The organism is Frigoribacterium sp. R86507, assembly GCF_044597695.1.
Lineage (GTDB): Bacteria > Actinomycetota > Actinomycetes > Actinomycetales > Microbacteriaceae > Frigoribacterium.
On sequence record NZ_CP139002.1, the window covers coordinates 730,794 to 786,198 of the forward strand.

Sequence of the window (55,405 nt, forward strand, 5' to 3'; positions counted from 1 at the left end):
GATTTTCGGCCTTTCGGGGGATACCCGAACTGGGGCCGTGTCGCGGCCCAAAACCCCCCTTCCAAGGGATTCTGGGGCACTTTCCCAGGTGGCACCATCGATCCCGGCGGGAGCTCGGTGACCGCCTACCCGAACACCGAGACAACCACCCCGCACCCGACCGAACAGGACCAGCGACATGTACTTCACCCTCATGGGCAAGCTCAGCGCCCGCCGCCAGAACCTCGCCGAAGACAAGGACAAGGGCTTCACCCTGATCGAGCTCCTCGTCGTCGTGATCATCATCGGCATCCTCGCCGCGATCGCCATCCCGGTGTACCTGGGCGTGCAGAACAACGCCAAGGACTCGGCCGTGAAGAGCGACGTCACGAACCTCAAGACGGCCATCATCAGCCTGCAGACGAACGCAACAAGCACGCTGCCCGCCACTGCCACCTTCACCCAGACGGCAAAACCTGCTGCGGGAACCGCGACGACTCCCGACTGGGCCGGTGCTGGTGCGACGATCAGCGACAACACGACCGAGCTGAAGTTCGGCAAGTCGTCCACGGACTCCTTCTGCATCATCGGAACGAGCTCGACAAACAAGAAGTTCTACGCCACCGGCAACTCCGGTGTCAGCGAGACGGCCTGCACCATTTCCTAGCCCTTCAGCTCGCCCCTGAGGCGGGACGGCGGCTTGTCCTCGTCCCGCCTCTTCCAACGTCCTTGCTACAGGACATGAACGCCCTCGACCCGACCGGGAGGTGAACCACCATGTTGCAGCGCCTCAGCGCCCGTCTCTGTCCCCTCGACCCCGAGGCGCGCGACGCCGGCCTGTCGATCGTCGAGGTGGTCGTCGCCCTCCTGGTCTTCGCGATCATCACGGTCGGCTCGATCGTCGCCGTCGGCACCACGTTGACCATCTCGAGCGACAACCGCAGCCGTGAGGTCGCCACCAACCTCGCCGCACAGGCCGTCGACGTCGCCCGCGCCGTGACGGACGTCGTCGCGGTGGCCTCGGGCACGACGACGACCGTCGTCAACGGCACCACGTTCACCGTGGCCCAGACCGCCGCCTGGATCACCACCACGGGCGTCGACGCGACCTGCACCCCGGCCTCCGCGTCGGGCAACGGTTCGCTGTTCTACAAGCGTCTGCAGGTCGCGGTGACCTGGTCGGGCATGCGCAAGACCACCTCGCCCGTGCGCAGCGACACGATCCTCGCCCCCAACAGCCGGCTCAACGACCAGGACACCGGCACGATCGTCATCGGGGTCAAGGACACCAAGGGTGGCCCGGTCTCGGGCGTCGTGGTCACGGTCGAGCCCGACACCGCCTCGACCACCCCCGGCAAAGCGCTGACCTCCGGCTCCAAGCCCGGCGCGACCAACGCCGACGGTTGCGCGGTCGCCATCAAGGTGCTTCCGGGCTCCTACAAGGTGACCGTCTCGCGGGCCGACGCCGCGCCCTACCGCGACTCCCGGCAGCAGCCGGCGCCGTTCAAGACGGGAACCGTCGTCGTCAAGGGAGACACGGCCGGTGTCTCGTTCACCTACGACCTGGGTGACGACTTCGAACTCGGCTACGCCTCGAACTACACCGGCGGCACCGTGCTGCTGCCGAACGACCTCAAGACCACCGTCCTCGGCGGGCCCGAAGCGTACGTGCTCAACGGCCCGGTGAGCGACGCCTACCTCTTCCCCCTGACGACCGGCTACCAGCTGATCGCCGGCACGTACCTGCCCGTCGGCACGACCGGCGGCAGCTGCCTCTCACCCGACCCGGCCTCGTGGCCTGCCAACGCCGCCGGCAAGACGGCCACGCGCCAGCCGTTCGTCGCCGCGTCGGACAAGACCGCTGCCTACCCGTTGCCGATGGGCGTGACGACGGTGAAGCTCGCCGCGGGCAGCGACACCCTGATCCAGGCCCGGTCGACCACCGCCCTCAACGGCGACCCCGGCTGCGCCGCCACACAGACCTACTCCTTCACGGTCAAGAACAAGACGCCGGCCAACGAGGTGACGATCGCCCTTCCCTACGGCACCTGGGCGATCAGCTCGGGCACGTCGACCTCGAACCTCCGGTCGTTGACCATCAGCGGGTTGATCGGCAGCATCATCGGGGCCATCTTCGGTGGCAGCGGCGGCACCGCCAACGTCGTCACGCTCGACCCGAGGCCCGCCAAGTGACCGCGCTGCGGCGACTCATCGCCCGGGCCCGCCGTGACGAGGGCGTCAGCCTGGCCGAGCTGCTCGTGGCGATCATGGTCTTCGGCATCGTCCTCACAGTCGTCTCGACCACCTTCGTCTCGTTGACGAAAGCCACGGCCCAGGCCCGCTTCATCGACGCCAACACCAGGGTCGCCTCGAACGGGTTGAACGACCTCAGTCGGACCATCCGCGCCGCCCGCACGATCGCCCAACCCGGCGGCACCGAGGCGTCGTCGTTCACGCTCGCCACGACCGAGAGCCTCACTCTGACGACAGCCGTCAACACCGCGGACTCCCTGACCACCGTGCCGCGGCGCGTGACCTTCCGCGTCGAGGCCGACCGCACCCTCAGCTCGTCCACCGTCGTGGCCACGCCCCTCCAGACCGACTTCTGGCAGTTCACCTCGCCGGCGACCAAGCGCGCCCTCGGCGGCACCGTCGTCACGGCCGCGAGCAGCGGTGCGCCGCTCTTCACCTATCTCGACTTCACGGGCAAGGCGCTGACCCCCGACGCCTCGGGTGCGCTCACGGCGTCGCAGCTGCCCTCCATCGCCGCGGTGACCATCTCGTTGACCATCGACCGGACGAGCTCGATGTCGAGCCAGGCGGTCACCCTGCAGAACACCGTCTCACTGTCCAACCTCGCCGGAGGGGCGACGACATGACCTCCTTGCGCACCCGTCTCGGCCTGGGCGGCCCGTCCGCCGAGAGCGGCATGGCCATGGCCATCACCCTCATCTTCGGCATGGTGCTCGTCATCATGGCCGCCACCGCCCTCACCGTGGCCACCAGCGGGCTCAAGAAGGCCGACGGGGACCAGGACGTCAACGGTGCCCTCGCCGCGGCCTACGCCGGCGTCGAGGAGTACCAGTCGCGTCTCGCCAACGACAACAGCTACCAGCAGTACGGCGACTCCGACGCCCCGTTCAGCAAGGCGACCGCCAGCAAGCTGACCCTGCCGTCGGGCAGTCAGGCCAACAAGGCGTTCGGGTCGGGCCCCTCGGGCTCGTGGGCCTCGGTGCCGGGCAGCACCGACCTCGCGCAGTTCCGCTACGAGGTCGACAATTCGAAGTACGTCGGGTCGGGCGCCCTGCGCATCCGCTCGACGGGCAAGGTCGGTTCGGCCACGCGGTCGGTCATCGCCGACCTTCGCCAGAAGGGCTTCATCGACTACCTGTACTTCACCGACATCGAGTCCCAGGACCCCACGCTCACCCGCAGCACGAACGCGGACTGCACCAAGCACGCCTGGGAAGGACGCACCCAGGGGGACGACTGCGGCGAGATCGCGTTCAGCGGTGGAGACACGATCTACGGGCCGGCACACTCCAACGACACGATGCGCGTCTGCTCGGCGACCTTCAAGGAGGTCGTGACCACGGCCGACCCGACCCTCGGACGCACGTACGCCAAGGTCGACTCGAACAACAGTGCCTGCTCGGGCCAGACGTTCGACAAGGGCGTTCCCGGTCAGGTCGCGACCGTGCAGATGCCCGACACCAACAACGACAAGGTGCGCGAGACCCGCACCGACATCCCCGCCGAGGTGCCGCGCCCCGGCTGCCTCTACACGGGGCCGACCGACATCGTCTTCACCGCCGACGGCAAGATGACCGTCAAGTCGCCGTACTCGAAGATGACGCGGCTCGCGAACGCCGAGGCCACCGAGGGCAGCGCCCCGGCCGAGTGCGGCACACCGGGCACGGGGAAGGGGCAGCTCGGCTCGACCGACGGCGCGACCATCACCGTGCCCGCGAACAACCTGGTCTACGTCCAGGACATCCCCGTGCCCGCGTCGGGCAAGGGCAAGTCCAACGTCAACGCGTGGGCCTCCACCGGCGACCTCACCGAGACCTCGTGCTCCAACAACCACGTCGGCTACCCCCTGGCCGGCGAGTCCGTCCCGATCGCGAACACGGCCGGCGGTCCGGGCTCCGGGGCCTGCGCCTACGGTGCCCGCAGCGGGGACGCCTTCGTCAAGGGCGCTTTCCAGGGGCAGCTGACCATCGCGGCGAAGAACTACCTCTACGTCACGGGCGACCTGACCTACGCGTCCACGAACGCGAGCACGAACATCCTCGGCCTGGCCTCCGACGGCGTCACCTGGGTGCACAACCCGGTCAACGTCTTCGGCGGTTCGATGCTGGGCGACCGTGACCGTGAGATCGACGCCGCGATCATCTCCGTCCAGCACTCGTTCCTCGTGCAGAACTACGGCCGCGGTGGCGACCGGGGCACGCTGACCATCAAGGGGTCGATCTCGCAGGCCTACCGTGGCGTCGTCCGCAGCGGGTCGAACGGCTACATCAAGGCCTACACCTACGACACGCGCCTGCGGTACCTCGCGCCGCCCAAGTTCCTCAGCCCGGTCACCACCTCGTACGGTGTCACCACGCAGACCGAGGTCAAGGCCGCCTTCACGTCGACCGGGGCCGCGACGTGATCGCGGCCCCGTGGGTCACCGCCGTCCTCGTGGCGGGTGGTTTCGGTCTGCTCATCGGCTCGTTCCTCAACGTCGTCGTGTACCGCGTCCCCGCGGGGATCTCGATCGCGCGACCCGCGAGCGCCTGCCCGAGTTGCTCGACGCCGATCCGCCGCCGTGACAACGTCCCCGTGGTCAGCTGGCTCGCCCTCGGCGGGAAGTGCCGCGACTGCCGCACGTCCATCTCGGCCCGGTACCCGATCGTCGAACTGGCCACCGGCCTGTTCTTCGTGCTCGTCGCCGCCCGGCTGTGGCCGCTCGTCGACGTCCCGACCGAGGCGCTGCCGCTCGTGTCGCGCCTCCTGGCGCTCGTCGCGTTCCTCTGGCTGGCCGGCGTCAGCGTCGCGCTCGCCGTGATCGACCTCGAGCACCACCGACTGCCGAACGCGATCGTCCTGCCGTCCTACGCGGTCGGGGGCGCGCTCCTGGCGGCCTCGAGCATCCTCGTGGGGGACTGGTCGGCGCTCGTCCGCGCCGCCATCGGCCTGGCCTCCCTCTTCGCCTTCTACCTGATCGCCGCCCTGTCGTACCCGGGAGGCATGGGCTTCGGCGACGTCAAGCTCGCCGGCGTGCTCGGCCTGTACCTCGCCTGGCTCGGCTGGGGCGAGTTCGCCGTGGGCGCCTTCGCGGCGTTCCTGCTGGGCGGCCTCTTCGCGATCGTCCTCCTCGTCACCCGGCGCGTGCATCGCACGGGCGGCATCCCCTTCGGCCCCTGGATGCTCGCGGGCACCTGGGTCGGCGTCTTCGCCGGCGGCACCGTCGCCACGGCGTACCTCACCCTCCTCGGCCTGGCATGAGCCGGCGAGCTGACAGAGAGCAGAACTGATGGGCAAGAACATCGTGGGCATTGACATCGGCAGCCGCTTCGTGCGCGCGGTCGAGGTCGCCGACGTCGACAAGGCGAAGCCGACCATCGTCCGGTTCAGCGAGGTCGCCCTGCCCGACGGTGCCGCGAGCCGCGGCGAGGTCATCGAGTCGCAGACCATGGCCGGCACGCTCAAGCAGCTGTGGTCGGCCGGGGGCTTCAAGAGCAAGCGCGTCGTGCTGGGCATGGGCAACCAGCGGGTGCTCGCGCGCGACATGACGGTGCCGAAGGCCTCGCACAAACGCATCCGCGAGATGCTGCCGTTCCAGGTGCAGGACATGCTCCCCGTCCCGGTCGCCGACGCCCTGCTCGACTTCTACCCCTACGCCGAAGGGCTCGGCGAGAACGGTCCCGTCGTCCACGGGCTGCTCATCGCGGCGGTCAAGGACGCGGTCCTCGGCAACGTGCAGGCCAGCAAGCTCGCCGGCCTGACCACGCTGGGGGTCGACCTGATCCCGTTCTCGAACACGCGCCTCCTCGTCACCCGCCCGCGCATCGCGGGCACGGTCGCGCTCGTCGAGATCGGTCACAGCACGACCTCGGTCATCATGATCGCCGACGGCGTCCCGCAGTTCGTCCGCATCATCCCCTCGGGCGGTGACGACGTCACGCAGGCCGTCGCGACGAAGCTCGAGGTCTCGTCCCAGGTCGCCGAGGGCATCAAGTTCGGCCGCGGCCTCGCCACGACCGTCACGACTCCCGACGAGCAGGCCGCGTCGGCCGCGATTTTCGAGTCCGTCAACGAGTTGCTCGGCAGCCTGCGCAACACGATCCAGTACTACGTCAACACCCGCCCGACCGAGACCGTCGCGGGCATCATGATCGCCGGTGGGGGAGCGGCCCTGCCGGGCCTGCCCGAGGCGCTCAGTGAGGTCACCCGCCTGCCGGTCGCCCTCGCCGACCCGTTCGCGACGGTGGGCTTCGCGAAGAACCTCGACGAGACCGCCCTGCGGTCGCGGTCGACCGACCTGACCGTGGCCCTCGGCCTGGCCCTGGGGAGCGCAGCATGAGAACCCGTGGGAAAGACATCGGCATCACCGTAGGAGGCGCGCCTCGCGTCGACCTGCTGCCTCCTGAGGTCCGCGCCGAGCGTCGCGCCGCCGCCCTGACCCATCGGGTCTGGGCCGGCGTCGTCGTGGTCGCCATCGTGGTCGGCATCGGTTCGGGCGCGGCGTTCTTGCAGCGCATGCAGGCCGAGGACGGGCTGATGACCGCCCAGGGCGAGACCCAGTCCCTCCTCATGTCCCAGACGAAGTACGCGGACCTCAAGACCACGCAGGGGCAGCTCGACCTGGTCGAGGCCGCCCAGAAGGTCGGCGGCTCGACCGACATCGACTGGCCGACCTACCTCGAGAAGGTGCAGGGCACCCTGCCCGTGGGCGTGACGATCATCAGCGTCTCGCTCGACCAGGCCTCGCCCCTCGTGCAGTACACCCAGCCGACCGCGCCGCTCCAGGGGGCCCGGGTCGCGACCCTGACCTTCCAGGCGACCAGCCCGACCCTGCCGTCCGTGCCCGACTGGCTGAACGGCCTCGCGACCCTCCCCGGCTTCGCCGACGCCCAGCCGGGCTCGGTGACCCTCGAGGAAGGCGTCTACAAAGCGGACATCACGATGCACATCACGGCGGACGCCTTCTCGGGCCGCTTCGACCAGAAAGCCGGCGAGTGACCATGGACCGCAACCGGATGATGCTCATCGCCGCCGCCCTGACCGGCGTCGTGGTGTTGGCCCTCGGATTCCTCGTGGGGGTGCAGCCGCAACTCGTCGCCGCCTCGTCCGCCGAGTCGCAACAGCAGAGCGTCGAGGCGCAGAACGAGACCCTGCGCGCGAGCCTCGCGACCCTCGAGACCGACAACGCCAAGCTCCCCGACCTGAAGTCCGAGTTGGCGACGCTCGACACGTCCGTGCCGTCCCAGGCCGCCCTGTCGTCCTTCCTGACCGAACTCGACCAGCTGGCCGGGGCCTCGGGCACGACCGTGACGGGATTCACCTCGTCCGACGCGACGGTCTACGAGCCCACGACCACGGACGTCGCCGCACCCGCCGCCACCGACGAGGCGGCATCCGACTCGGGCGGGACCGCCGCCACCGCCCCGGCCGCGCCCACCGCCCCCGACCTCGTGACCGACCCGCTCGTCACCGCGACGAACTTCTCGTCGATCCCGATCACGGTCAGCATCCAGGGCAGCTACGCCCAGGCCCGTGACTTCCTGTCGAAGCTGCAGGGCGGGTCGCGGCTCTTCCTCGTGACGACGTTCGCCAGCACCGGCAGCTCCGAGGCCGGCGACGCGACCGGCGTCCCCGACCAGTGGACCGTCGGCGGCCTCGTCTACGTCCTCCAGGACGCCGCAGCGACCCAGGCCGACCAGGCCGCCGAGACCCCCGCCGCCACGGCGGAGGGCACCGACGGCACGAGCTCGGACACCGCCGCCGGCCAGTAGCGCGAAGCGCCTCAGGCCGGGTCCCGACCACCGCCCGCCCCAGAACGCCACGATCTGGACACGCCGCCACGAGAAAACGTGGCGGCGTGTCCACATCGTGGCGGGGTGGCGCATCGGCGGGCCACCGCGCCTCCTGCGGGCGCGTAGCCTCGAAGGATGTCCCGAGCCGTCTACGCCGTCATGGGCACCGTCCTCTTCGGTGCGCTCGTCATCATGGTCGCGGGCTTCGAGGCGCTGCTGCTCGACCGCGACCCGATCGACGAACCCGACGCCGGCACGTTGCTCGGCCCACTGATGGTCGCCGCCGCCGTGCTCGTGGTGCTGCTGTCGCTGCTACGGTCGGCGGCACTCTCCGACGCCCGCGACGACAGGGCTCCGGAGGTGCGGGGCACGTTCCCCGCGCAGCCCGCCGTGTTCGCCCGCCCGGGCACCGCGGGCGGAACGCGCTCCGGCACCGGTGACGAGGTGACCGGCCCTGGAGGACCCGCACCGCGCCTCCTCGTCGTCGCGATCGTCACCGCAGCGCTCGTGTACGTCCTGATGCTCGCCGTCGGGGGAGTCGTCTACGGCCTCGTGCGGGAGGAACTCGTCTGGGTGCTGCTCTTCGCCGCGCGGTACGCCGTGTCGCCCTTCGTGATCGGCTCGGCGATCTGCGCCGGACTCGTCGTCGGGGGCACGCTCGCCGTGTCCCGCATCGACCCGGGGCACGCCGACCCTCGACCATTTGATTAAGGCACTACCGCAAGATAAGCTCTTTCGGGTGTGCGCCTGACCGCGCGCCCGAATAAAAGCCCCCTCGACCTCGCGGCCGAGACGGGCAGACCGTCTCGGCCACCGAGACGAGGATGCCGGCTGATCAGCCGGACAGAGCAGAGCGATGCGAGAGCAGCGCGACTCGGCGTGTTCGAGAGAACAGCGTCGAGATCCGATGAGGAGAACCAGTGCCAACTATTCAGCAGCTGGTCCGCAAGGGACGTACGCCGAAGGTCGTCAAGACCAAGGCCCCCGCCCTGCGGTCCAACCCCCAGCAGCGTGGCGTGTGCACGCGTGTGTACACCACCACCCCCAAGAAGCCGAACTCCGCGCTCCGCAAGGTCGCCCGTGTGAAGCTCTCGAACGGCACCGAGGTCACCGCCTACATCCCCGGCGAGGGCCACAACCTGCAAGAGCACTCGATGGTGCTCGTGCGCGGCGGTCGTGTGAAAGACCTCCCCGGTGTGCGCTACAAGATCGTCCGTGGCGCCCTCGACACCCAGGCCGTGAAGAACCGCAAGCAGGCTCGCAGCCTCTACGGTGCGAAGAAGGACAAGAAGTAATGCCTCGTAAAGGACCCGCGCCCAAGCGCCCTGTCGTCGCCGACCCGGTCTACGGTGCGCCGATCGTCAGCCAGCTCGTCAACAAGATCCTCCTCGACGGCAAGAAGGGCCTCGCCGAGCGCATCGTCTACGGTGCTCTCGCCGGCGTCACCGCCAAGAACGACCAAGATGCGGTGGCCACGCTGAAGAAGGCGCTCGACAACGTGCGCCCGACCCTCGAGGTCCGCTCGCGTCGCGTCGGCGGTTCGACCTACCAGGTCCCCGTCGAGGTCAAGCCCCACCGCGCCAACACCCTGGCCCTCCGCTGGCTCACCAGCTACGCCAAGGCTCGTCGCGAGAAGACGATGACCGAGCGTCTCATGAACGAGATCCTCGACGCGTCGAACGGTCTCGGCGCCGCTGTCAAGCGTCGCGAAGACACGCACAAGATGGCCGAGTCGAACAAGGCCTTCGCGCACTACCGCTGGTAACCGGCACGAGGAGGCGCGGTGTGCGCACGACGCGCACCGCACCTCCTCGTCCCCCCAACTACCCCACCTATCCCTTCGGAGGAACCCGTGGCACAAGATGTGCTCACCGACCTGAACAAGGTCCGCAACATCGGCATCATGGCTCACATCGATGCTGGCAAGACGACGACCACCGAGCGCATCCTGTACTACACGGGCATCACCCACAAGATCGGTGAGGTCCACGACGGTGCGGCCACGATGGACTGGATGGCGCAAGAGCAAGAGCGCGGCATCACCATCACGTCGGCTGCGACGACCTGCTTCTGGAACAAGAACCAGATCAACATCATCGACACCCCCGGTCACGTCGACTTCACGGTCGAGGTCGAGCGGTCGCTCCGCGTGCTCGACGGTGCCGTCGCCGTCTTCGACGGCAAAGAGGGCGTCGAGCCCCAGTCCGAGACCGTCTGGCGTCAGGCCGACAAGTACGACGTGCCCCGCATCTGCTTCGTCAACAAGATGGACAAGCTCGGTGCCGACTTCTACTTCACGGTCGACACGATCATCAACCGCCTCGGCGCCAAGCCGCTGGTGATGCAGCTCCCGATCGGTGCCGAGAGCTCCTTCGAGGGCGTCGTCGACCTGGTCGAGATGCGTGCCCTCACGTGGCGCGGCGACGCCAAGGGTGACGTCGAGCTGGGTGCGAAGTACGAGATCGAAGAGATCCCCGAAGACCTCAAGGAGAAGGCGGCCGAGTACCGCGCCAAGCTCCTCGAGACGGTCGCCGAGTCCGACGACGTGCTGCTCGAGAAGTACTTCGGTGGCGAAGAGCTCACGATCGCCGAGATCAAGGGTGCCGTCCGCAAGATGACGGTCAACTCCGAGCTGTACCCGATCTTCTGTGGTTCGGCCTTCAAGAACCGCGGCGTGCAGCCGATGCTCGACGCGGTCATCGACTACCTGCCCTCGCCGCTCGACGTGCCTCCCATGGAGGGTCACGACGTCCGCGACGCCGAGAAGATCATCATCCGCAAGCCCGAGTCGACCGAGCCCTTCTCGGCTCTCGCCTTCAAGGTCGCGGTGCACCCCTTCTTCGGTCGCCTCACCTACGTCCGCGTCTACTCGGGTTCGATCGAGTCCGGCGCCCAGGTCATCAACTCGACCAAGGACAAGAAAGAGCGCATCGGCAAGATCTTCCAGATGCACTCCAACAAGGAGAACCCGGTCGACAGCGTGACCGCCGGTCACATCTACGCCGTCATCGGGCTCAAGTTCACCACCACCGGTGACACCCTGTGCGACCCGTCCGAGCAGATCGTCCTCGAGTCGATGACGTTCCCCGAGCCCGTCATCGAGGTCGCGATCGAGCCGAAGACCAAGGCCGACCAAGAGAAGCTGTCGCTGGCCATCCAGAAGCTCGCCGAAGAAGACCCGACGTTCCGCGTCGAGCTCAACGCCGAGACGGGCCAGACGGTCATCAAGGGCATGGGCGAGCTCCACCTCGACATCCTGGTCGACCGCATGAAGCGCGAGTTCAACGTCGAGGCCAACGTGGGCAAGCCCCAGGTCGCGTACCGCGAGACCCTCAAGAAGGGCATCGAGCGCTACGACTACACCCACAAGAAGCAGACCGGTGGTTCGGGTCAGTTCGCCAAGGTGCAGATCGCTCTCGAGCCCTTCGAGGTCACGGCCGAGTCGACCTACGAGTTCGTCAACAAGGTCACCGGTGGCCGCATCCCCCGCGAGTACATCCCCTCGGTCGATGCCGGCATCCAGGACGCCATGCAGGTCGGCGTGCTCGCCGGCTACCCGACGGTGGGCGTCCGCGCGCTGCTGCTCGACGGTGCGGCGCACGACGTCGACTCGTCCGAGATGGCGTTCAAGATCGCTGGGTCGATCGCCTACAAAGAGGCGGCTCGCAAGGCCCAGCCCGTTCTCCTCGAGCCGCTCATGGCGGTCGAGGTCCGTACGCCCGAGGAATACATGGGCGACGTCATCGGCGACCTCAGCTCGCGACGCGGGCAGATCTCGTCGATGGAAGACGCCAGTGGTGTGAAGGTCGTTCGGGCCAGCGTGCCGCTGTCGGAGATGTTCGGTTACGTCGGAGACCTGCGGTCGAAGACCTCGGGCCGGGCCGTCTACTCGATGACGTTCGAGTCGTACCAAGAGGTGCCCTCGGCCGTCGCCGAAGAGATCATCCAGAAGAACAAGGGCGAATAGTCCTGAACCGCGTGGTCGTCCGACGACCACGTAACATGTACACACACCAATCCGCGAGGCGTCCGGTAGGCCGGGTCATCGACCCGGCCCCCGGCCGCACCGCAACCGAGTCCTGAGGAGGACCCACAGTGGCTAAGGCCAAGTTCGAGCGGACCAAGCCGCACGTCAACATCGGAACCATCGGTCACGTCGACCACGGCAAGACCACGCTCACCGCGGCGATCACCAAGGTCCTGCACGACAAGTACCCCGACCTCAACACGGCGTCGGCGTTCGACCAGATCGACAACTCGCCTGAAGAGAAGCAGCGCGGCATCACGATCAACATCTCGCACGTCGAGTACCAGACCGAGAAGCGCCACTACGCTCACGTCGACGCTCCCGGCCACGCCGACTACGTCAAGAACATGATCACCGGTGCGGCTCAGATGGACGGCGCGATCCTCGTCGTCGCCGCCACCGACGGTCCCATGCCCCAGACGCGTGAGCACGTGCTGCTCGCTCGCCAGGTCGGCGTGCCCTACATCGTCGTCGCCCTGAACAAGGCCGACATGGTCGATGACGAAGAGATCATGGAGCTCGTCGAGCTCGAGGTCCGCGAGCTCCTCTCGAGCCAGGAGTTCGACGGCGACAACGCCCCGATCGTCCAGGTCTCCGCTCTCAAGGCCCTCGAGGGCGACGAGAAGTGGGCCGAGACGGTCGCCGAGCTGATGAACGCCGTCGACGAGAACGTGCCCGAGCCCGTTCGCGCCACCGACCAGCCCTTCCTCATGCCCATCGAGGACGTCTTCACGATCACCGGTCGTGGCACCGTCGTCACCGGTCGTGTCGAGCGCGGTCAGCTCAACGTCAACGAAGAGGTCGAGATCGTCGGCATCCGCCCGACCGTCAAGACCACCGTCACCGGCATCGAGATGTTCCGCAAGCTGCTCGACTCGGCCCAGGCCGGCGACAACACCGGTCTGCTCCTTCGTGGCACCAAGCGCGAAGACGTCGAGCGCGGCCAGGTCGTCGTCAAGCCCGGTTCGGTCACGCCGCACACCGAGTTCGAGGCGAACGTCTACATCCTCTCGAAGGACGAGGGCGGCCGTCACAACCCGTTCTACGCGAACTACCGCCCGCAGTTCTACTTCCGCACCACCGACGTCACGGGTGTCATCACGCTGCCCGAGGGCACCGAGATGGTCATGCCCGGCGACACGACCGAGATCAGCGTCCAGCTGATCCAGCCGATCGCCATGGAAGCCGGCCTGCGCTTCGCCATCCGCGAGGGTGGTCGCACGGTCGGTGCCGGTACGGTCACCAAGATCAACAAGTAAGTCCTGTTCACGCAGAACTGCTGATCTGACGAAAGAGGTCAGGCCCTTCGGGGTCTGACCTCTTTCGCGTTCCCGGAGCACGATGGAACGGACGCCGGACGGTCCGGCGCCGACGGGAGGACGTCATGGCAGGCTTCGACGACATCACCAAGAAGGCCCAGGCCTTCCTCAAGGACGGCAAGGTGCAGGACGCACTCAAGAGCGAGAAGGCCGAGGGAGTCAGCGACAACATCCTCGACGCCGTCGCGTCCGCGGCCGACAAGGCCACCGGTGGCAAGCACACCGACAAGATCCGCCAGGCGAAAGAGCAGGCCGACAAGAAGCTCGGCAACCAGTAGGTCGTCCCCGGCGAAGCCCCCGTCTCCCCGACGGGGGCTTCGCTGTACCCCGCCCAGCCCCCTCGGCGACGGGCGGTGTTCACTCGACCGATGCCGCGCCTCCGGAGGACCGATTCGAGTCGACCCGGGTTGACCCGGGTCCGAGCGGGACGAGGATTCTCGTACCGCACCGCCGACGGGACTGCCGTCGCGGACGTCGAACTACGGGGCCGCATCGAGCACCTCGCGATCCCACCGGCCTGGACCGACGTCTGGATCTCGCCGTACGACAACGGCCACATCCAGGCCACGGGCGTGGACGCCGCAGGTCGGCGTCAGTACATCTACCACCCGACCTGGCGTGAGCAGAAGGATCGCATCAAGTTCGACCGTGCCCTCGCCCTCGCCGAGTCGCTGCCGACCGCCCGCCGGTTCGTGACGCGCGACCTCCGCCTCGACGGTGCCGGGCGAGAGCGCGTCCTGGCCGCCGCCTTCCGCATGCTCGACACCGGCTCCCTACGTGTGGGGTCCGAGCGCTACGCGCAGGAGCACGGCAGCCACGGGCTCTCGACCCTGCTCTGTGCTCACGCGACCGTCTCCGGCGACACGGTGTCGCTTGCCTTCCCCGGCAAGAGCGGTCAGGACTGGGACTCCGAGATCCGCGACGCCGACCTGGCCTCCGTCGTCCGCAGCCTGAAACGGCGTGGCGGGCGGGCCCGGTTGCTCGCCTGGAAGGCCGACGTCGGGGGAGCGGAGGAGGCGCGCGCGGCCTGGCACCCGCTGCGAGCGACCGAGATCAACGAGTACGTCAAGGACAAGGCGGGTGACGAGTTCACCGCGAAGGACTTCCGCACCCTGCACGGGACCGTCGCCGCCGCCGTCAGCCTGGCCCGCTCCGGGCCGCAGGCGGCGGCCTCCCGCCAGGCGAGGTCCCTCGCGCAGGCGATGCGCGACGCCGCCGCCGTGCTCGGCAACACCCCGGCCATCGCGAAGTCCTCGTACGTCGATCCCCGACTGGTCGACGCGTACCGTCACGGGGAGACCATCGACCCGGCCCGCCTGCACGCGGCAGAATCCGAGGTCCGGGCCCTGCTGTTCCGCTGAGCCCGCGGGCTGCCGTCGTCGCCCTCGGTCTGCGGGCGGCCCCCGTCGTGACGTAACCTAGAGGGTCGCGTCCCGTTCGGGGCGCCCGAGAGGAACAACTGCAGTGACTGACGAGTGCATCCACGGATTCGAGCGAGAGTTGTGCGACATCTGTGCTCCCCGCAAGCGCGAGGGCGTCGCCGACGGCATGCCCTCGACCGCCGCACGGTCGGTCACCACCCGCCGCCGCCCCTCCAACCGCAAGCCCGAGTCGTTGCGCAGCACGCCCGCGCTCGCCCGTGACTCGGCCGCCGTGGCCGTGGCCGCCCAGTCGGCTGCCACTCCCGTCCCCGAGTTCTCGACCCAGCGTGCCTACCACTGGACCCACGTGTCGAATCTGCCCGCCATCCTCGAGGCCGGTGCCCTGCAGGCGGGTGCGACTCCCGTGCTCGACGTCAGCTCCGAGGCCACGCGGGCCCTCCGCGCCTCCGTCACGACCGCTTCGGGTCAGCCCGTCGCCGCCCACGTGCCGTTCTCGCTGTCGCCCCACGCGACCGCCTGGGACGCCGTCCGTACCGGCGCCGAGGGCTACGAATGGTCCGATGCCGCACGCGAGGCCCGCGCCATCGACTTCGTCATGCTCGTCGTGCCCGTAGCCTCCCTCGGCGACGACTTCGTCGTGACCGAGGGCGACGCAGCCGTCGAGGGCGTCCGCGCGGCCGCGGGACTGGACGACGCCTCGTCGATGGTCCGCCGTTTCAGCCTGAAGGACCCCGATCTGCTCGGACCCGAAGTGCTCGTCCCCGGCTCGGTGCCCTTCTCCTCGGTGACCCTCGTGGGCGTCCCGAACGACAAGGTCCGCGACGCCGTGAAGGACACGCTCGCCGAGCTGGGTGCCGACGCACCGCGCGTCGCCGTCTACCCGCCGTGGTTCCGGCCGGCCCCGGTCGTCGAAGCGGTCTGAGATCCGCGACACGCCCGGGTTGCAGCAAATGCAGGCGTGTGGCAAAATCGTCTAGTTCAACATTTCGAGCCTGGCCTCTGCGCCGGGTGTCGGATCACTGCCAGGCAGTGCACAGACGCAAGGCGTCTGGGCCGCGGGTAGCAGGACACATCTCACAACGAAACCATCGCCGTGGCCATCGGTCGCGGTGCGCCGGGGCGAAGCCCTGGGTGCAGGTGGCGGTGGCGAAGATGGCCCTCCCCGGGTCCTTCCTCGCGGGCACCGACCGGTTTCGGCAGATGGATTGACACAAGAACAGCGGTACGCGAGAGACACGTAGTGCCAACAGATGTTCGCCCAGCGAACAGCGTCAGGCGGCCCCCGAGGTGCGCGACGTCCGAACGAGAGAGAGTCACACATGGCGGGACAGAAGATCCGCATCCGACTTAAGTCGTACGACCACGAGGTCATCGACACTTCCGCGCGCAAGATCGTCGACACGGTCACCCGCGCGGGCGCTACGGTCGTCGGCCCCGTGCCGCTCCCGACCGAGAAGAACGTGGTCGTCGTGATCCGTTCGCCCCACAAGTACAAGGACTCGCGCGAGCACTTCGAGAAGCGCACGCACAAGCGCCTCATCGACATCGTCGACCCGACGCCGAAGGCCGTCGACTCGCTCATGCGTCTCGACCTGCCTGCCGACGTCAACATCGAGATCAAGCTGTAGGGGGGCGACCATGACCATCAGCACCACCAAGAACGTCAAGGGCCTGCTCGGCAAGAAGCTCGGCATGACCCAGGTCTGGGACGAGAACAACAAGCTCGTCCCCGTCACCGTCGTCGAGATCGCCCCGAACGTCGTGACCCAGGTCCGCTCGCTCGAGAAGGACGGCTACACCGCCGTCCAGATCGCGGCCGGCCAGATCGACCCCCGCAAGTCGAACAAGCCCGCCACGGGTCACTTCGACGCAGCGGGCGTCACGCCCCGCCGCCACCTCACCGAGGTCCGCACCGCCGACGCCGCCGAGTACGCACTCGGTCAAGAGCTCACGGTCGACACCTTCGAAGCCGGCCAGAAGGTCGACGTCGTCGGAACCTCCAAGGGCAAGGGCTTCGCCGGTGTCATGAAGCGTCACAACTTCAAGGGCGTCAGCGCATCGCACGGTGCGCACCGCAACCACCGCAAGCCCGGTTCGATCGGCGCCTCCTCGACCCCCAGCCGTGTCTTCAAGGGCATGCGCATGGCCGGTCGCATGGGTGGCGAGCGCGTCACCATCCTCAACCTCACGGTGCACGCCGTCGACGCCGAGAAGGGTCTGCTGCTCGTCAAGGGCGCCGTCCCCGGTGCTCGTGGCCGCATCGTTTTCGTCCGCACCGCCGTGAAGGGGAAGTAGCTCATGGCCACCACTACCGCATCGGCCACCTCGGTCGACGTCGTCGACGCCAAGGGCCAGAAGACCAGCACGGTCGAGCTCCCCGTCGAGCTGTTCGACGTCGTCACGAACGTCCCGCTCATCCACCAGGTCGTCGTCGCCCAGCAGGCCGCCGCCCGTCAGGGCACGCACAAGACCAAGCGTCGCGGCGAGGTCTCCGGCGCCGGCCGCAAGCCGTTCAAGCAGAAGGGCACCGGCCGCGCCCGTCAGGGTTCGATCCGCGCTCCTCAGATGACCGGCGGTGGCATCGTCCACGGTCCGCAGCCCCGCGACTACGCCCAGCGCACCCCCAAGAAGATGATCGCCGCAGCCCTGCTCGGTGCGTTGTCCGACCGCGCTCGTGGCGCCCGCGTCCACGTCGTCGAGAGCTTCGTCGCCGACTCGATCTCGACCAAGGTCGCCCTCGACCTGCTCGCGTCGATCGCCTCGAGCAAGCACGTCCTGGTCGTCACCGACCGCGACGACACGCTGACCCTCAAGAGCGTCCGCAACGTGCCCACGGTCCACGTGATCACGTTCGACCAGCTGAACGCCTACGACGTCCTCGTCAGCGACGACATCGTCTTCACGAAGAGCGCCTTCGACGGCTTCGTCGCCTCGAAGACCAAGAAGGAGGCCACCGCATGAGCGGCTACGGAAAAGACCCCCGCGACGTCATCATCGCGCCCGTCGTCTCCGAGAAGAGCTACTCCCTGATCGACCAGGGCAAGTACACCTTCCTCGTGGACCCGCGTTCGAACAAGACCGAGATCAAGCTCGCCATCGAGAAGATCTTCGACGTCAAGGTCGACAGCATCAACACGCTCAACCGAACGGGCAAGACCCGTCGCACCCGCTTCGGCACCGGCAAGCGCAAGGACACCAAGCGCGCCATCGTCACGCTGAAGTCCGGTTCCATCGACATCTTCACGGCTGTCGGCTAGGGAGCAGAGGCATAAATCATGGCAATTCGTAACTACAAGCCCACGACCCCGGGTCGCCGCGGTTCGTCGGTCGCCGACTTCGCGGAGATCACGCGTTCGACGCCCGAGAAGTCGCTGCTGCGCCCGCTCTCGAAGTCCGGTGGCCGCAACAACGCCGGTCGCATCACGACCCGTCACATCGGTGGTGGCCACAAGCGCCAGTACCGCGTGATCGACTTCCGTCGCAACGACAAGGACGGCGTCAACGCCAAGGTCGCTCACATCGAGTACGACCCCAACCGCACGGCTCGCATCGCGCTCCTGCACTTCGTGGACGGCACCAAGCGATACATCATCGCGCCGAACAAGCTGAAGCAGGGCGACGTCGTCGAGTCGGGTGCCGCCGCCGACATCAAGCCCGGCAACAACCTGCCGCTCAAGAACATCCCGGTCGGTACCGTCATCCACGCCATCGAGCTCAAGCCCGGTGGAGGCGCGAAGATGGCCCGCTCGGCCGGTGCGTCGGTGCGTCTCGTCGCCAAGGACGGCCCCTACGCGCAGCTCCGTCTGCCGTCGGGCGAGGTCCGCAACGTCGACGCCCGCTGCCGCGCCACGATCGGCGAGGTCGGCAACGCCGAGCAGTCGAACATCAACTGGGGTAAGGCCGGCCGCATGCGCTGGAAGGGCGTCCGCCCGACCGTGCGTGGTGTCGCCATGAACCCCGTCGACCACCCGCACGGTGGTGGTGAGGGCAAGACCTCCGGTGGACGTCACCCGGTCAGCCCGTGGGGCCAGAAAGAGGGCCGCACGCGTCACCCCAACAAAGAGAGCGACAAGCTCATCGTCCGTCGTCGTAACGCTGGCAAGAAGCGTAAGTAGGAGTTGTAGAAGATGCCACGCAGTCTTAAGAAGGGCCCCTTCGTTGACGACCACCTGCTTCGCAAGGTCGTCTCGCAGAACGAGGCCAGCACCAAGAACGTCATCAAGACCTGGTCGCGCCGTTCGATGATCGTCCCCAACATGCTTGGGCACACCATCGCCGTGCACGACGGACGCAAGCACATCCCCGTGTTCGTGACCGAGAGCATGATCGGCCACAAGCTCGGTGAGTTCGCGCCCACCCGCACCTTCCGTGGTCACGTGAAGGACGACAAGAAGGGTCGTCGCCGCTAACGCGGCGACGTGAAGGAGGAGAGAAATGGTGGAGTCGATCGCACGCGTGCGTCACATCCGCGTCACCCCCATGAAGGCCCGTCGTGTCGTCAACCTGATCCGCGGCAAGCAGGCCGCCGAGGCTCTGGCGATCCTGAAGTTCGCGCCTCAGGGCGCCAGCGAGCCCGTCTACAAGCTCGTCGCGTCGGCCATGGCCAACGCTCGGGTCAAGGCGGACGCCTCGAACAGCTACCTCGACGAGCAGGACCTGTACATCAGTCGTGCATTCGTCGACCAGGGCGCCACCCTCAAGCGGTTCCAGCCGCGTGCACAGGGCCGCGCCTTCAAGATCCTGAAGCGCACCAGCCACATCACGATCGTCCTCTCGACGCCTGATGAGGTCGAGGCTGCCGACGCTACGAAGAAGGCGAGCAAGTAATGGGCCAGAAAGTCAACCCGTACGGCTTCCGTCTGGGCATCACCACCGACCACGTGTCGCGGTGGTTCACCGACAGCACCAAGCCGGGACAGCGTTACAGCGACTACGTCGCCGAGGACGTCAAGATCCGCACCCTGCTCAAGACCTCGCTCGACCGCGCCGGCGTGGCCAAGATCGAGATCGAGCGCACCCGTGACCGTGTCCGCGTCGACATCCACACCGCCCGTCCGGGCATCGTGATCGGTCGTCGTGGCGCCGAGGCCGAGCGCATCCGCGGCGACCTCGAGAAGCTCACGAGCAAGCAGATCCAGCTGAACATCCTCGAGGTCAAGAACCCCGAGGCCGAGGCCCAGCTCGTCGCCCAGGGCATCGCCGAGCAGCTCGCTGCTCGCGTGGCGTTCCGTCGCGCGATGCGCAAGGGGCTCCAGGGTGCTCAGCGTGCCGGTGCCAAGGGTGTCCGCATCCAGGTGTCGGGCCGTCTCGGCGGCGCCGAGATGAGCCGCTCGGAGTTCTACCGCGAGGGTCGCGTCCCCCTGCACACCCTCCGCGCCAACATCGACTACGGCTTCTACGAGGCCAAGACCACCTTCGGTCGCATCGGTGTCAAGGTCTGGATCTACAAGGGCGACATCACCAACAAGGAGCTCGCGCGCGAGCAGGCGAACCAGAAGTCGTCTCGCCCCGAGCGCCGCAACGACCGTGACGGCGCCCGCCGCGGCGGGGGCGACCGCGCTCCCCGCGAGCAGAAGGCACCCGCCACCACAGGAGCTGAGGCGTAACCATGCTTATCCCCCGTCGTGTCAAGCACCGCAAGCAGCACCACCCCGGCCGCAGTGGCCAGGCCACTGGTGGCACCAAGGTCAGCTTCGGTGAGTACGGCATCCAGGCCCTCACGCCCGCTTACGTGACTAACCGTCAGATCGAGTCCGCTCGTATCGCGATGACGCGTCACATCAAGCGTGGCGGAAAGGTGTGGATCAACATCTACCCCGACCGTCCCCTCACGAAGAAGCCCGCCGAGACCCGCATGGGTTCCGGTAAGGGCTCGCCCGAGTGGTGGGTCGCGAACGTCAAGCCGGGTCGCGTGCTCTTCGAGCTCAGCGGCGTGAGCGAGGAGATCGCCAAAGAGGCGCTCACTCGCGCAATCCACAAGCTGCCCCTCAAGGCACGCATCATCAAGCGCGAGGAGGGCGACGCATAATGGCGATCGGTTCCAAGGAGCTCCGTCCTGTCGAGCTCGACACATTCGAAGACGAGCGTCTCGTCGATGAGCTGAAGAAGGCGAAGGAAGAACTCTTCAACCTCCGCTTCCAGTCGGCCACCGGCCAGCTCGAGAGCCACGGCCGCCTGCGTGCCGTGAAGCGCGACATCGCTCGCATCTACACGGTCCTGCGTGAGCGCGAGCTCGGCATCCGTGCCACCCCCGCCCCGGTCGAGGCGGCCCCCAAGGCTGCCAAGAAGTCGACCAAGAAGGCTGACAAGCCGGCCGAGACGGCTGACGAGACCGCCGAGGAGAGCAAGTAATGGCCACCGAGAACAAGACCGAGGTCGACTCGGCTGCCGTCGAGGTCCGCGGCTACCGCAAGACGCGTCGCGGCTACGTCACCAGCGACAAGATGGAGAAGACCATCGTCGTCGAGGTCGAGGACCGCGTGAAGCACCCCCTGTACGGCAAGGTCATCCGCCGCACGTCCAAGGTCAAGGTCCACGACGAGGCCAACGCGGCCGGTGTCGGCGACCTCGTCGTGATCAGCGAGACCCGTCCGCTCAGCGCCTCCAAGCGCTGGCGCCTGGTCGAGATCCTCGAGAAGGCGAAGTAGGCCTCGCGGCCTGCTTGCGTAGAAGGAGACACAAGTGATTCAGCAAGAATCCCGCCTCAAGATCGCCGACAACACTGGGGCAAAAGAGATCCTCACCATCCGCGTCCTCGGTGGCTCCGGCCGTCGTTACGCCGGCTTGGGTGACGTGATCGTCGCCACGGTGAAGGACGCCATCCCCGGTGGCAACGTGAAGAAGGGTGACGTCGTCAAGGCCGTCATCGTTCGCACCAAGAAAGAGGTCCGTCGTCCGGACGGCTCTTACATCAAGTTCGACGAGAACGCCGCAGTGATCCTGAAGGCCGACGGAGACCCCCGCGGAACCCGCATCTTCGGACCGGTCGGTCGCGAACTCCGCGACAAGAAGTTCATGAAGATCATCTCGCTGGCGCCGGAGGTTATCTAAGTCATGGCAAACATCAAGAAGGGTGACCTCGTGCAGGTCATCACCGGTGCCTCGCAGGCCCGCGGCGGAGACCGCGGCAAGCAGGGCAAGGTCCTCGAGGTGCTCGTCGAGCGCAACCGCGTGGTCGTCGAAGGCGTCAACTTCGTCACCAAGCACGTGCGTGTCGGCCAGACCCAGCGCGGTTCCAAGACCGGTGGCATCGAGACGCACGAGGCACCGATCCACGTGTCGAACGTCGCCGTCGTCGACCCCAAGACCAAGAAGCCGACCCGCGTCGGCTTCCGCGAAGAGACGGTCACCAAGGACGGCGTGTCCAAGACCGTTCGCGTCCGTTACGCCAAGAAGTCTGGTGAGAACCTCTGATGACCGACACCACCACGCAGGCCGCCACGGCCCTCCCGCGGCTGAAGGCCAAGTACCGCGCCGAGATCATCGAGCAGCTGAAGTCGGACTTCGGCTTCACGAACGTGCACCAGGTGCCCGGACTCGTGAAGATCGTCGTCAACACCGGTGTCGGTGAGGCCGCTCGCGACAGCAAGATCATCGACGGTGCCATCAAGGACCTGACGGCCATCACCGGCCAGAAGCCCCAGGTCACCAAGGCTCGCAAGTCCATCGCGCAGTTCAAGCTCCGCGAGGGCCAGCCCATCGGTGCTCACGTCACGCTCCGCGGCGACCGCGCCTGGGAGTTCCTCGACCGACTGCTGTCGCTCGCGCTTCCGCGCATCCGTGACTTCCGTGGTCTGAGCGACCGCCAGTTCGACGGCAACGGCAACTACACCTTCGGTCTCAACGAGCAGAGCATGTTCCACGAGATCGATCAGGACCGCATCGACCGCGTCCGTGGCTTCGACATCACCGTCGTCACGACCGCCAAGAACGACGACGAAGGTCGCGCGCTGCTCAAGGCGCTCGGGTTCCCGTTCCGTTCGGCCGACTCGGCCAACTAAGATCGTCCGGTCGGCAACTCTCTCGAAGAGTTGCCGGCCGTTCCCCTGAGGTCGACGAGAACCGCTCGTCGACCAATCGATCGCCCAGGTCGGCACCCGGTGTACCGGATGTCGAAACCGGACGAGAAAGTGACAAACCGCATGACGATGACAGATCCGGTCGCAGACCTGCTGACCAGACTGCGCAACGCGAACTCGGCTTTCCACGAGACCGTGTCGCTCCCGAGCAGCAAGCTCAAGTCCCACATCGCCGAGATCCTCAAGCGCGAGGGTTTCATCGAGTCGTGGAAGGTCGAAGACGCCCGCGTGGGCCAGACCCTCACGATCGACCTCAAGTACGGCCCCGCCCGTGAGCGCTCCATCAAGGGCATCAAGCGCGTGTCGAAGCCCGGCCTCCGCGTCTACGCCAAGTCGACCGAGATCCCCCAGGTGCTCGGTGGCCTCGGTGTCGCCATCCTGTCGACTTCCTCCGGTCTGCTGACCGACCGTGAGGCCCAGAAGAAGGGCGTAGGCGGAGAAGTCCTCGCCTACGTGTGGTAACTCGTCATGTCTCGAATCGGAAGACTCCCCATCTCGATCCCTGCCGGGGTCGACGTGAAGATCGACGGCCAGGCCGTCAGCGTCAAGGGCCCCAAGGGTGAGCTGTCGCTCGTCGTCAAGAGCCCCATCGAAGCCAAGATCGAAGAAGGCACGGTCGTCGTGACCCGTCCGGACGACGAGCGCGAGTCGCGTTCGCTCCACGGCCTCACGCGCACCCTGATCGCCAACCAGATCATCGGCGTCACCGAGGGCTACACCAAGGGCCTCGAGGTCGTCGGAACCGGCTACCGCGTCCAGGCCAAGGGCTCGAACGTCGAGTTCGCCCTGGGCTACTCGCACCCCATCACCGTCGAGCCGCCCGCGGGCATCAGCTTCACGGTCGAGGGCAACAACAAGCTCACCGTCGTCGGGATCGACAAGCAGGCCGTCGGCGAGATGGCTGCCAACATCCGCAAGCTGCGCAAGCCCGAGCCCTACAAGGGCAAGGGTGTCCGCTACGCCGGCGAGGTCGTCCGCCGCAAGGCCGGAAAGTCAGGTAAGTAATCATGGGTCTCGGTACACGAGGAAAAAGCAAGTCGGCTGCCACCAAGCGCCGTCACACCCGCCTGCGCAAGAAGGTCGTGGGCACCGAAGAGCGCCCCCGTCTCGTCGTCACCCGTTCGGCCCGGCACGTCTTCGTGCAGGTCGTCGACGACAGCAAGGGCTTCACCGTCGCCAGCGCATCGACCCTCGAGGCCGACCTGCGCACGTTCGACGGTGACAAGACCGCGAAGTCCCGCAAGGTCGGCGAGCTCGTCGCCGAGCGTGCGAAGGCTGCGGGCATCGAGGCCGTCGTGTTCGATCGCGGCGGCAACAAGTACGCCGGACGCGTCGCGGCCATCGCCGAAGGCGCCCGAGAGGCTGGTTTGAACCTGTGAGCGACGCTACGAACACCACTCCCCCCGCAGAGACCGAAGCGACCAAGGCGCCGGCTGAGGCCGTCGTCGAGCGTCCCGTCGAGACCGCTGCCGGCTCGGAGTCGAACAACCGCGAGGGTGGTCGCACCGACCGCCGTGGCGGCCAGGGTCGCGGTGACCGCAACCAGGGTGGCCGCGGACGCGGCGACCGTGACGACAAGAGCCAGTTCCTGGAGCGCGTCGTCACGATCAACCGCGTGTCGAAGGTCGTCAAGGGCGGTCGTCGCTTCAGCTTCACCGCGCTCGTCGTCGTCGGTGACGGCAACGGCCTGGTCGGTGTCGGCTACGGCAAGGCCCGAGAGGTCCCCACGGCCATCAGCAAGGGCGTCGAAGAGGCCAAGAAGAACTTCTTCCGCGTCCCGCGCATCGGCAACACGATCCCGCACCCCGTGCAGGGCGAGGCCGCTGCCGGCGTCGTCATGCTGCGTCCGGCTTCGGCCGGTACCGGTGTCATCGCCGGTGGTCCCGTCCGCGCCGTGCTCGAGTGCGCCGGCGTGCACGACGTCCTGAGCAAGTCGCTCGGTTCGTCGAACACGATCAACATCGTCCACGCCACGGTCGAGGCGCTGCAGCAGCTCGAAGAGCCGCGCGCCGTCGCCGCCCGTCGTGGACTCGACATCGACGCTGTCATGCCGGCCTTCATGGTCCGTGCCGAGCAGGCAGCTCGTACCGCCGCAACCGAGAAGGCAGGTGCCTGATGGCCGCCAACCTCAAGGTGACCCAGATCAAGTCCGTAATCAGCGAGAAGCAGAACCAGCGTGACACGCTGCGGAGCCTGGGCCTCAAGCGCATCGGCCAGTCGGTCGTTCGCGAGGACACCAAGCAGAACCGCGGCTACGTCAACACGGTCGCCCACCTCGTGAAGGTCGAGGAGATTGACTAATGGCTGACGAGAAGAACGAGGCCGCCGCGAAGGCCGCCCCGAAGAAGGCCGCCGCCCCCAAGGCGACGACCACCAAGGCAGCAGCTCCCAAGGCCGCAGCCAAGAAGCCGGCAGCCGACAAGGCCGCTGCTTCGACGGGGTCGACCACCAAGGTCGCTCCCGCCTCGACGACGTCCTCCGACGACGTCGCGCGTCCCCAGGTGCTCAAGGTGCACCACCTTCGTCCGGCTCCCGGTGCCAAGAAGGCGAAGACGCGCGTCGGTCGTGGTGAGGGCTCGAAGGGTAAGACGGCCGGTCGTGGCACCAAGGGTCAGAAGGCCCGGTACCAGGTCAAGGTCGGCTTCGAGGGTGGCCAGATGCCGCTCCACATGCGTACTCCGAAGCTGCGCGGGTTCAAGAACCCGTTCCGCGTCGAGTACCAGGTGGTCAACCTCGACAAGCTGAACGAGCTCTACCCCCAGGGTGGTGACGTCACCGTCGGTGACCTCGTCGCCAAGGGTGCCGTTCGGAAGAACGAGAAGGTCAAGGTCCTCGGACAGGGCGATCTGAGCGTCAAGCTCACCGTCGCGGTCGACAAGGTCTCCGGCTCCGCCGAAGACAAGATCGTCGCCGCCGGCGGGTCCGTCAGCAAGTAAAAATCACCTGAGGGGGTGGTCCATCAGGGCCACCCCCATCAGTCGTCTATCCTTCATACCGGGAGGCCCCACGTGTTCAGAGCTGTCGCGCGCATCATGCGCACCCCCGACCTGCGTCGCAAGATCGGGTTCACGCTCGGCATCATCGCGCTCTTCCGGCTGGGTAGCTTCATCCCCGCGCCGTTCGTCGACTACCAGAACGTCCAGGCCTGCCTCGCCGGCAACCAGGGCACCTCGGGTCTCTACGAGCTCGTCAATCTGTTCAGCGGTGGCGCACTGCTGCAGCTGTCGGTCTTCGCGCTGGGCATCATGCCCTACATCACCTCGTCGATCATCGTGCAGTTGCTGCGAGTGGTCATCCCGCACTTCGACACCCTCTACAAAGAGGGCCAGTCCGGGCAGGCGAAACTCACGCAGTACACGCGGTACCTCACCATCGCCCTGGGCGTCCTCCAGTCGACGACCCTCATCACGGTGGCCCGCTCCGGCGCCCTGTTCGGCTCGTCGGGCATCGCCGAGTGCAGCCAGCTGATCACGAACGACGCCTGGTACGCCGTCATGCTCATGGTCGTCACGATGACCGCCGGCACCGGCCTCATCATGTGGATGGGCGAACTCATCACCGAGCGCGGCATCGGCAACGGCATGTCGCTGTTGATCTTCACTTCGATCGCCGCCCGCTTCCCGACCGCCCTCTGGAGCATCGCCCAGTCGCGCAGCTTCGAGATCTTCTTGCTCGTCATCGCCGTCGGTCTGATCATCATGGCGCTCGTCGTCTTCGTGGAGCAGTCCCAGCGGCGGATTCCCGTCCAGTACGCCAAACGCATGGTCGGCCGGCGAACCTACGGCGGAAACAACACGTACATCCCGATCAAGGTCAACATGGCGGGCGTCGTGCCGGTCATCTTCGCCTCGTCGCTGCTCTACCTCCCGGCCCTGGTCGCACAGTTCAACCAGCCCTCCGACGGCACGGCTCCGCCCGCGTGGGTCAGCTGGGTGCAGGCGAACCTCACCTCGGGTGACAACCCGCTCTACATGGTGCTGTACTTCGCGCTCATCGTCGGGTTCACGTACTTCTACGTCGCGATCACCTTCAACCCCGAAGAGGTCGCCGACAACATGAAGAAGTACGGCGGCTTCATCCCCGGCATCCGCGCCGGTCGCCCCACGGCCGAGTACCTCGACTACGTGCTGACGCGTGTGACGCTTCCCGGCGCCCTGTACCTCGGCATCATCGCGCTCATCCCGTTGATCGCCTTGGCCACGGTCGGTGCGAACCAGAACTTCCCCTTCGGAGGCGCCAGCATCCTGATCATCGTGGGTGTCGGTCTCGAGACGGTCAAGCAGATCGACTCGCAGCTCCAGCAGCGTCACTACGAGGGCCTGCTCCGATGAGCGCCGCTGAGACCCGACTCAGCCCGCGCCTCCTCATCGTCGGTCCCCCCGGGGCCGGCAAAGGCACCCAAGCGGTCGCCATCGCCGACTCGCTGGGCATCCCGGCGATCTCGACCGGTGACATCTTCCGCGCCAACGTCAAGAACGAGACCGAACTCGGCCTCAAGGTGAAGGCGATCCTCGACGCGGGCGACTACGTCCCGGACAGCCTCACCAACGAGCTCATCTCCGACCGGCTGTCGCAGGCCGACGCGGCCGAGGGCTTCCTCCTCGACGGTTACCCGCGCACCCTGCAGCAGGTCGAGTTCCTCGACGAGCACCTCGCCGAGCAGGGGCAGTCCCTGACGACCGTGGTCCAGCTCGTCGCCGACCGTGACGAGATCGTCGAGCGTCTCCGCAAGCGTGCCCTCGACCAGGGCCGTTCTGACGACACCGAAGACGCCATCCGCCACCGCCAGGACGTCTACCTCCGCGAGACCGCTCCCCTCATCGACACCTACCGAGAGCGTGGCCTGCTGGTCGAGGTCGACGGTCTGGGCAGCATCGACGAGGTCGCCGGGCGCATCGAGTCGGCCCTCGCCTCCCGCGGGTTCACGTCCGTCGCCTCGGCCTCCTGATCTCGTGGCGTTCCGCCGCTCCGGCATCTACAAGACCGCCGACGAACTCCGACGTCTGGTCGCGCCGGGACTCCTGACGGCCGCGTCTCTCGATGCCGTCCAGTCCGTCGTGCGACCGGGCGTGTCGACGCTCGAGCTCGACGCCGTCGCCGAGTCCGCCATCCGCGACGGTGGGGGAGAACCCAACTTCATGTTGGTGCCCGGGTACCGCCACACGGTGTGCGCATCGGTCGATGACGAGGTCGTCCACGGCATCCCGGGCTCCCGCGTCCTGGCGGCCGGCGACCTCGTCTCGATCGACAGCGGCGCGCAACTCGACGGGTGGAACGGTGACAGCGCACGCACCTTCGTCCTGGAAGACGCCGACCGCCCCGACGTCGTGGCCGAGCGCCGTCGCCTGAACGAGGTCACCGAGCAGTCCCTCTGGCACGGCATCGCCGCCTTGGCGTCCGCTTCGCACCTCAACGAGGTCGGTGGCGCCATCGAGGACTACATCGACGTGCAGGGCGACTACGGCATCATCGAGGACTACACCGGTCACGGCATCGGTCGGTCGATGCACGAGGACCCGCCCGTCTTCAACTACCGCGTCCGCGGACGTGGCCCCGCCGTCCGGCCGGGCCTGGTGATCGCCATCGAGCCCATGGTGACGTCCGGCGGAATCGACACGGTCACCCATGACGACGGGTGGACCGTCAGCACGCGCGACGGCTCGCTGGCCGCGCACTGGGAGCACTCGATCGCGGTGCACGCCGACGGCATCTGGGTGCTCACGGCACGCGACGGTGGTGCAGCCGGCCTGGCGCCGCTGGGTGTGACGCCCGTCCCGATCGCCTGACCCGCGCCTCCTCGGTCCGTCTCGGCGACGCCGAGGAGGCGCGCTGCGGCTCAGCGGGACGAGCCGACGCTGCAGGTGGCCTCGGCCGCGGACTGCCCCGTGATCGTCGAGGGCAGCGTGGTGGTCGGCGCGGCCGTCGCGGCCGGGTCGGCAGGTGCCGCCGACCCCGAGGTCGCGTCGGACGGCGTGGAGGTCGCTTCGGGTGCAGCGGGGGCCGTGGTCGCGACCGGTGCCGTCCCGTCCGCGACGGAGCCACGTCCCGCGCTGTCGTCGCCGAGGGTGAACTTCTCGTCGGCGTTCAGAGCGGCGTTGAGGGCTGCGGCGTCGGTCGTGGACTCGACCACCCGGTTCGAGTCGCGCGGGTCGTCGACGACCGGGTACTGGATGAAGACGATCCCGGCGGGCTGGATGTCCTTCAGTGCGAGGGCCAGGCGCACGAGCGTGTCGGGGGAGTTGAGGGTGGACGACAGGGTCATGTTGCTGAGAGCGGCCGAGGCGAGTTTGTAGAGCGTCGTCACGTCGCCGAGCGTGCCGCCCGAGATGATCTTGCGCATCATCGACGACAGGAAGACCTGCTGCGAACTGATGCGGGCGATGTCGCTGCCGTCGCCCACGCCGTGTCGGGTACGCAGGAAGGCCAGTGCCTCGGCACCCTGCAAGGGGTGGGTGCCCGCGGCCAGATCGATGCCCGAGTCGGTGTCGCGAATCGTCCGCGTGACGCAGACGTCGACCCCGCCGATCGCGTTCGACATCTCGATGACGCCGTCGAAGGTGATCTTGCCGGCGTAGGGGATCGCCAGCCCGGTCATGCCCTCGACCGTCTTGACGGTGCACGAGAGGCCACCGCGGCCGAGGGTCGTGTTGAACTGCACGTAGTCCTCGGCAGGGTAGACCTGGCCGTCCTCACCGACGCATTCGGGCACGTCGATCATGAGGTCACGGGGGAAGCTCACGGCCGTCAGCTGGGTGTGGTCCGCCGAGAGGTGGGCCAGGATCGTCACGTCGTTGCGGATGCCGTCCACCTCGCCGGCGTCGACCTGGCTGCCGTCGTCGCGTTCGTCGCTGCCCACCAGCAGGATGTTGGCACCGCCCTGGATGGCCGAGATATCGACCCCGGCGACCTCGTCCTCGTTGCCCAGCGAGACGGTCTGAACCCCGGAGGTCGCGGTGCGGACCGCGATCGCCGCGACGGACACGCCGCTCACGAGCACGACGGCCATCGCCCCGGCGACGAGGGCCAGCAGCATGCGGACGGGTCCTCGGCGGCGGAGTCGACCGTGGCGAGCGACCCCCCGAGGGGCAGAGGGGGTGGTCGAGCGGTCAGGCATGGTGCTCCCGGCAGTCGTGACGCGTACCCGACGAGACGACGACTGACGTGGTCGGCGGAGGTCGACGGGTGCTCCGGCGTGTCGGGTTGACCAGCCGGGTTGCTGAACTATACCGGCATCACCTAGGATCGATCTTTGGTGTTCCGTGTGCGTTTCTGCGCGCCTGGGCATCGCATCCCCGCACGACCAACACCCCTATTCTTAGCGACAGTGAGGCTATGGCCAAAAAAGACGGTGTCATCGAAATCGAAGGCGCAGTGATCGAAGCTCTGCCCAACGCGATGTTCCGCGTTGAGTTGACTAACGGACACAGGGTCCTCGCGCACATCTCCGGCAAGATGCGGCAGCACTACATCCGCATCCTGCCCGAAGACCGTGTGATCGTGGAGCTCAGCCCCTACGACCTGACCCGCGGCCGGATCGTCTACCGCTACAAGTAGGGCGTGCTGGAAAGGAACGGCCCCACGCACCCGTGGGGCACGAAGCCAGCGAGATCAAGGAAACAACGATGAAGGTCAACCCCAGCGTCAAGCCCATCTGCGAGCACTGCAAGGTCATCCGCCGCAAGGGCAACGTCATGGTCATCTGCAAGAGCAACCCGCGCCACAAACAGCGCCAGGGCTGACTCGTCCGCCGCTCCGGCGGCGTGCCGATGCCGACCCGGCCGTGCCGGGTCACACAGCAACACCCTCCCAGCAGCACCAGAACTCGTCACGGTCACCCGACAGGGTGGGCGGAGGCGGGGGACACCCCGGGTCGGAGGCCCGGGCACCGGTGCTGTGACAGACCTCCACCATCTCTGAAAAGAGGCCATCATGGCACGTCTAGCAGGCGTTGACATCCCGCGCGACAAGCGCGTCGAAGTCGCACTGACCTACATCTACGGAGTCGGCCGCACCAGCGCGCTCAAGACTCTCGCCGAGACCGAAATCGACGGCAACATCCGCGTCAAGGACCTCACGGACGACCAGCTCGTCCTGCTCCGCGACTACATCGAGGGCAACTACAAGGTCGAGGGCGACCTCCGCCGCGAGGTGGCCGCCGACATCCGCCGCAAGGTCGAGATCGGCAGCTACGAGGGCATCCGCCACCGCCGTGGCCTCCCCGTCCGCGGCCAGCGCACCAAGACGAACGCTCGTACCCGCAAGGGCCCGAAGCGCACCGTCGCTGGCAAGAAGAAGGCTCGATAGGCCTCGGCTCCCGCCGTACGCCCCTCAAGGTTGTAGGAGAAAAAATTGGCAGCACCGAAGACGGCCGCGCGTAAGCCCCGCCGCAAAGAGAAGAAGAACGTCGCCGTGGGTCAGGCCCACATCAAGAGCACGTTTAACAACACGATCGTCTCGATCACCGACCCCTCGGGCGCCGTCCTGAGCTGGGCCTCGTCCGGCGCCGTCGGCTTCAAGGGTTCGCGCAAGTCGACCCCGTTCGCCGCCCAGCTCGCCGCCGAGTCCGCTGCCCGTCAGGCGCAGGAGCACGGTGTCAAGAAGGTCGACGTCTTCGTCAAGGGCCCGGGTTCGGGTCGCGAGACGGCGATCCGTTCGCTCCAGGCCGCCGGCCTCGAGGTCGGTTCGATCAACGACGTCACCCCTCAGGCGCACAACGGCTGCCGCCCGCCGAAGCGTCGTCGCGTCTAACTGAGTTACCGCCCGCCGCACCCGGCACGGACCCCGTCACCGGGGTCCGCCGGGGCGGCGGGCACCCCCGCGTCAGCACCGCCTCCCGCGTGTTCGCCCGAGGTGCCCACAACTCAACAGACCCGACGGGCCAGCCACCTGTCGTACCGCCAAGAGTCATATAGCGGACTCTTCGCCGAAAGGAATAATCAGTGCTCATTGCACAGCGCCCCACCCTCACCGAGGAGAACATCTCGGAGTTCCGCTCCCGCTTCGTGATCGAGCCGCTCGAGCCCGGCTTCGGTTACACCCTCGGCAACTCGCTGCGCCGCACGCTTCTCTCGTCGATCCCCGGCGCTGCTGTCACCAGCATCCGCATCGACGGCGTGCTGCACGAGTTCACGACCGTCCCCGGTGTGAAGGAAGACGTCACCGAGGTCATCCTCAACATCAAGCAGCTGGTCGTCGCCAGCGAGCACGACGAGCCCATCACGGCCTACCTCCGCAAGCAGGGTGCCGGTCAGGTCACGGCCGCCGACATCTCGGCTCCGGCCGGTGTCGAGATCCACAACCCCGAGCTCGTCATCGCCACGCTGAACGACAAGGCGAAGTTCGAGCTCGAGCTCACGATCGAGCGTGGCCGCGGCTACGTGTCGGCCGTGCAGAACCGCAGCGAGTTCAGCGAAGCCGGTCAGATCCCGATCGACTCGATCTACTCGCCCGTGCTCAAGGTCACCTACCGCGTCGAGGCGACGCGTGCCGGTGAGCGCACCGACTTCGACCGTCTGGTCGTCGACGTCGAGTCGAAGCCGTCGATCTCGCCCCGTGACGCCATCGCGTCGGCCGGTCGCACGCTGACCGAGCTGTTCGGTCTGGCCCGCGAGCTCAACACCGCCGCCGAGGGCATCGAGATCGGCCCCGCGCCGGTCGACGCCGTCCTGTCGAGCGAGCTGCAGACCCCGATCGAGGACCTCGACCTGTCGGTCCGCAGCTACAACTGCCTGAAGCGCGAGGGCATCAACACGGTGTCCGAGCTGGTCGCCCTGTCCGAGACCCAGTTGATGAACATCCGCAACTTCGGTCAGAAGTCGGTCGACGAGGTGAAGGACAAGCTCGTCGAGCTCGGCCTCTCGCTGAAGGACACGGTCCCCGGGTTCGACGGAGCCCACTTCTACAGCGGTTACGACGAAGAAGAGACCACCAACTAGGTCTCTCCGCCCGACGCCCTCCACTCTCGACTCACTTTAGGAACAGACAATGCCCAAGCCCACCAAGGGACCCCGCCTCGGAGGCGGCCCGGCGCACGAGCGCCTCATGCTGGCCAACCTGGCCGCCTCGCTCTTCGAGCACAAGACGATCAAGACGACCGAGACCAAGGCCAAGCGCCTCCGTCCCGTCGCCGAGCGTCTCGTGACCTTCGCGAAGCGTGGCGACCTGCACTCGCGTCGTCGCGCCATGCAGACCCTGCGCAACAACAAAGAGGCCGCGCACATCCTCTTCACCGAGATCGCTCCGCTGGTCGAGAACCGTGACGGCGGCTACACCCGCATCACGAAGCTCGGCTTCCGCAAGGGCGACAACGCGTCGATGGTGTCGATCGAGCTCGTCCTCGAGCCCGTGAGCCCCAAGGTCAAGAACTCGAAGACCACCGCCACGGCGGCTCCGGTCACCGAGCCCGCCGACGACGAGCCGACCGAGGCTCCCGTCGACGAGACCGAGACCGTCGAGGAGTCCGCTCCCGTCGAGACCGAGACCGAGACGGCTGCGGCCGACGAGGTCGAGGCGGACGCCGCTGCCAAGTCGGACGACGAAGCAGCCAAGTAGCGCCACCCGCACCACCCGAAGGGCCCGTCACCGTGAGGTGGCGGGCCCTTCGTCGTACCCACAACGGGTGTCGTTCATCTGCGGGACACACGGGCGAAACCCGCCGGGTGGACGAGGGCTCTAGATTCACAGGGTCCTCTTACGAATCACCGAAGGAACCAATGTCACCCCGACCTCGACACACCGCACTGGGCACCGCCGCCCTCGTCGCCGGACTCTCGCTGCTGCTCGGCCCCCTCGTACCGGTCGCGGCCGTCGCCGCCCCCGGCGGCTCCGGCATCGTCATCAACGAGGCGTATCTGAAGGGTGGCAGCGCCAACCAGCCGTTCAACCGGAAGTTCGTCGAGCTGTACAACCCCACGTCGTCATCGGTGTCGTTGGCCGGCTGGTCGCTGCAGTACCGCCCGGCGACGGGTGCCGGAGCTTTCTCGTCGGCAGCCCTGACCGGCACGATCGCCGCCGACGGGTACTTCCTCGTCGCGATCCCGGGCAACGGCACCACGGGAGCGGATCTGCCCGAGCCCGACGCGAGCGTCTCGCTCAACCCCAGCGGGACGACGGGCACGCTGGTGTTGTCGAACGCCACCACACCCGTGGCGCCTGCCCCCGGCTCGATCACCGCCGGCACGCCAGGCGTCGTCGACCTGCTCGGCTACGGCACGTCGAACACCTACGAGACGTCGGTCGCTCCTGTCACGGGCACCAACCAGACGCCGAACTCCTTGGCCCGGGCAGGCGGGGTCGACACCGACGTCAACTCGGCCGATTTCTCGACGCAGACCACCGTCACCCCGCAGAACTCCGGCGGCACGGGCAGCGAGCCGGGCCCCGAGCCCGAGCCGCAGCCCGAGCCCACCCCCGAGGCCGACGTCACGATCGCGCAGATCCAGGGCGTGACCGGCACGAGTCCGCTCGGCGGTCGCACGGTGACCACGCGCGGCATCGTCACGGCGACCTACCCCACGGGCGGGCTGGACGGCTACGTCATCCAGACCCCGGGGACCGGAGGCGCGCTCGACCTGTCGACGCACGTCGCGTCGGACGCACTGTTCGTGTACTCCGCGAGCACCGCCTCCTCGGTCGCCGTCGGCGACTACGTCGAGGTGGACGGGACGGTCACCGAGTTCTTCGGCCTGACGCAGATCACCGTCACCGGTGCGTCGTCGCTCAGGACGCTCGACGCCTCGACCGTCGTGGCACCGCGGGCGGCGACCGTCGGTCTGCCGGCCACGGACGCCCAGCGTGAGACGCTCGAGAGCATGCTCGTACTGCCCCAGGGCGAGTTCACCGTCGCGGACACCTACACGACGAACCAGTACGGCGAGGTGAAGCTCGCCTCGGGTGACCGGCCGCTGATCCAGCCCACCGAGGTGGCGCGTCCGGGTTCGGCCGGCTACGCGGCGGTGGTCGCCGACAACGCGGCCCGTGCCGTGACCCTCGACGACGGTGCCACGACGAACTTCTTCACGGCGGCCAACCAGTCGATCCCGGTGCCCTACCTCTCGAACGAGGACCCGGTGACGGTGGGCGCCTCCGTGGCCTTCACGAAGCCGGTCGTGTTCGACTTCCGCAACTCGGCCTGGAAGTACCAGCCGACCGCCCGCCTCACCGGCGACACCGCCTACGGCGACCTGCCGGTCACGTTCGAGGACATCCGCACCGACGCCCCGCGCGAGGTGGGAGGCGATGTGAAGCTCGCCAGCTTCAACGTGTTGAACTACTTCACGACGACGGGTGACTCGATCCCCGGGTGCACCTTCTACGACGACCGGGCGGGGAACCCGCTCACCGTCAACAGCGGCTGCGACGCTCGCGGTGCCGCGAACGCCGAGAACCTCGCCCGCCAGCAGGTGAAGATCGTCACGGCGATCAACGCGCTGGGTGCCGACGTGGTCTCGCTCGAGGAGATCGAGAACTCCGCTCGCTTCGGTGACGACCGCGACTCGGCGCTCGCGACCCTGGTCGGCGCGCTCAACGCCGCGGCCGGCAGCGAGGTCTGGGACTACGCGCGCTCACCGGAGGCGCTGCCCGCCAACGAGGACGTCATCCGTCTGGCCTTCATCTACAAGAAGGCCGTCGCCGAACCCGTCGGCGGGTCGACGATCCTGACCGGCTCCGCCGCGTTCAGCAACGCACGCCAGCCGCTCGCGCAGGCCTTCCGTCCCGTCGGCGGTGACGCCGAGTCGACCTTCGTCGCGATCGCGAACCACTTCAAGTCGAAGGGCAGCGGTTCGGGCCCGGACGCCGACCAGGGCGACGGCCAGGGCGGTTCGAACGGCTCGCGCGTGAACCAGGCGAACGCCCTGGTCGCCTTCGCGGCCGAACGCGAGGCCGCCGCCGGCACCGACAAGGTGTTCCTGCTGGGCGACTTCAACGCCTACAGCCAGGAGGACCCGATCCAGGTGCTGCGGGCCGCGGGCTACGTCGACCTCGGCTCCACCGGGACCGACGAGTACAGCTACGTGTTCAGCGGCCTCAGTGGCTCGCTCGACCACGTGCTCGCCTCGTCCGCCGCGGCGGAGGCCGTCACGGGCGTGGACATCTGGAACATCAACTCGGGTGAGGGCATCGGCCTCGAGTACAGCCGCTTCAACTACAACGTGAAGCAGCTCTACCAGGCCGACCAGTTCCGCTCGAGCGACCACGACCCGGTCGTCGTCGGGGTGTCGCTGCTCGCCGCTCCCGTCGACCCGGTGCCGCCGGTGACCGACCCGGGCGCGACGCCCGGTGCGGGCGCCGACCCGACCACGCCGGGTGCTCCCGGCGCCGTCTCGCCGGGCACCGCGGCACCGACCGCGGACGGCTCGCTGGCCTTCACGGGTTCCGCGCCCCTGGCCGGGTGGCTCGCGCTCGCCCTGGTGCTGATGGCGATGGGCGGCACGGTCCTCGTGGTCCGGCGCCGCGCCTCCCGCGTGGGCTAGGCGGACACGCCCGACGGCGGTCGCGACCCGGGTGACCGGGTCGCGACCGCCGTCGTCGTCCGACCGACCGACAGGCCGAGGAGGCGCGGTGACGGCCCCGTAGGATCGTCGGGTGACGATCGACGCCCCGGCCCTGACGCGCCTCCGTCTCGGGGTCGCGTACGACGGCACCGGCTTCTCGGGCTGGAGCGAGCAGCCCGGCCGTCGCACGGTGCAGGGCGACATCGAGGCCGCGCTGCAGACGCTGTTCCGCCGGCTGGGCGACGTGCCGACCGTGACCGTGGCGGGCCGCACCGACGCCGGCGTGCACGCGCGCGGGCAGGTGGTGCACCTCGACCTCACCGACGCCCAGATCGCCCAGTTGCAGAAACCGCACCGCGGCATGCGCGACCGGTCGCCGCTCGACGCCCCGACCGTGCTGGCCCGGCGGTTGAACGGGCTCGCGGGCGCGACCGACGAGATCGTCATCTCGGGTGCGCGAGTCGCGCCTCCTGGTTTCCACGCCCGGTTCGGCGCCCTCTGGCGACGGTACGAGTACCGTATCGCCGACCGCGGGGCGGAGCGCGACCCCACCCGACGCAGCCACACGCTCTGGTACGACCAGCGCCTCGACCTCGACCTGATGAACGCCACCGCCGCGGGCCTCCTCGGCCTGCACGACTGGGCCGCCTATTGCCGGCACCGCGACTACGCGACCACCATCCGCGAGCTGCAGGAGTTCTCGTGGAGGCGCGAGGCCGACGGCGTGCTCGTCGCCTCCGTGCAGGCCGACGCGTTCTGCCACAACCTCGTGCGCAACCTCGTGGGCGCCTGCGTCGCCGTCGGCGAGGGAGCGATGGAGGCGCATCGTGCGGTGGGCGTCCGGCGCGAGGCCCAGCGCAACGGCGAGTTCCGCGTCGTGCCCGCCCACGGGCTCACGATGGTCGAGGTCGGCTACCCGCCCGACGACGAGATGGCCGCCCGGGTGGCCCTGACGCAGGTGAAGCGGTCGCACGATCAGCTGGGGGAGTGACTTCCTCGCGCGAGGGAGGCGGCGGTTGACCGTCACGCCTGTCTCGGGTAACGTTGCCTCTTGGTGTCTGCGCAACTGCGCGCTTTCGCCCGAAGTTGAGCCCTCCACCTGACTCGTTCTCATCGCCTCTGCGGTGACAACGGCAACGGAGCGGGATTCACGAACCTCTCACCTCGACCAGAAAGCAGCACTACTGTGACGCGCACTTTCTCCCCCAAGCCGGCTGACGTTCAGCCGAACTGGCTGATCATCGACGCCAACGACGTCGTGCTCGGCCGCCTCGCGAGCCACGTGGCAGCCCTGCTGCGCGGCAAGCACAAGCCGACCTTCGCCCCCCACATGGACATGGGCGACTTCGTCATCGTCATCAACGCCGACAAGGTGGCCCTCACCGGCTCCAAGCTGGCCGAGAAGCTCTACTACCGTCACTCGGGCTACCCGGGCGGCATCACGGCCACCACGTACTCCGAGATGGTCGAGAAGCACCCCACCCGTGCGGTCGAGAAGGCCATCCGTGGCATGCTGCCGAAGAACTCGCTGGGCCGTGCCCAGATCAAGAAGCTGAAGGTGTACGCGGGTGCCGAGCACCCCCACGCTGCTCAGCAGCCCACGGTTTACACCCTCGACCAGGTCGCCCAGTAGCGTCCGCCTTCAGACTTAAGGACCCCCACACAGTGGCTCAGATCGCAGATTCCATCGACCAGGCTCCCGAGAGCTTCACCACCGAGAGCTCGGCCCCCGAGGCCGCCGCGACGCCCCGCCCCGTGCTGAGCGTCGGCGGTTCCGCCGTCGGTCGTCGCAAAGAGGCCATCGCCCGCGCGCGCCTCACGCCCGGCTCCGGCACGATCGTCGTCAACGGTCGCACCCTCGAGGACTACTTCCCCAACAAGCTGCACCAGCAGCTGATGAACGACCCGTTCAAGGTCCTCGACCTGCTCGGCTCGTACGACGTGGCCGTCAAGGTCACCGGTGGTGGCCCCTCGGGTCAGGCCGGTGCCCTCCGTCTCGCCATCGCCCGTGCGCTGAACGAGATCGACCGTGAGAACAACCGCGCCACGCTCAAGAAGGCCGGCTTCCTCACCCGTGACGCCCGCGTCATCGAGCGCAAGAAGGCCGGTCTCAAGAAGGCCCGCAAGGCCTCGCAGTTCTCGAAGCGCTAACCAGCACCACACAAGGCAGGTCTCGCGATGTCGCGTTTGTTCGGTACGGACGGTGTCAGAGGCCTCGCCAACCGTGAGTTGACCGCCGCGCTCGCCCTGGGCCTCGCCCAGGCGAGCGCGGTGGTGCTCACGAAGGGGCATCACGCCGATGCCCGCCGCGCCGAGGGACGGCGACCCGTCGCCGTCGTCGCGCGCGACCCCCGCATCTCCGGTGAGTTCCTCACCGCCGCCGTCTGCGCCGGGCTCGCCAGTTCGGGCGTCGACGTGCTCGACGCCGGGGTCATCCCGACCCCCGCCGCGGCCTTCCTGGTCGACGACATCGGCGCCGACTTCGGCGTGATGATCAGTGCCTCGCACAACCCGGCGCCCGACAACGGCATCAAGTTCTTCGCCTTCGGCGGCACGAAGCTGCCCGACGAGGTCGAGGACCGCATCGAGGCCGCCATGGCCGATCCTCAGCTGATGCCCATCGGTGGCGACGTCGGCCGCATCCGCCGCTTCGCCGACGCCGAAGACCGGTACGTGCTGCACCTGCTCGGTGCCCTGCCGAACCGGCTCGACGGCATCCACGTCGTCCTCGACTGTGCCCACGGGGCCGCCTCGGCCGTCTCGCCCGAGGTCTTCACCGACGCCGGCGCGACCGTCACCCTGATCGGTGCCGACCCCGACGGCGTGAACATCAACGACGGCGTGGGGTCCACCCACCTCGACAACCTCGCGAAGGCCGTCCTCGAGCACGGTGCCGACGTCGGCATCGCGCACGACGGCGACGCCGACCGTTGCCTGGCCGTCGACGCCACGGGTGCGGTGGTCGACGGTGACCAGATCATGGCCATCATCGCCCTGGCCCAGAAAGAGCGCGGCGCGCTCGTCGGCGACACCCTCGTCGCGACCGTCATGAGCAACCTCGGCCTCATCCGCGCCATGGCCGACCACGGCATCACGGTCCGTCAGACCAAGGTCGGCGACCGCTACGTGCTCGAGGACATGAACGAGCACGGCTTCACCCTCGGCGGCGAGCAGTCCGGCCACATCGTCTTCGCCGACTACGCCACCACCGGCGACGGCATCCTCACCGGCCTCTCGCTCGTGGCCCGCATGGCCGCGACCGGCAAGAGCCTGGCCGAACTCGCCTCGGTCATGACGGTCTTCCCGCAGATCATGATCAACGTGCGCGACGTCGACCGTTCGCGAGCCGCGTCCGACGAGGGCGTGGCCGAGGCCGTGCGCCGGTTCGAGGCCGAGCTCGGCGACACCGGCCGCGTGCTGCTCCGTCCCTCGGGCACCGAGCCCGTCGTGCGCGTGATGGTCGAGGCCGCCGACCAGGCGACCGCCGACCGCGTCGCCCACGCGTTGGCCGACGTCGTCCGCGAGCGACTCGCCCTCTGAGCCGCGCGGCGCACGGGGTGCGTCGTCGCGGTGACGCCACCCGCGCCTCCTGACCGGACCCCGCCCCTGATCGGGGCGCGGCGTCGTCGCCTCGGGTCAGATCTTGCGCAGCAAGACCGAGCTGACCTTGTGGTCGGCGGCCTTCCGCAGGACGAGCGTCGCCCGTGACCGGGTCGGCAGCACGTTCTCGATCAGGTTCGGCTCGTTGACCGACTTCCAGACGCCCGAGGCGAACGACCTGGCCTCGGGTTCGCTCATGTCGGCGAAGCGGTGGAAGAACGAGCGCTCCTGGGTGAAGGCGCTCTTCTGCAGAGCGAGGAACCGGTCGACGAACCAGTTCTCGATGTCGCCGGTGCGGGCGTCGACGTACACCGTGAAGTCGAACAGGTCGCTGAGGGCGAGCCGACCGGCGACGGCGGGCTGCAGCACGTTCAGCCCCTCGACGATCAGGATGTCGGGCCGGCGCACGACGACCTCGGCGCTCGGCATGATGTCGTAGCTGGTGTGCGAGTAGAACGGGGCCCGCACCTCTTCGGCACCGCTCTTGACCTGCGAGACGAACCGCAGCAGGTGGCGGCGGTCGTACGACTCGGGGAAACCTTTGCGGCTCATGATGCCGCGGCGTTCGAGCTCGGCGTTCGGGTAGAGGAACCCGTCGGTGGTCACCAGCTCGACGCGCGGGGTGTCGTCCCAGCGGCTCAGCAGTTCACGCAGGAGGCGCGCCACGGTCGACTTGCCGACGGCCACCGACCCGGCGACGCCGATCACGAAGGGCGTGCGCTGGGCGCGTTCGCCGAGGAAGTCGCTCGTCGCCCGATGCAGGTTGCGGGCGCCGGCGGCGTAGAGGTTGAGGAGGCGGCTGAGCGGGACGTAGACGTCCTGCACCTCGCGCATGTCGAGACGGTCGCCGAGGCCGCGCAGCTGCACGATCTCGGTCTCGGTCAGCGGCAGGCGCGTCGTCGGGGCCAGGTCGGCCCAGGCGTCGCGTCCGATCTCGACGAAGGGGCTCGCGTGCACGGCGGAGGGCGTGGTCGTCGGGTTGGCTTCGGCCATGCGCACGAGGCTACCGGTCCGGGGTCGGCGCGAGTCGGCACGGCCCGCCGGGCTCTCGGACGGGAACCTCTAGGATCGACCGCATGTGTGGAATCGTGGGATACGTCGGAGCGGGTGACAAGAGCGTCGAGGTACTGCTGGGCGGCCTGAAGCGACTCGAGTACCGCGGGTACGACTCGGCGGGAGTCGCCGTGATCGACGCCGCGGGTGACCTCGGGACCCGCAAGAAAGCCGGCAAGCTGCAGATGCTCGTCGACGACCTCGAGGCGACGCCGCTGACCGACGGCACGACCGGCATCGGTCACACCCGGTGGGCGACCCACGGTGGCCCGACGGACGAGAACGCGCATCCCCACCTGTCGGACGACGGCAAGCTCGCCCTCATCCACAACGGCATCATCGAGAACTTCTCCGAGCTCAAGGCCGAGCTGCTCGCCGAGGGCGTCGAGTTCCTCAGCGAGACCGATTCCGAGGTCGCCGCGCACCTGGTCGCCCGCGCCTACCGCGCCTCCGGCGACCTGACCGAGGCCTTGCGCACGGTCGTCAACACCCTCGACGGCGCCTTCACGCTGCTCGTCGTGCACGCCGACCAGCCCGGCGTCGTCGTCGGCGCCCGCCGCAACTCGCCCCTGGTCATCGGCCTGGGTGACGGCGAGAACTTCCTCGGCAGCGACGTCGCAGCCTTCGTCGCGCACACCCGTCGTGCCATGTCGATCGGGCAGGACCAGTTGGTGACGATCCGTCCCGATTCGGTCGAGGTCGTCGACTTCACCGGCGCGCCCGTCGAGACGACCGAGTTCGAGGTCGACTGGGACGCCTCGGCCGCCGAGAAGGGCGGCTGGTCCAGCTTCATGGCGAAAGAGATCAGCGAAGAGCCCGAGGCCGTCGCCAAGACGCTGCTCGGCCGCATCACCGCCGACGGCGCCGTGACCCTGTCCGAGCTCGACGGCGTGCGCGAACGCCTGCTGACCGTCGACCGCGTCATCGTCATCGCCTGCGGCACCGCCGCCTACGCCGGCATCCTCGGCAAGTACGCCATCGAGCAGTGGGCCCGCGTGCCCGTCGAGGTCGAGCTGGCCCACGAGTTCCGGTACCGCGACCCGGTGCTCGACGAGAAGACCCTCGTGGTGTCGATCAGCCAGTCGGGCGAGACGATGGACACCCTGATGGCCGTCAAGTACGCCCGCGAGCAGGGTGCCCAGGTGCTCTCGATCTGCAACACCCAGGGCTCGACGATCCCGCGCGAGTCCGACGCCGTGCTCTACACGCACGCCGGCCCCGAGGTCGCCGTCGCGTCGACCAAGGCGTTCGTCGCCCAGGGCACCGCGCTCTTCCTGCTGGGCCTGCACCTGGCGACCCTGCGGGGCACGCTCAGCACCGAGGCCATCGCCGAGCAGGTCGCCGACCTGCACGAGATCCCCGGCAAGATCGAGCAGGTGCTCGAGTCGTCCGAGCGCATCAAGACCCTCGCCGGCTGGATGGCCGACACCCGGTCCGTCCTCTTCCTCGGTCGCCACGTGGGCTACCCGATCGCCCTCGAAGGGGCGCTCAAGCTGAAAGAGCTGGCCTACATCCACGCCGAGGGCTTCGCCGCCGGCGAGCTCAAGCACGGCCCGATCGCGCTGATCGAGCCCGGCCAGATCGTCTTCGTCATCGTCCCCAGCCCGCGCGACCCGCGATCGCTGCACCCCAAGGTCGTCTCGAACATCCAAGAGATCCGTGCGCGCGGCGCCCGGGTCATCGCGATCGCCGAAGAGGGCGACGCCGCGGTGCTGCCCTTCGCCGACGAGGTGCTGCACATCCCGCTGGCGGCCCCGCTCTTCGAGCCCCTGCTGTCGGTCGTGCCGCTGCACATCTTCGGCATGGAGCTCGCCGCCGCCAAGGGCCTCGACGTCGACCAGCCGCGCAACCTGGCCAAGTCGGTCACCGTCGAGTAACGGGTCGTGCAGCCGGGGCAGGGCATCAGGCGGGTGAGGACGTGATCGTGGGCATCGGCGTCGACGTCGTCGACCTCGAACGCTTCGGCCGCTCGATCGAGCGCACCCCGGCACTCGCGACGCGACTGTTCCGGGCCGACGAACTCGTCCTGCGTGACGGCAGCCCGCGCGGGCGCCAATCGCTGGCGGCCCGTTTCGCCGCCAAGGAGGCGCTGATCAAGTCCCTGGGCGGCTCCACCGGGGTGCGCTGGCACGACGTCGTGGTCGTCTCCGACGACCAGGGAGCCCCTTCGCTCGTGCTCAGCGGGGGAGCACGGTCGCTGGCGGACTCGCGGGGCGTCGCGCGCCTCCACCTGTCGCTCAGCCACGACGGCGGGGTGGCGGTCGCCTACGTGGTAGCCGAAGGCGACGGCCGCGGCGCTGCCGACCACGACGACGCACACCACGAAGGGGCAGACCGATGACCCACGACGTCACCATCACCGTCGACACGGCTGCGCTGCGACACAACGTCGAGGTGCTGCGGGCGGCCGTCGCACCGGCGGCCGTCATGGCCGTCGTCAAGGCCAATGCCTACGGCCACGGTGCCGTCGAGTGCGCCCGGGCCTTCGTCGAGGCCGGCGTCGACTGGCTCGGCGTGGCCGACCTGACCGAGGCCGTGGCCCTGCGACGAGCCGGTGTCGAGGCGCCCGTGCTCGCCTGGCTGCACGCTCCCGACGAGGACTTCGTCGAGGCCGCCGCGCTCGGCATCACCCCGGCGGTGTCGAGCGTCGACCAGCTCGAGGCGGCCGTGGCGGCCGGCGTCCGCGCGGTCCACCTGGCGATCGACACGGGCCTGAGCCGCAACGGGGCCGTCGAGTCCGAGTGGCCCGAGCTGTTCGAGCGTGCGGCCGCTCACGCCGCCGTCGTGCCGGTCGAGGGCCTCATGACCCACGTGTCGAACGCCTCGTCCGAGGAGGACGGCCTGCAGACGGCCCGCTTCGCCCGCGCCTCCCAGATGCTCGACGAGCGGGGCGTTCGGCCACCCCTGCTGCACGTCGCCGCCTCGGCGGCGGCGCTCGACTACGTCGGCTCGAGGGCCACGATGGTGCGCTTCGGTCTCGCGAGCTACGGGCTCAGCCCCTACCCCGACCGCACGTCCGCCGAGCTCGGCCTGCGTCCGGCCATGACCGTCACGGCACCGGTGACCACCGTCAAGCGCATCCCGGCGGGCGAGGGCGTCTCCTACGGCTACCTCTTCCGCCCCGAGCGCGACACGTCCATCGCGATCGTGCCCGCCGGGTACGCGGACGGCATCGACCGGGCCGCGAGCGAGCGCGCGTCCGTGACGATCGGCCGGCGCACCTACCGGGTCCGCGGGCGCATCGCGATGAACGCCCTCGTGATCGACGTGGGCGACGACCCCGTCGAGATCGGCGACGAGGTCGTGCTGTTCGGCGACCCGGCGCTGGGTCGGCAGTCCGCCGCCGACTGGGCCGACGCCATGGGCGGCATCACCTACGAGGTCGTCGCGTGCCTGGCCGCCGGCCTCACCCGGAGGTACACCGCATGAGCGCCGCGACGTCCCTGCGCCGGGCCACGGTCGACCTGGCCGCGTACCGGGCGAACCTCGAGTCGTTGATCGCCCGTCTCGACCCGGTCGAGATCCTGGCCATCGTCAAGGCCGACGCCTACTCCCACGGGGCCGACGTGCTCGTGCCCGAGGCCGTGGCAGCGGGCATCCGCTGGTTCGGCACGGTCGAGCTCGCGCCGGCCCTGAGGATGCGACGCCTGGGCATCGGAGGCGACGCCTCGTTCTTCGCCTGGCAACTCAGCCCGTCCGACGACCTCGAGGCCGCCGTCGACCTGCACGTCGACCTGGGGGTGTCGACCCTCGACCAGCTCGAGTCCGTCGCTGCCGTCGCGCGGGCACGCGGTGGTGTCGCCCTCCTCCACCTGACGATCGACACCGGGCTGCACCGCGAGGGCTGCCTGCCCTCGGACTGGCCGGCCTTCGTCGCCCGTGCCGTCGAGTTGCGCGACGAGGGCGTGGTCCGCCTGCGCGGCATCTTCTCGCACGTCAGCGAGACGAGCGAGGCCGACGACCAGGCCGCGGCCCGGGTGTTCGAGAAGGCCGTGGCCGACGCCGAGGCGTTCGGTGCCACCGTCGAGAAGCGGCACATGTCGTCGAGCTCGGCCGCGCTCGAGCACCCCGAGCGGCGCTTCGACATGGTGCGCATGGGGTCGAACGGCCTGGGCATCCCCGTGACCGAGGGCGTGACCGCCGCGGACCGCGGGCTGCGTCCGGTGCTCACGTTGAGCGCGTCCGTCGTCAAGGTCAAGCGCGTCGCCGCGGGCACCGGGGTCTCGTACGACTACACCTTCCGTGCTCCGTCCGACACGACGCTCGCGCTCGTGCCCCTGGGCTACGCCGACGGCGTCAGCCGCCGGGCGCAGGGGGCGGTGCACGTCGTCGTGAACGGTGCGCCGCGGCCGATCGTCGGCCGGGTCGCGATGGACCAGTTCCTGGTCGACATGGGCGATGACCCGGTCGCGGTCGGCGACGAGGTCGTGCTGTTCGGGCCGGGCGACCGGGGCGAGATGACCATCGGCGAGTGGGCCGACGCCACCGGCACGATTCCCGAAGAGGTCGCCTGCCGCGTCGGCGCCCGGGTGCCGCGCGTCTACGTCGGCGGCCGCCCGTGACCACCCCGGGCCGTCCCGTCGAGCTCGCCGTCGCCGACGCCGACGCCATGGAGGCGCTGGGACGTCGGGTGTCCGGCCTGCTGCGAGCGGGTGACCTGCTGGTCCTCACCGGACCGCTCGGTGCCGGCAAGACGACCTTCACGCGCGGCCTGGGCGAGGGGCTCGAGGTCCGCGGCCAGGTGGCGAGCCCGACGTTCGTCCTGGCGCGCACGCACCCGACCGCGTCGGGCACTCCCTTGGTGCACGTCGATGCCTACCGGCTGTCGGGCGAGGCCGAGCTCGACGACCTGGACCTCGACTTCGAGAACTCGATCGTCGTCGTCGAGTGGGGTGCGGGGCTGCTCGACGGGGTGTCCGACTCGTGGCTCGACGTCGTGATCGAGCGACCGACGGGTGCCCGGGATGTCACCCCCTCGAGCGATCCCGTCGACGAGCCCGACGAGCCCGACGAACCCCGCCGGGTGACGATCACCCCGCACGGGCCGCGCTGGGTGGGTGTGGAGCTGCCCGTCCGCTGACTCGGCCGCCGGCCGAGGGCGGCTTGCCGCGCATCCCCCCACCGGGCGGTCAGCGGGTGAGAGCGGGTGATCCCACGCGTGCGGCCGCCGGGGCGCCCCCGTCGGGGGGTCATGGCCCCCGTTCGCTGCGGGTATGCTCGCCAGGTTCAACCACTTAACCCGGGAGTGTCAGTTGGATCCTCAGCACTACTGGCGCGCGCTCGTGAAGAGCTGGCCCGTCATCCTCGTCCTCGCCCTGCTCGGCGGTGCGGCCGGTTACGGCTACGCCCAGACACGACCCGACAGCTTCCGCTCGACCAGCAGCGTCTTCGTCTCCGCCGCCGAGGGCTCCGACCCGAACGAGCTGCTCCAGGGCTCGTCGTACACGCAGAACCTCGTGCAGAGCTACACCCGCCTGGCCACGTCGACGGTCGTCCTCGAACCGGTCATCTCCGACCTGGGGCTCGACCTCACCCCGGTCCAGCTGGCCCGGCAGGTCACGGCCGAGAACCCGCTGAACACCGTCATCATCGACGTCACCGTGGTCGACTCCGACCGTCAGCGGGCGGCCGACATCGCCAACGCCGTGACCCGGTCGCTCAGCGACGAGGCCCGATCGCTCTCGCCCGAGAGCGCGGCCGGCCTGTCGACGCTGAGCGTGGCACCCATCGCCGAGGCCACGCCGCCGAACTCGCCCGCGGGCCCCAACCGTCGTCTCATCGCACTCACCGGGCTCGCCATCGGTGCGGCCCTGGGCATCGTCTTCGCCCTGGTCCGCTCCGTGGTCGACACGCGCCTCCGCTCGACGGCCGACGTCGACGAGCTGCGCGTCGCCCCCGTGCTCGGCAGCGTCGCGCGCCGTCGCCGCGGCAGCCTGGCTTTCGCCGACGAGCCCCAGGGCGCGGCGGCCGACGACTTCCGTCGCATCCGTGCGCAGCTCCAGTTCTCGGACGTGGACGCGGTCGCCCGGACGATCGCCGTCTCGTCGGTCAGCACCGACGACCGTGAGAGCCGCGGGGCCGTCGTCCTCGACCTGGCGCTGGCCTACGCCGAACGCGGCCAGTCCGTCCTCGTGATCGACGCCGACCTCCGGGGCGGCGGACTCGCCGACCTCGCGGCCGTGTCGGACGAGACGGGCCTGACCGACGTCGTCGTGGGGCGTCTCGAGTTCGCCGACGCCGTCACGCCCTGGCGCGACCGGGTCGACGTCATCCCCACCGGCGAGGTGCCCCCGAACCCCAGCCCGCTGCTCAGCTCGAAGTCGATGGCCCTGTTCGTCGAGTCCGCGCGCGAGCGCTACGACGTGGTCATCGTCGACACCCCCGGTGTGCTCAGCTCGTCCGACGCCCTCGAGCTCGGCCGCTTGAGCGACGGCGTCGTGCTCGTCGCCACGGTGGGCCACTCGTCCCGCGGCCAGTTGGTCCAGGCCGCCCGGGCGTTGACCGGCGTCCAGGTGCCCGTGCTCGGCATCGTCCTCGACGGCGTCTCCGAGAGCGCACAGCGTGCCGGTGGCGGCCCGTCGGCGCCGAAGGCTCCGATCTCCTCCCGCCCGGCCGGCGGTCGGGGCGTCGACGCGCCGTGACCGTCGCTCGGCCGTCCCGGGGGGCCGCACCGCGCCTCCCGGCCGTCCGGTTGTACGAGTCGCTGCGCACGGCGCATCTCGAACGGGCCCACGAGCTCGCCCCGGCCAGCATCGTCTACCGGGTGACGCGGTACGACTTCGACGCCTCGCTCGCCGAGGGCCTCGACCTCGTGCCGGCCGGCCCGGTGCGCGCCGCTTGGCTGATCGCGAGGTCCGAGGTCGAGACCCTCGAGGTCAACGAGCCCTTGATGACGTCGAGCCTGCCCGCGACCGCGCTCGTGCTGGCGGCCCTGGCGGTGCGACGTCGGATCACCGGCCGCCCGACCACCGTGGTGAGCTACCTGATCGGCAACGCCGACCCGTTCACGTCGGCGACCGCTCCCCGGCTGCGGACGCGACTGCGCCGACGCGGTGAACGCGTGCTGGCCCGGGCGGTCTGGCGTCGACTCGACCGGGTGGTCTTCGGGACGGAGGCGGCGCGCGAGACGTACACGCGCCTCCTCGGTTCTCCGTCGCCCCGGGCCTCCGTGGCCTCGGTGCCCGCGCTGCCGACGCGTCACCAGGACGCCCGCGGCGGCGGGGTCCGTCCGCCCTCGGTCGCGTTCGTCGGTTCGTTCGTCGAGCGCAAGGGACTGCGCGTGCTGGCGGCGGCGTGGCCGCTCGTCGTCGCCGCCCGCCCGCAGGCCACGCTCACGCTGCTCGGCAAGGGCGCCCTCGAGCAGGAGGCGCGGGCCCTGTCGGTCACGGAGCCCTCGGTCGCCGTCGAGGTCGACCCGGCGCGCCCGCGCATCCACTCCGTGCTCGACGAGGCGCGCGTGCTCGTGCTCTGGTCGCAGCCGAGCCCGACCTGGCGCGAGCAGGTGGGACTGCCGATCGTCGAGGGGCTGTCGCACGGTTGCACCGTCGTGACGACGACCGAGACCGGCCTGGCCGACTGGCTCGACGTCCACGGCCACGTGGTCGCGTCCGACCCGCGTTCCCCTCAGGTGCTGGCCGACGCGATCGTCGCGGCGCTCGACGCGAGCCGCGCCGCCGACGACGTGCTGGCGGACCTGCCCGACCGCGACGGACGCCTCGCCGCGGACGACCGACTGTTCGGGCGCGCCTCGTGAGCCGGTCGGCGACGGGCTCGGCCGGTCGTCCTCGGCGGGGCGGCGCGATGGCCGCCGTGGGCTCGACCGCGGCGATCAAGGTGATCGTGATGGGGCTGTCGGGCGTGCTCGGCATCATCACGAGCCGCATGATCATCCAGAACTTCGGCACCGACGCCTACGCCCAGTACGGACTGCTCTCGACGTTCCCCACCCTGTTGCCCTTCGCCGACCTCGGCATCGCGGCGATCGTGATCAACGCCGTGGCCGGGTCGTCGTCGGTCCGCACCGACGACTTCGTCAAGCGCTCGATCGTCACGGCCTTCCGCGTCCTGCTGGTGTCGGGCGGCATCATGGTCGCGGTCGCGCTGATCATCACGCTCGCCGGCTGGTGGCCCGTCTTGCTCGGTGAGGGGCTGCTGCCCGACGGCGGCTCGCTCGCGGCCGGTCTCTGTCTGGCGGTGTTCGGCCTGGTGATCCCGCTGACGGTCGGCCAGCGCATCCTCGTGGGGCTGAAGAAGACCAGCACGCAGGTGGCCAGCCAGGCCGTCGTGGCGCCGTTCATGCTGCTCGCGATCGGCTCGGCCGTCATGTTCAGCGCGCCGATCGGCAGCTACCTCGCGGTCGTCTCGTACGTGGCCAACAGCCTCGTCTCGGTGATCTGCCTGATCGTGGCGGCCCGCGCGCTGTCCCCGCAGATCGGACAGGCCGTCAAGCTCGTGCCGCGCGTCCGCAGCTACCGTGGTGTACCCGCCCTGGGCCTCGCCTGGCCGATGCTCGTGCAGATGATCGCGCTGCCGGTCGCGATGCAGACGGGCCGCCTGCTGCTCAGCCACCTCGCCGGTCCGGACGAGCTCGCGCAGTACAACCTCGCCTCGCAGCTGTTCGGCATCGTCCTGCAGACCGTCGCCGCGGCAGGCATCGCGCTCTGGCCGGTCTACGCGGCGGCCCGGTCGGCCGGGCGGGTGGAGTCCCCGACCGTGCCGACCCTGTGGTTCCTGCTCGGGGGACTCGTGCTCGGCACCGCGCTCGCCGTGCTGAGCCCGTTCCTGGCGCGGTTCGTCTCGGGCGGGGCGATCACGCTCGACGGCTGGATGCTCGTCGGCTTCGTCGTGTTCGTCGGCCTGCAGGCGGCGAAGTACCCGGTCGGCATGTACATGACCGACAAGACCGGACTGGTCTTCCAGGTGCTCCCGATCGTGCTGATGGTCCCGCTCAACCTCGGGCTGTCGTGGTGGTTCATCGGGCTGGTCGGTGCGGCAGGGCCGGTGCTGGGCTCGGCGATCTCTGTCGCGCTCTGCCAGCTCGTGCCGAACCTCTGGTACGTGTCGCGCGACCTGGGGCGGCGTCGGGCCGAGGCCGCGGCGGGCGGTGCGGGCGGCTCGGGCGACGATTCCGGCGTCGACGACGACGCCGCGGTGGGCACGGCGGGCCTCGACGTCGACGAGCAGCGTGGTGACGAGACCGCGACCGACCAGGCCATCGCCGAACGAGCGGTGGCCGAGCGGGCCGCCGAGGAGCATGCGCGCGACGGCCGTACCGGTGACGACGAGAAGGAGGCGCGGTGATCGAGGTCCTCTTCGCCCACGAACGCGACGTGGCCGGCTGGGCCGCCGACCACGCGGCGGGACGCCGGCCCGGCCTCTGGCCCTACGGCCTCGAGGCGCTGCGCGACTCGGCCCCGGAGGCGCGCATCGCGTCGGTCACCGAACCCGGCCGCCTGCAGGTGCTGCGCGACCGGGTGGTGCCGCGCCGCGCCTCCTCGTCCGGGGTCCCGTCGAGCGACGTCGGGGTGACCTGGGACGAGAACGTCGCGCGGCGGATGCTGCTGACGCGGCCCCACGACCGGATGTACACGGGTGTGATCTGGGTGACCGACCGGGTCGAGCGCGGGCAGGACCTCGGGCGCATGCGCGACGTCCTGCGACGGATGAGCGGGCTCTGGGTGATCAGCCGGGGGCAGGTCGAACCGTTGCGCCGGTTCGTCGGCGAGGACGGTCCGCCGGTCGGGTTCTTCACCTTCGGGGTCGACGAGGAGTTCTTCGCGGCGCGACCGTGGCCCTCGCGACCGATGGTGTTGAGCATCGGGGGCGACCGCGACCGGGACCCCGCGACGCTGTTCGCCACGCTGGAGCGCGTGCACGCCGCGCGGCCGGACGTCGAGCTGGTCGTGCAGACGACGAGCGACGCGGCACCGCCCGAGGGCGTCACCGTGGTGCCGCACGTCTCGCACCGCGAGCTGGCCGAGCTGTACGCACGGGCCTCGGTCGTGGCCGTCGCGACGCGCGACAACCTGCACGCGTCGGGCATGACGGTCAGCCTCGAGGCGATGGCGACGGGACGGCCCGTCGTGATGACGAACACTCCGGGCATCGAGGACTACGTGGAGCACGAACGCACCGGCTTGCTGGCCCCGGTGGGGGATGCGTCGGCGCTCGCGGCGCACGTGCTGCGGCTGCTCGGCGACGAGGCCGAGGCCCGGGCGTTCGGCGCGGCCGGGCGGGCCCTCGTCGAGGAGCGGTTGACGACGCGGCACCTGGCGGCGTCGCTGGCGGAGTTCGTCGCGGGCTGAGGGCTTCGGGTCCGGCTCTGCTCGGCGGCGTGCCCGGGCTCCGCTAGTCGGTCGTCGTCGCCACGGGCCGTGTGCTGTCGGGGCCGGCCGCTCGGACGACGAGCGCCAGCTGGACCCGGTTGCCGACGGCGAGCTTGTCGTAGGCGTGGCCGACGTGGGTCTTGACGGTGGCGACGCTGACGAAGAGATCGGCGGCGATCTCGGCGTTCGACGCCCCCTCGGCCACCGCGACGGCCACCTCTCTCTCGCGGTCGGTCAGGAGGGCCAGTCGGGCCCGGGCATCGGCGGCCGAGCCGGACTCGTCCGGGCCGGTGGCCCGGGTGGCGGCGGCGATCACGCGGTCGAGCACGGTCGGCGACAGGATCGAGCGTCCCCGGGCGACGGCGAGTACGGCGTCGACGAGCTCACCCGGCGGGGTGTCCTTCACGAGGAATCCGCGTGCCCCGCGGTGCAGGGCCTCCAGCACGAGGTCGTCGGCCTCGAAGGTCGTCAGCACGATCACCCGCAGGTCGGGTCGTCGGGCCAGCTCGCGCTCGGTCGCCTCGAGCCCGTCGCAGCGGGGCATGCGGATGTCCATCAACACGACGTCCGGTGCCGTGCGGGCGATGACGTCGGCGGCGTCGAGTCCGTCCGCGGCCTCGCCCACGAGTTCGACGTCGACGTGCCCGCCCAGGATGAGGCGGAGTCCCGACCGCACCAGGGCGTCGTCGTCGACGACCACGACCCGGACCGGACGCTGGCCGGTCATCGCGTCCACGGCAGGTCGGCCTCGACGACGAAGCCGTCCCCGTCGGGGCCCGCCCGGAAGTGGCCGTCCACCAGGCGCACGCGCTCGGCCAGCCCGGCCAGGCCGTGGCCCGTGCGGTTCTCGGTCGTGACGTCGGGTGCGGGGTTCGTGACGCGGATGCGGACGACGTCCGTCGTGGCGACCGCGACCGACACCCGGATCGGCTGTCCGGCAGCGTGCCGCCGGGCGTTCGTCAGGGCCTCCTGGACGATGCGGTAGGCGTGTCGACCGACGGTGGTCGGCACCTCGGCCAGACGCTCGGAGTCGTCGATCGAGGACGTGACCGACGACCCCGCCTCACGCGCCTCGTCGACGAGGGCGTCGAGCTCGAGCAGCGTGGGTTGAGGAGGCGCGGTGACGGTGACCTCGGAGGCCCCGCCCGCCTCCGGGTCGCGCAGCACCCCCAGCACGTCCCGCAGGTCGGAGAGCGCCGAGTGGGCCTCGGCCCGGACGACGGCCGCGGCGGCGACGGTCTCGTCGGGGTCGAGGTCGCGGCCCCGGTACTCGAGCGCCCCGGCGTGCAGGGCGACGAGGGAGAGCCGGTGCCCGAGGACGTCGTGCATCTCGCGGGCCAGGTGGGCCCGTTCTCCGTCGCGGGCCCGCTCCTCGCGCAGCGCCTGGTCGCGCTCCACGAGGCGCGCCCGCTCGCGCAACGAGGAGACGAGGGCGCGTCGCGATCCGATCACCACGCCGACTAGCGCGAGAAGCGCGTAGGCGAGGACGATGGCACCGAGGACGACGGCCGTCCACCCGACGGAGGTTCCGTCGTCGGTCGAGCGGAACACGACGAGTTCCGCGACCACCGTGGCCGCGACGAACACGGCTCCGGTGGCCACGATCTCGCCGGGGCGTCGGCGCGTGGCCAGTGACACGACGGCCAGGGCGGCGGCTCCGACCGCGAGGGTCGAGAACGAAGCCAGACCGACGACGACGAGGGTGACGGCGAACGGTGCCCGGTGGCGGAACGGGACGAGGACGAGGGCGGCCGAACCGGCGAGCACGTCACCGACGATGCTGGCCCCGACCCGGGCGTCGCTCCAGCCGCTCATGTCGGTCGACGGCCAGACCACGGCGAAGGCCACCAGCCCGGTCATCAGGGCGACGCCGAGGCGCCACGACCCCGCCCAGAGCCGACGGGCCCGGGACGGCCTCGGGTCACCCACCGCCCCGTCGCCGTCGTCGGTCGCGGGCGTCGCGGTCTCTGGCCGTACGGTGGCTGTGCTCATGGGTCGAGCTTAGGAAGCGTCCGGCGGGCGGGGATCGACCGATGGTCGGAGATCGCGGGACGCACCGCCCTGCGCGAGGAGCGGCGGCTCCCGCTCGAACTCAGCCCGCTCGAACTCAGCCCGCTCGGGGCCAGTCCGTCGTCAGGTAGGCCTCGACGGCACGGTTGCGGAACGCGTACGGCTTGCCCCGGCTGACCACGCCACGCACCGTGTCGAGCCGTTGCGAGGTGGGCCCGAGCTGGGTGCCCGAGGCCAGGCCCATCGCCTCGGCGATCGCGTTCAGGGTGCGTTCTGCGGGGGGCAGCGACGCCATCGCCCTCAAGAACTCGTGTTCGCGCGGGGGGAGGCGGTTCAGGATGCGCTCGACGTGGGCCGACGCCTCGCTCTCGGCTCCGCGCCAGCCGGCCACGACGTCCTCCTCGGAGACGACGGGTGCCGTCGCGACGTTCCACGCCCGCTGGCCGGCGAGCTGGAACAGGAAGGGCTCTCCGCAACTGAGGGCCGCGATCGCCTTCGCCGCCGCAGGGTCCATGCGGACGGTCTCGACGGCGCCGTGGTCGCCGGCGGTCTCCCACCCCGCGATCACGAAGGGCTGGAGTGCCTCGAGGATGTCGCCCTCGTCGAGGGGGCCGAGTGTGACGGTGCGGAACCGTCGGGCGAAGGTCGCCCCTTTCCGAGCACCCGCCATGTCCTCGAAGTCGGGCAGGCCCGTGAGGTAGACGGCGACGGGCAGGTGGCGGGACACCGTGCCTCCGCCGGGCACGGTGACCTCGACCTCGTGCGACAGGGCGTCGCCGAGGGCGATGAGGAGCTGTGAGAGGGCGGCCTCGTCGCCGATGTTCTGCACCTCGTCGACGTGGATCATCACGACGGCGTCCTGCTCGATCGCCGCCTGACCCAGTTCGACGAGGAGTTCGAAGAGGGCCGTGAAGGGCTCGGGGCCGTCGGCGCCGCGGGTCGTCACCGAGAAGCCGGTCACGGCCACCTGCTCGACCCTGGCGAGCAGGTCGAGGACGCCCCTGCGGGTCGAGGTGCGGAGCCCGGCGCGGTCGGCCAGTCGCAGGACGGCGGAGGCGATGATCTTGAGGGGATCGGCCCCGGTGGGCATGCGCAGCTGCGGCGTGACCCAGTCGCCGGCCTCCGCGGCGTCGCGGGCGATGCGGCGGACGAGGCTCGACTTGCCGGTGCCCGGTTCGCCGAGGATCGTCCGTCCTGTCTCGTACAGGCCGGCGTGCCGACGGGGGCGCAGGATCTGGTGCCAGTCGCTCAACTGCTCGGTTCGACCGGCCCACACGTCGGGCACGACGTCGGAGCCTGCCTGGAACGGGTTCGTGAGGGGAGATCGCATGGCGATAAATTTATCAGACCTCATGTCGACGGTTGGTAAATTTATCACCGGCCTCTGCGCAGAGGGAGCGCCGACCGCAGGTGAGCGGATCAGCTCCGGGCGGTCGGAACGGGCTCGGGTCGCCTCGTCCCGTCGGTCGCACGCGTCTCGAGCCGCGCCTTGAGCCCGGCCACGGGGCGCTCGACGACGACCCAGCTGACGACGCCGGCCGCGATCGACAGGACGACCGTCGTGAAGGGCACCTCCGGGGCTCCGCCGTCGCGGAGCCACCAGCTGATCGGGTAGTTCCAGAGGTAGACCGCGTAAGAGATCGTGCCGAGTGCGACCAGCGGCCCGAGCCCGCGGGGCACGACCACCCACCCCTTCAGCTTCCACACCACCAGGACGGTGCTCACGCCGATGGCGGCACCGCCCAGGAGGTACGTGACGAGATGGTCCTTCGCGTCCGGCACGAGCGACATCGCGACCAGCGCGATCGCGCCCACGAGAGCGGCCGGAGCGGCTCGTCGCCCACCGATCAGGGCGTCGAGGCGTGGCTCGCCGAGCTTCGCCGCGGCGCCGACGACCATCGAGATCGTCCACGTCGTCGGGTAGTTGTAGATCGTCCCGATGTCGTCCCGGTGCCACGCCACCGTGGCGACCAGCAGCACGACGAGGACGACGGCGGTGACCGCGACGAGGAGGCGCAGCTTGCGGTAGCGGACGCCGACGAACACGATCAGCGGCCAGACCAGGTAGAACTGCTCCTCGTTGGCGAGGGTCCACAGGTGGCTGAAGTTCGGGCT

The 55,405-nt window shown here is 69.2% G+C and carries 65 protein-coding genes (1 of these 65 running past the window's edge); 59 read left to right on the forward strand and 6 right to left on the reverse strand.

The window, feature by feature from the left end; all coding sequences use genetic code 11:
* The first annotated feature begins 178 nt into the window (after positions 1-178).
* From SJY14_RS03595 to map, 39 genes are all read left to right on the forward strand, one after another.
* Complete coding sequence (locus SJY14_RS03595) at positions 179-646, forward strand: type II secretion system protein (RefSeq protein WP_071256210.1); 468 nt, start codon at positions 179-181, stop codon at positions 644-646.
* Positions 647-756: 110 nt separating this feature from the next.
* Positions 757-2,172 (forward strand): carboxypeptidase-like regulatory domain-containing protein, encoded by a 1,416-nt coding sequence (locus SJY14_RS03600; protein WP_071256211.1) that lies wholly within the window; start codon positions 757-759, stop codon positions 2,170-2,172.
* Entirely contained in the window at positions 2,169-2,858 is a 690-nt protein-coding gene (locus SJY14_RS03605; RefSeq protein WP_071256212.1) for a type II secretion system protein J, read from the forward strand. Before SJY14_RS03600 ends, SJY14_RS03605 begins: the two co-directional genes overlap by 4 nt.
* Positions 2,855-4,636, forward strand: a complete 1,782-nt coding sequence (locus SJY14_RS03610) for a hypothetical protein (protein WP_071256214.1) — start codon at positions 2,855-2,857, stop codon at positions 4,634-4,636. The genes SJY14_RS03605 and SJY14_RS03610 overlap by 4 nt, the downstream gene beginning before the upstream one ends.
* Positions 4,633-5,472: a prepilin peptidase gene (locus SJY14_RS03615; RefSeq protein WP_396599820.1), complete on the forward strand. Its 840-nt coding sequence runs from the start codon at positions 4,633-4,635 to the stop codon at positions 5,470-5,472. The genes SJY14_RS03610 and SJY14_RS03615 overlap by 4 nt, the downstream gene beginning before the upstream one ends.
* A 28-nt stretch (positions 5,473-5,500) precedes the next feature.
* On the forward strand, positions 5,501-6,550 hold the full coding sequence (gene pilM, locus SJY14_RS03620; RefSeq protein WP_071256216.1) for a type IV pilus assembly protein PilM: 1,050 nt from the start codon (positions 5,501-5,503) through the stop codon (positions 6,548-6,550).
* Positions 6,547-7,209: a hypothetical protein gene (locus SJY14_RS03625; RefSeq protein WP_071256218.1), complete on the forward strand. Its 663-nt coding sequence runs from the start codon at positions 6,547-6,549 to the stop codon at positions 7,207-7,209. Before pilM ends, SJY14_RS03625 begins: the two co-directional genes overlap by 4 nt.
* 2 nt (positions 7,210-7,211) lie before the next feature.
* Entirely contained in the window at positions 7,212-7,982 is a 771-nt protein-coding gene (locus tag SJY14_RS03630) for a hypothetical protein (protein WP_071256220.1), read from the forward strand.
* Positions 7,983-8,138: 156 nt separating this feature from the next.
* Positions 8,139-8,714: a DUF6121 family protein gene (locus tag SJY14_RS03635; protein WP_071256221.1), complete on the forward strand. Its 576-nt coding sequence runs from the start codon at positions 8,139-8,141 to the stop codon at positions 8,712-8,714.
* A gap of 209 nt (positions 8,715-8,923) precedes the next feature.
* Complete coding sequence (rpsL, locus tag SJY14_RS03640; protein ID WP_043593380.1) at positions 8,924-9,298, forward strand: 30S ribosomal protein S12; 375 nt, start codon at positions 8,924-8,926, stop codon at positions 9,296-9,298.
* Positions 9,298-9,768 (forward strand): 30S ribosomal protein S7, encoded by a 471-nt coding sequence (gene rpsG / locus SJY14_RS03645; RefSeq protein ID WP_043593378.1) that lies wholly within the window; start codon positions 9,298-9,300, stop codon positions 9,766-9,768. The genes rpsL and rpsG overlap by 1 nt, the downstream gene beginning before the upstream one ends.
* Positions 9,769-9,855: 87 nt before the next feature.
* On the forward strand, positions 9,856-11,970 hold the full coding sequence (gene fusA, locus SJY14_RS03650) for an elongation factor G (RefSeq protein ID WP_056043577.1): 2,115 nt from the start codon (positions 9,856-9,858) through the stop codon (positions 11,968-11,970).
* A 128-nt stretch (positions 11,971-12,098) separates the two neighbouring features.
* A complete protein-coding gene (gene tuf, locus SJY14_RS03655) occupies positions 12,099-13,289 on the forward strand; it encodes an elongation factor Tu (protein ID WP_054145418.1) in 1,191 nt (396 codons plus the stop codon).
* A 125-nt stretch (positions 13,290-13,414) separates the two neighbouring features.
* The gene (locus SJY14_RS03660; RefSeq protein WP_071256222.1) at positions 13,415-13,627 is read left to right on the forward strand and encodes an Rv0909 family putative TA system antitoxin; all 213 of its coding nucleotides are present in this window, start codon (positions 13,415-13,417) and stop codon (positions 13,625-13,627) included.
* Positions 13,628-13,717: 90 nt separating this feature from the next.
* Positions 13,718-14,710, forward strand: a complete 993-nt coding sequence (locus SJY14_RS03665; protein WP_396599821.1) for a DNA topoisomerase IB — start codon at positions 13,718-13,720, stop codon at positions 14,708-14,710.
* 103 nt (positions 14,711-14,813) lie between these two features.
* Complete coding sequence (locus SJY14_RS03670) at positions 14,814-15,653, forward strand: DarT ssDNA thymidine ADP-ribosyltransferase family protein (RefSeq protein WP_054145421.1); 840 nt, start codon at positions 14,814-14,816, stop codon at positions 15,651-15,653.
* Between the two features lie 397 nt (positions 15,654-16,050).
* The gene (gene rpsJ / locus SJY14_RS03675) at positions 16,051-16,359 is read left to right on the forward strand and encodes a 30S ribosomal protein S10 (RefSeq protein ID WP_043593369.1); all 309 of its coding nucleotides are present in this window, start codon (positions 16,051-16,053) and stop codon (positions 16,357-16,359) included.
* 16 nt (positions 16,360-16,375) lie between these two features.
* A complete protein-coding gene (gene rplC / locus SJY14_RS03680) occupies positions 16,376-17,026 on the forward strand; it encodes a 50S ribosomal protein L3 (RefSeq protein ID WP_167599061.1) in 651 nt (216 codons plus the stop codon).
* A gap of 3 nt (positions 17,027-17,029) precedes the next feature.
* Positions 17,030-17,692, forward strand: coding sequence for a 50S ribosomal protein L4 (gene rplD / locus SJY14_RS03685; protein WP_054145422.1), 663 nt, complete (start codon positions 17,030-17,032; stop codon positions 17,690-17,692).
* Entirely contained in the window at positions 17,689-17,988 is a 300-nt protein-coding gene (rplW, locus tag SJY14_RS03690; protein WP_043593363.1) for a 50S ribosomal protein L23, read from the forward strand. The genes rplD and rplW overlap by 4 nt, the downstream gene beginning before the upstream one ends.
* Before the next feature lie 18 nt (positions 17,989-18,006).
* Positions 18,007-18,846 carry a 50S ribosomal protein L2 gene (rplB, locus tag SJY14_RS03695; RefSeq protein ID WP_054145423.1) on the forward strand — a complete coding sequence of 280 codons (840 nt, stop codon included), beginning with the start codon at positions 18,007-18,009 and terminating at the stop codon, positions 18,844-18,846.
* A 12-nt stretch (positions 18,847-18,858) separates the two neighbouring features.
* On the forward strand, positions 18,859-19,140 hold the full coding sequence (gene rpsS, locus SJY14_RS03700) for a 30S ribosomal protein S19 (RefSeq protein ID WP_043593360.1): 282 nt from the start codon (positions 18,859-18,861) through the stop codon (positions 19,138-19,140).
* 25 nt (positions 19,141-19,165) lie between these two features.
* A complete protein-coding gene (gene rplV, locus SJY14_RS03705; protein ID WP_043593358.1) occupies positions 19,166-19,558 on the forward strand; it encodes a 50S ribosomal protein L22 in 393 nt (130 codons plus the stop codon).
* Positions 19,558-20,337 carry a 30S ribosomal protein S3 gene (gene rpsC / locus SJY14_RS03710; protein WP_043593357.1) on the forward strand — a complete coding sequence of 260 codons (780 nt, stop codon included), beginning with the start codon at positions 19,558-19,560 and terminating at the stop codon, positions 20,335-20,337. The genes rplV and rpsC overlap by 1 nt, the downstream gene beginning before the upstream one ends.
* Positions 20,338-20,339: 2 nt before the next feature.
* On the forward strand, positions 20,340-20,759 hold the full coding sequence (rplP, locus tag SJY14_RS03715; RefSeq protein WP_043593355.1) for a 50S ribosomal protein L16: 420 nt from the start codon (positions 20,340-20,342) through the stop codon (positions 20,757-20,759).
* Entirely contained in the window at positions 20,759-21,082 is a 324-nt protein-coding gene (gene rpmC / locus SJY14_RS03720; RefSeq protein WP_054145424.1) for a 50S ribosomal protein L29, read from the forward strand. Before rplP ends, rpmC begins: the two co-directional genes overlap by 1 nt.
* Complete coding sequence (gene rpsQ, locus SJY14_RS03725) at positions 21,082-21,378, forward strand: 30S ribosomal protein S17 (protein WP_071256223.1); 297 nt, start codon at positions 21,082-21,084, stop codon at positions 21,376-21,378. The genes rpmC and rpsQ overlap by 1 nt, the downstream gene beginning before the upstream one ends.
* Positions 21,379-21,412: 34 nt before the next feature.
* Positions 21,413-21,781, forward strand: a complete 369-nt coding sequence (gene rplN / locus SJY14_RS03730) for a 50S ribosomal protein L14 (RefSeq protein WP_043593350.1) — start codon at positions 21,413-21,415, stop codon at positions 21,779-21,781.
* 3 nt (positions 21,782-21,784) lie between these two features.
* Entirely contained in the window at positions 21,785-22,144 is a 360-nt protein-coding gene (rplX, locus tag SJY14_RS03735; protein ID WP_043593348.1) for a 50S ribosomal protein L24, read from the forward strand.
* On the forward strand, positions 22,144-22,731 hold the full coding sequence (gene rplE, locus SJY14_RS03740; RefSeq protein WP_043593346.1) for a 50S ribosomal protein L5: 588 nt from the start codon (positions 22,144-22,146) through the stop codon (positions 22,729-22,731). Before rplX ends, rplE begins: the two co-directional genes overlap by 1 nt.
* A gap of 141 nt (positions 22,732-22,872) precedes the next feature.
* The gene (gene rpsH, locus SJY14_RS03745; protein WP_043593344.1) at positions 22,873-23,271 is read left to right on the forward strand and encodes a 30S ribosomal protein S8; all 399 of its coding nucleotides are present in this window, start codon (positions 22,873-22,875) and stop codon (positions 23,269-23,271) included.
* A 6-nt stretch (positions 23,272-23,277) separates the two neighbouring features.
* Positions 23,278-23,814, forward strand: coding sequence for a 50S ribosomal protein L6 (gene rplF / locus SJY14_RS03750; protein ID WP_043593343.1), 537 nt, complete (start codon positions 23,278-23,280; stop codon positions 23,812-23,814).
* Between the two features lie 2 nt (positions 23,815-23,816).
* On the forward strand, positions 23,817-24,188 hold the full coding sequence (rplR, locus tag SJY14_RS03755; RefSeq protein WP_043593341.1) for a 50S ribosomal protein L18: 372 nt from the start codon (positions 23,817-23,819) through the stop codon (positions 24,186-24,188).
* Complete coding sequence (rpsE, locus tag SJY14_RS03760; protein ID WP_043593339.1) at positions 24,185-24,925, forward strand: 30S ribosomal protein S5; 741 nt, start codon at positions 24,185-24,187, stop codon at positions 24,923-24,925. The genes rplR and rpsE overlap by 4 nt, the downstream gene beginning before the upstream one ends.
* A complete protein-coding gene (gene rpmD / locus SJY14_RS03765) occupies positions 24,925-25,110 on the forward strand; it encodes a 50S ribosomal protein L30 (protein WP_043593338.1) in 186 nt (61 codons plus the stop codon). Before rpsE ends, rpmD begins: the two co-directional genes overlap by 1 nt.
* Positions 25,110-25,745, forward strand: a complete 636-nt coding sequence (gene rplO / locus SJY14_RS03770) for a 50S ribosomal protein L15 (protein ID WP_083396354.1) — start codon at positions 25,110-25,112, stop codon at positions 25,743-25,745. The genes rpmD and rplO overlap by 1 nt, the downstream gene beginning before the upstream one ends.
* Positions 25,746-25,817: 72 nt before the next feature.
* Positions 25,818-27,140 (forward strand): preprotein translocase subunit SecY, encoded by a 1,323-nt coding sequence (gene secY / locus SJY14_RS03775; protein WP_043593336.1) that lies wholly within the window; start codon positions 25,818-25,820, stop codon positions 27,138-27,140.
* Entirely contained in the window at positions 27,137-27,757 is a 621-nt protein-coding gene (locus SJY14_RS03780; RefSeq protein ID WP_071256224.1) for an adenylate kinase, read from the forward strand. Before secY ends, SJY14_RS03780 begins: the two co-directional genes overlap by 4 nt.
* 4 nt (positions 27,758-27,761) lie before the next feature.
* Entirely contained in the window at positions 27,762-28,595 is an 834-nt protein-coding gene (map, locus tag SJY14_RS03785) for a type I methionyl aminopeptidase (protein WP_071256225.1), read from the forward strand.
* A gap of 50 nt (positions 28,596-28,645) precedes the next feature.
* Here the strand turns inward: map and SJY14_RS03790 are convergent, their stop codons facing one another.
* Positions 28,646-29,842, reverse strand: a complete 1,197-nt coding sequence (locus tag SJY14_RS03790; RefSeq protein WP_255364257.1) for an LCP family protein — start codon at positions 29,840-29,842, stop codon at positions 28,646-28,648.
* A gap of 299 nt (positions 29,843-30,141) precedes the next feature.
* Here SJY14_RS03790 and infA point away from each other — a divergent pair, with 299 nt between their 5' ends.
* From infA to glmM, 11 genes are all read left to right on the forward strand, one after another.
* Positions 30,142-30,363: a translation initiation factor IF-1 gene (infA, locus tag SJY14_RS03795; protein ID WP_043593329.1), complete on the forward strand. Its 222-nt coding sequence runs from the start codon at positions 30,142-30,144 to the stop codon at positions 30,361-30,363.
* Positions 30,364-30,431: 68 nt separating this feature from the next.
* Complete coding sequence (rpmJ, locus tag SJY14_RS03800; protein ID WP_043593327.1) at positions 30,432-30,548, forward strand: 50S ribosomal protein L36; 117 nt, start codon at positions 30,432-30,434, stop codon at positions 30,546-30,548.
* 190 nt (positions 30,549-30,738) lie between these two features.
* Entirely contained in the window at positions 30,739-31,113 is a 375-nt protein-coding gene (gene rpsM / locus SJY14_RS03805; RefSeq protein ID WP_043593325.1) for a 30S ribosomal protein S13, read from the forward strand.
* A 45-nt stretch (positions 31,114-31,158) separates the two neighbouring features.
* Positions 31,159-31,557, forward strand: a complete 399-nt coding sequence (rpsK, locus tag SJY14_RS03810) for a 30S ribosomal protein S11 (protein WP_043593323.1) — start codon at positions 31,159-31,161, stop codon at positions 31,555-31,557.
* 191 nt (positions 31,558-31,748) lie between these two features.
* Positions 31,749-32,744, forward strand: coding sequence for a DNA-directed RNA polymerase subunit alpha (locus SJY14_RS03815; RefSeq protein WP_043593322.1), 996 nt, complete (start codon positions 31,749-31,751; stop codon positions 32,742-32,744).
* 49 nt (positions 32,745-32,793) lie between these two features.
* The gene (rplQ, locus tag SJY14_RS03820) at positions 32,794-33,360 is read left to right on the forward strand and encodes a 50S ribosomal protein L17 (RefSeq protein ID WP_396599822.1); all 567 of its coding nucleotides are present in this window, start codon (positions 32,794-32,796) and stop codon (positions 33,358-33,360) included.
* Between the two features lie 161 nt (positions 33,361-33,521).
* Entirely contained in the window at positions 33,522-36,281 is a 2,760-nt protein-coding gene (locus SJY14_RS03825) for an ExeM/NucH family extracellular endonuclease (RefSeq protein WP_071256230.1), read from the forward strand.
* Between the two features lie 112 nt (positions 36,282-36,393).
* The gene (locus SJY14_RS03830) at positions 36,394-37,293 is read left to right on the forward strand and encodes a tRNA pseudouridine(38-40) synthase TruA (protein ID WP_255364258.1); all 900 of its coding nucleotides are present in this window, start codon (positions 36,394-36,396) and stop codon (positions 37,291-37,293) included.
* A gap of 195 nt (positions 37,294-37,488) precedes the next feature.
* Positions 37,489-37,935: a 50S ribosomal protein L13 gene (gene rplM, locus SJY14_RS03835; RefSeq protein ID WP_043593314.1), complete on the forward strand. Its 447-nt coding sequence runs from the start codon at positions 37,489-37,491 to the stop codon at positions 37,933-37,935.
* A 32-nt stretch (positions 37,936-37,967) separates the two neighbouring features.
* Positions 37,968-38,453 carry a 30S ribosomal protein S9 gene (gene rpsI / locus SJY14_RS03840; protein ID WP_396599823.1) on the forward strand — a complete coding sequence of 162 codons (486 nt, stop codon included), beginning with the start codon at positions 37,968-37,970 and terminating at the stop codon, positions 38,451-38,453.
* A gap of 27 nt (positions 38,454-38,480) precedes the next feature.
* Entirely contained in the window at positions 38,481-39,842 is a 1,362-nt protein-coding gene (glmM, locus tag SJY14_RS03845) for a phosphoglucosamine mutase (RefSeq protein ID WP_071256231.1), read from the forward strand.
* A 96-nt stretch (positions 39,843-39,938) separates the two neighbouring features.
* On the opposite strand, the gene coaA is transcribed toward glmM, so the two are convergent.
* Positions 39,939-40,895 (reverse strand): type I pantothenate kinase, encoded by a 957-nt coding sequence (gene coaA / locus SJY14_RS03850; protein ID WP_071256233.1) that lies wholly within the window; start codon positions 40,893-40,895, stop codon positions 39,939-39,941.
* Between the two features lie 83 nt (positions 40,896-40,978).
* Between coaA and glmS the strand changes: the two genes are divergently transcribed.
* From glmS to SJY14_RS03895, 9 genes are all read left to right on the forward strand, one after another.
* Positions 40,979-42,832: a glutamine--fructose-6-phosphate transaminase (isomerizing) gene (glmS, locus tag SJY14_RS03855; protein WP_396599824.1), complete on the forward strand. Its 1,854-nt coding sequence runs from the start codon at positions 40,979-40,981 to the stop codon at positions 42,830-42,832.
* A 41-nt stretch (positions 42,833-42,873) separates the two neighbouring features.
* Complete coding sequence (locus tag SJY14_RS03860; RefSeq protein WP_054145435.1) at positions 42,874-43,296, forward strand: holo-ACP synthase; 423 nt, start codon at positions 42,874-42,876, stop codon at positions 43,294-43,296.
* Positions 43,293-44,384 (forward strand): alanine racemase, encoded by a 1,092-nt coding sequence (alr, locus tag SJY14_RS03865; RefSeq protein WP_396599825.1) that lies wholly within the window; start codon positions 43,293-43,295, stop codon positions 44,382-44,384. Before SJY14_RS03860 ends, alr (SJY14_RS03865) begins: the two co-directional genes overlap by 4 nt.
* Positions 44,381-45,517 carry an alanine racemase gene (gene alr / locus SJY14_RS03870; RefSeq protein WP_071256238.1) on the forward strand — a complete coding sequence of 379 codons (1,137 nt, stop codon included), beginning with the start codon at positions 44,381-44,383 and terminating at the stop codon, positions 45,515-45,517. The genes alr (SJY14_RS03865) and alr (SJY14_RS03870) overlap by 4 nt, the downstream gene beginning before the upstream one ends.
* The gene (tsaE, locus tag SJY14_RS03875; protein ID WP_369825315.1) at positions 45,514-46,035 is read left to right on the forward strand and encodes a tRNA (adenosine(37)-N6)-threonylcarbamoyltransferase complex ATPase subunit type 1 TsaE; all 522 of its coding nucleotides are present in this window, start codon (positions 45,514-45,516) and stop codon (positions 46,033-46,035) included. The genes alr (SJY14_RS03870) and tsaE overlap by 4 nt, the downstream gene beginning before the upstream one ends.
* 172 nt (positions 46,036-46,207) lie before the next feature.
* Entirely contained in the window at positions 46,208-47,596 is a 1,389-nt protein-coding gene (locus SJY14_RS03880; RefSeq protein ID WP_396599826.1) for a polysaccharide biosynthesis tyrosine autokinase, read from the forward strand.
* Entirely contained in the window at positions 47,593-48,708 is a 1,116-nt protein-coding gene (locus SJY14_RS03885) for a glycosyltransferase family 4 protein (RefSeq protein ID WP_396599827.1), read from the forward strand. The genes SJY14_RS03880 and SJY14_RS03885 overlap by 4 nt, the downstream gene beginning before the upstream one ends.
* A 47-nt stretch (positions 48,709-48,755) precedes the next feature.
* A complete protein-coding gene (locus SJY14_RS03890) occupies positions 48,756-50,255 on the forward strand; it encodes a lipopolysaccharide biosynthesis protein (RefSeq protein WP_396599828.1) in 1,500 nt (499 codons plus the stop codon).
* The gene (locus tag SJY14_RS03895) at positions 50,252-51,259 is read left to right on the forward strand and encodes a glycosyltransferase family 4 protein (RefSeq protein ID WP_396599829.1); all 1,008 of its coding nucleotides are present in this window, start codon (positions 50,252-50,254) and stop codon (positions 51,257-51,259) included. The genes SJY14_RS03890 and SJY14_RS03895 overlap by 4 nt, the downstream gene beginning before the upstream one ends.
* 43 nt (positions 51,260-51,302) lie before the next feature.
* On the opposite strand, the gene SJY14_RS03900 is transcribed toward SJY14_RS03895, so the two are convergent.
* The 4 genes from SJY14_RS03900 to SJY14_RS03915 form a co-directional block, all read right to left on the reverse strand.
* Entirely contained in the window at positions 51,303-52,007 is a 705-nt protein-coding gene (locus SJY14_RS03900; RefSeq protein ID WP_396599830.1) for a response regulator, read from the reverse strand.
* On the reverse strand, positions 52,004-53,272 hold the full coding sequence (locus tag SJY14_RS03905; protein WP_396599831.1) for a sensor histidine kinase: 1,269 nt from the start codon (positions 53,270-53,272) through the stop codon (positions 52,004-52,006). Before SJY14_RS03905 ends, SJY14_RS03900 begins: the two co-directional genes overlap by 4 nt.
* Before the next feature lie 115 nt (positions 53,273-53,387).
* Entirely contained in the window at positions 53,388-54,620 is a 1,233-nt protein-coding gene (locus tag SJY14_RS03910) for an ATP-binding protein (protein WP_396599832.1), read from the reverse strand.
* An 89-nt stretch (positions 54,621-54,709) separates the two neighbouring features.
* Positions 54,710-55,405, reverse strand: partial view of an acyltransferase family protein gene (locus SJY14_RS03915; RefSeq protein ID WP_396599833.1) — the 3' portion only. It continues 396 nt past the right edge of the window; the window shows 696 of its 1,092 coding nt (coding positions 397-1,092); the start codon falls outside the window, past its right edge; the stop codon is at positions 54,710-54,712.

What these genes read in the sequence shown, in the direction of transcription:
- pilM (WP_071256216.1), top strand. Translation starts at nt 5,501, where the DNA reads ATGGGCAAGAACATCGTGGGCATTGACATCGGCAGCCGCTTCGTGCGC.
- rpsG (WP_043593378.1), top strand. Translation starts at nt 9,298, where the DNA reads ATGCCTCGTAAAGGACCCGCGCCCAAGCGCCCTGTCGTCGCCGACCCG.
- rpmD (WP_043593338.1), top strand. Translation starts at nt 24,925, where the DNA reads ATGGCCGCCAACCTCAAGGTGACCCAGATCAAGTCCGTAATCAGCGAG.
- coaA (WP_071256233.1), bottom strand. Translation starts at nt 40,895, where the DNA reads ATGGCCGAAGCCAACCCGACGACCACGCCCTCCGCCGTGCACGCGAGC.
- rplP (WP_043593355.1), top strand. Translation starts at nt 20,340, where the DNA reads ATGCTTATCCCCCGTCGTGTCAAGCACCGCAAGCAGCACCACCCCGGC.
- SJY14_RS03660 (WP_071256222.1), top strand. Translation starts at nt 13,415, where the DNA reads ATGGCAGGCTTCGACGACATCACCAAGAAGGCCCAGGCCTTCCTCAAG.
- rpsM (WP_043593325.1), top strand. Translation starts at nt 30,739, where the DNA reads ATGGCACGTCTAGCAGGCGTTGACATCCCGCGCGACAAGCGCGTCGAA.
- alr (WP_396599825.1), top strand. Translation starts at nt 43,293, where the DNA reads ATGACCCACGACGTCACCATCACCGTCGACACGGCTGCGCTGCGACAC.
- rpsJ (WP_043593369.1), top strand. Translation starts at nt 16,051, where the DNA reads ATGGCGGGACAGAAGATCCGCATCCGACTTAAGTCGTACGACCACGAG.
- rpsC (WP_043593357.1), top strand. Translation starts at nt 19,558, where the DNA reads ATGGGCCAGAAAGTCAACCCGTACGGCTTCCGTCTGGGCATCACCACC.
- SJY14_RS03790 (WP_255364257.1), bottom strand. Translation starts at nt 29,842, where the DNA reads ATGCTGCTGGCCCTCGTCGCCGGGGCGATGGCCGTCGTGCTCGTGAGC.
- rpsQ (WP_071256223.1), top strand. Translation starts at nt 21,082, where the DNA reads ATGGCCACCGAGAACAAGACCGAGGTCGACTCGGCTGCCGTCGAGGTC.
- rplQ (WP_396599822.1), top strand. Translation starts at nt 32,794, where the DNA reads ATGCCCAAGCCCACCAAGGGACCCCGCCTCGGAGGCGGCCCGGCGCAC.
- SJY14_RS03900 (WP_396599830.1), bottom strand. Translation starts at nt 52,007, where the DNA reads ATGACCGGCCAGCGTCCGGTCCGGGTCGTGGTCGTCGACGACGACGCC.
- SJY14_RS03635 (WP_071256221.1), top strand. Translation starts at nt 8,139, where the DNA reads ATGTCCCGAGCCGTCTACGCCGTCATGGGCACCGTCCTCTTCGGTGCG.
- glmS (WP_396599824.1), top strand. Translation starts at nt 40,979, where the DNA reads ATGTGTGGAATCGTGGGATACGTCGGAGCGGGTGACAAGAGCGTCGAG.
- SJY14_RS03625 (WP_071256218.1), top strand. Translation starts at nt 6,547, where the DNA reads ATGAGAACCCGTGGGAAAGACATCGGCATCACCGTAGGAGGCGCGCCT.
- rplO (WP_083396354.1), top strand. Translation starts at nt 25,110, where the DNA reads ATGGCTGACGAGAAGAACGAGGCCGCCGCGAAGGCCGCCCCGAAGAAG.
- glmM (WP_071256231.1), top strand. Translation starts at nt 38,481, where the DNA reads ATGTCGCGTTTGTTCGGTACGGACGGTGTCAGAGGCCTCGCCAACCGT.
- SJY14_RS03780 (WP_071256224.1), top strand. Translation starts at nt 27,137, where the DNA reads ATGAGCGCCGCTGAGACCCGACTCAGCCCGCGCCTCCTCATCGTCGGT.
- rplR (WP_043593341.1), top strand. Translation starts at nt 23,817, where the DNA reads ATGGGTCTCGGTACACGAGGAAAAAGCAAGTCGGCTGCCACCAAGCGC.
- rplB (WP_054145423.1), top strand. Translation starts at nt 18,007, where the DNA reads ATGGCAATTCGTAACTACAAGCCCACGACCCCGGGTCGCCGCGGTTCG.
- SJY14_RS03610 (WP_071256214.1), top strand. Translation starts at nt 2,855, where the DNA reads ATGACCTCCTTGCGCACCCGTCTCGGCCTGGGCGGCCCGTCCGCCGAG.
- rplV (WP_043593358.1), top strand. Translation starts at nt 19,166, where the DNA reads ATGGTGGAGTCGATCGCACGCGTGCGTCACATCCGCGTCACCCCCATG.
- SJY14_RS03630 (WP_071256220.1), top strand. Translation starts at nt 7,212, where the DNA reads ATGGACCGCAACCGGATGATGCTCATCGCCGCCGCCCTGACCGGCGTC.
- rplX (WP_043593348.1), top strand. Translation starts at nt 21,785, where the DNA reads ATGGCAAACATCAAGAAGGGTGACCTCGTGCAGGTCATCACCGGTGCC.
- SJY14_RS03595 (WP_071256210.1), top strand. Translation starts at nt 179, where the DNA reads ATGTACTTCACCCTCATGGGCAAGCTCAGCGCCCGCCGCCAGAACCTC.
- rpsS (WP_043593360.1), top strand. Translation starts at nt 18,859, where the DNA reads ATGCCACGCAGTCTTAAGAAGGGCCCCTTCGTTGACGACCACCTGCTT.
- rpmC (WP_054145424.1), top strand. Translation starts at nt 20,759, where the DNA reads ATGGCGATCGGTTCCAAGGAGCTCCGTCCTGTCGAGCTCGACACATTC.
- rpsH (WP_043593344.1), top strand. Translation starts at nt 22,873, where the DNA reads ATGACGATGACAGATCCGGTCGCAGACCTGCTGACCAGACTGCGCAAC.
- rplE (WP_043593346.1), top strand. Translation starts at nt 22,144, where the DNA reads ATGACCGACACCACCACGCAGGCCGCCACGGCCCTCCCGCGGCTGAAG.
- SJY14_RS03600 (WP_071256211.1), top strand. Translation starts at nt 757, where the DNA reads ATGTTGCAGCGCCTCAGCGCCCGTCTCTGTCCCCTCGACCCCGAGGCG.
- SJY14_RS03890 (WP_396599828.1), top strand. Translation starts at nt 48,756, where the DNA reads ATGGCCGCCGTGGGCTCGACCGCGGCGATCAAGGTGATCGTGATGGGG.
- rplF (WP_043593343.1), top strand. Translation starts at nt 23,278, where the DNA reads ATGTCTCGAATCGGAAGACTCCCCATCTCGATCCCTGCCGGGGTCGAC.
- infA (WP_043593329.1), top strand. Translation starts at nt 30,142, where the DNA reads ATGGCCAAAAAAGACGGTGTCATCGAAATCGAAGGCGCAGTGATCGAA.
- rplD (WP_054145422.1), top strand. Translation starts at nt 17,030, where the DNA reads ATGGCCACCACTACCGCATCGGCCACCTCGGTCGACGTCGTCGACGCC.
- alr (WP_071256238.1), top strand. Translation starts at nt 44,381, where the DNA reads ATGAGCGCCGCGACGTCCCTGCGCCGGGCCACGGTCGACCTGGCCGCG.
- rpmJ (WP_043593327.1), top strand. Translation starts at nt 30,432, where the DNA reads ATGAAGGTCAACCCCAGCGTCAAGCCCATCTGCGAGCACTGCAAGGTC.
- SJY14_RS03910 (WP_396599832.1), bottom strand. Translation starts at nt 54,620, where the DNA reads ATGCGATCTCCCCTCACGAACCCGTTCCAGGCAGGCTCCGACGTCGTG.
- rplW (WP_043593363.1), top strand. Translation starts at nt 17,689, where the DNA reads ATGAGCGGCTACGGAAAAGACCCCCGCGACGTCATCATCGCGCCCGTC.
- SJY14_RS03905 (WP_396599831.1), bottom strand. Translation starts at nt 53,272, where the DNA reads ATGAGCACAGCCACCGTACGGCCAGAGACCGCGACGCCCGCGACCGAC.
- SJY14_RS03825 (WP_071256230.1), top strand. Translation starts at nt 33,522, where the DNA reads ATGTCACCCCGACCTCGACACACCGCACTGGGCACCGCCGCCCTCGTC.
- SJY14_RS03665 (WP_396599821.1), top strand. Translation starts at nt 13,718, where the DNA reads ATGCCGCGCCTCCGGAGGACCGATTCGAGTCGACCCGGGTTGACCCGG.